Origin of the sequence: Vibrio gallicus (assembly GCF_024346875.1) — a bacterium.
Classification (GTDB): domain Bacteria; phylum Pseudomonadota; class Gammaproteobacteria; order Enterobacterales; family Vibrionaceae; genus Vibrio; species Vibrio gallicus.
Genome location: NZ_AP024872.1, coordinates 115,343 through 173,013, shown reverse-complemented (window position 1 = coordinate 173,013; position 57,671 = coordinate 115,343). Strand labels below are relative to the sequence as shown.

The window sequence follows — 57,671 nt, the reverse complement described above, 5'->3', positions numbered from 1 at the left end:
ACCCACAATTGGTAGATCCCAAGGCATGCCTTGTACTGACATTCCCGGTACCCAACGGCGCTTCTCTTCACCGTTTTCAGTATACGCTTCTACATGACCGTAAAAGCCAATCTCTTGCGCCAACTCTGGGCGAGCAATTTCCCATGGGTAGCCTTCAACGCCACGCCATGCATCAGGAGCCTCTTGCTGAGCGCCCTCTTTAAAGGATTGCTTGAATAGACCGTATTCATAGTGCAAGCCATAACCCACAGTTGGGAATTCTTGAGCCGCACACGAATCCATGAAACAAGCCGCCAAGCGACCTAGGCCACCATTACCCAATGATGGATCGCGCTCTTCTTCAAGTAGGTCGGTCAGGTTGTGACCCAGTTCAGCCATTGCATCGGTAATGCTTTCATACAGACCCATGCTGATAAGGTTATTACCGGTCAAGCGACCAATCAAAAACTCTAGCGATAAATAGTTAACGCTCTTAGCATTTTTAATCTTCTCATCCGCTTCAGTTTCAAGCAGATCAAAAGTGGTTAGTTCAGCTAACGCACGTCCCATAGCAAGATACCACTGGCGAGTCGATGCGGTTTCTTCAGTCGTTGCGTAGGTAGATGTAAGGTGTTTCTTTACGCTCGTTTGGAACAGCGCTTTGTCAAACTTCTTTTGTTGTGCAGGTTTCATTAAGAACTCTCACTTATTGTTTAATATTTAACGTTATCAATCATGATTCAACAATAGCAATGCTTCATCATCCTATGAAAGGGGGATAAAGGAGGAGAATACGAGGCGTAGGGAGGAGTATCAAAAGGAGTTGTTGAGCCAGCTCTCAGAAACCCTTACCCCACCTCTACATTGCGAGATGTGCATCACACTAAGGGAAGGATTAGACAGCCAACTCTCGATTGTTAAATAATATTACATCTGCATGAAATGTGAGCAAGATCACGAACATTTTCAGCTAACATCCCAGCTTTCACCCCCGAATCGGTGCAGAGATAATGGAAATCTATCTTCATTCAAAAGCAATTCGTGAGCCTCATCACAAATACAAGGCGTAGATGCCGTATAAACACCCCTATCATGACAAAACAGAGCCAGATCAAATTAAAGCACTCTAAAGTTCATCTAAAATCGGGGCTAGGAAGTAGGTTGTAGGTTCTGGGAAGACTCCGTCACCCCGGTAGTCCTTTAAGCCGGGGTCTTTAGGTACTCATATTTTACTTCAAAACAGTAACTATGATTGAGGCTCAAGGGTCTACAGATCCCCGCCTACGCGGGGAAGACGACGGAGGGAACCTAGGTTCTGGGTTTTAGAGACTGGGTTCTGGAAGACTCCGTCACCCCGGTAGTCTTTTAAGCCGGGGTCTTTGGGTACTCATATTTTACTTCAAAACAGTAACTATGATTGAGGCTCAAGGGTCTAAAGACCCCCGCCTACGCGGGGAAGACGACGGAGGGAACCTAGGTTCTAGATTCTAGATTCTAGGTTCTGGAAGACTCCGTCACCCCGGTAGTCCTTTAAGCCGGGGTCTTTGGGTACTCATATTTTACTTCAAAACAGTAACTATGATTGAGGCTCAAGGGTCTAAAGACCCCCGCCTACGCGGGGAAGACGACGGAGGGAACCTAGGTTCTGGGTTTTAGAGACTGGGTTCTGGGAAGCTCCGTCACCCCGGTAGTCTTTTAAGCCGGGGTCTTTAGGTACTCATATTTTACTTCAAAGCAGTAACTATGATTGAGGCACGAGGGTCTACAGATCCCCGCCTACGCGGGGAAGACGACGAGGGAAACCTAGGTTCTGGGTTTTAGAGACTGGGTTCTGGGAAGCTCCGTCACCCCGGTAGTCTTTTAAGCCGGGGTCTTTGGGTACTCATATTTTACTTCAAAACAGTAACTATGATTAAGACCCGAGGATCTACAGATCCCCGCCTACGCGGGGAAGACGACGAGGGAACCTAGACTCTGGGTTCTAGGTTCTAGGTTCTAGGTTCTGGAAGACTCCGTCACCCCGGTAGTCTTTTAAGCCGGGGTCTTTGGATACTCATATTTGACTTCAAAACAGTAACTATGATTAAGACCCGAGGGTCTACAGATCCCCGCCTACGCGGGGAAGACGACGAGGGAACCTAGACTCTGGGGTCCGGGTTCTAGGTTCTGGAAGACTCCGTCACCCCGGTAGTCCTTTAAGCCGGGGTCTTTGGGTACTCATATTTTACTTCAAAACAGTAACTATGATTAAGACCCGAGGGTCTACAGATCCCCGCCTACGCGGGGAAGACGACGGAGGGAACCTAGACTCTGGGGTCCGGGTTCTAGGTTCTGGAAGACTCCGTCACCCCGGTAGTCTTTTAAGCCGGGGTCTTTAGGTACTCATATTTTACTTCAAACCAGTAACTATGATTAAGACCCAAGGGTCTAAAGATCCCCGCCTACACGGGGAAGACGACGGAGGGAACGCAGAACCTAGGCCGTCTCACAAAAAACAACAAACGGCGCAGAATCAACACTCCGCCATCAATACATACATTAATAGGTAAATAAACGCATGTGGATTCCATCTAAATTGACTCGCCCTGGCCGCTTACATAACGCCATTGTACGTCCACGTGTGTTGGAGCTCTTACAACAAGCTCCATTCTATAAACTTGTTCTGTTTCGTTCACCGGCAGGCTATGGAAAAACCACTATGGCTGCACAATGGTTATCGGATAAATCACATGTTGGCTGGTATAGCCTGGATGACAGTGACAACGATAGCTACCGCTTTATCTCTTATTTTGTGCGTGCCATTAATAAAGCTACCGATAACCTATGCGTGAATTCTCAAGCGCTAATTGAGAACCGTCAATTCTCATCCCTACACACATTATTTGGTGAAATTTTCACCGAACTATCAAGCACTCACCACGAACTGTATCTGGTTATCGATGACTATCACCTGATCACCAATGAAGAAGTCCACGAAGCACTGCGATTCTTTATCAAACACATGCCCGACAACATCACCATGGTGGTTACTAGCCGCTCCAATCCGCCCCTAGGCACCGCTAACCTGCGCGTGCGTGATTTAATGATCGAAGTCGATGGTGAGTTGCTAGCTTTTGACAGTGAAGAGACCTCACGCTTTCTGAGTATGCGTACCAAAGAAGAGATAGATAGCTCAACTGCAACCGAGCTAAGAAACTATGTTGAAGGCTGGCCTTCAGCCCTTCAATTACTGGCAATACAAGCAATACAGCAAAACAAACCCATCAAGCAATCCCTTGAAGCAATTGATGAATTTAACCACTCACATCTGTGGGATTATCTAGCAGAAGAAGTATTTGATCACCTAGATAAAGATACCCAGCAATTTTTAATGCAATGCTCAGTACTGGATAACTTTAGCGATGAGCATATTGCTGATGTAACCGGGCGCGACGATGCCCTGAGCATGCTAGATAACCTAAATCGCTTCGGTTTATTCTTAAATACCAGTTCTGATGAACAGCATTGGTTTCGATTCCATAACCTATTCAATGATTTCTTAACTCATCAACGCAATACACTGTTGCCACAGCAAGAATCATCGCTACAAATCCAAGCGGCCAAAACCTGGCTCAAATATAACAGGCCCACCAAAGCCTTAGTCCATGCACAAAAAGCCAAAAATTCAGAGCTGTGCGCCGACATATTACGTGATCATGGCTGGGCGATGTTTAACAATGGCGAGTTAATCACCTTAGAAAACACTATTGCAGAATTGAGCCCTGAGCAACTGTATCAAAGTGCAAAATTACCGATACTTCAAGCTTGGCTGGCACAAAGCCAACACAGGTACGACACAGTCGGCGATCTGCTAGCGGAAGCTAAAACCGAACTCGAAAAGCGCAATATTACAATATCTAGTAACGAAAAAGGCCAGATCAGCGCCCTACTGGGACAAGTTGCAATTAACCAAGGTAAACCACAGCAAGCGTTGCAGTTATCAGAAAAAGCCTTAGGACAAATCAATAACAACGACTTTAGAAGCCGCATCGCTGGCACCTCAGTTATTGCGGAAGTTAACCATGTACTTGGTTATCTAGACCGCGCGCTCCCAATGATGCAACAAACCGAGAAACTCGCCCGCCAATACCAGGTTTACCATCAAGTACTATGGGCACTGATTCAACAAAGCGAGATATTGATAGCGCAAGGTTACATTCAAGCCGCCTACGAGCTGCAAGACCAAGCACTAAGAGTGATAGAAGAGCATCACTTACAGCAGATCCCTTTACACGAACATCTATTGCGCACCCGAGCCCAAATCCAATGGTGTTGGAACCATCTCGACGAAGCAGAGCTACTGGCCTATAAAGGCATCGATATTATCGGTGAGAAAAAGAAAAGCAGGCATCTACATAGCTACTCAATGCTAGCCCGTATTGCTATCGGCCGCGGTGAAATAGATAAAGCAGGACGCTTCGTAGAAAAGATAGAAGACCTACTATCAGAGTCCAACTACCACCTTGATTGGACAGCCAATGCCTCACTATCACAACTGCTATACTGGCAAGCGCGTGGCGATAACACCTCTATTCAAAACTGGTTGGCACAAGCCGAACACCCAGAAACTGCCAGCAATCACTTCACTCAATTGCAATTTAGAAACATTGCCAGAGCACAGATCGCTTTAGAAAAATATGAAGATGCAAGACTAACCCTTGCGATGCTGACCAAACAAGCTGAAAAACATGGACTGCTAACCGATACCAACCGCAACCTAATCGTTGAATCGATATTGCACGTCAAGACCGCAAACGAAACCATCGCCGCAGAAAAGCTTAAACAGGCTCTTACCATGACTAACCAAACCGGCGTCGTGGGCAACTTCATTATTGATGGCGCTAGCATTGGCAAACTATTAGACAAATTAGTAAATAAAGGCCAACTAGGCGATCTTGAACGTCACCGTGCACTGCAATTACTCAAAGAAATCGGCAACAAACAACGCAGCCGCGCCGTACACTTCGACGAAGAGTTCGTAAATCAACTGGTAAACCACCCCAATATTCCAGAACTAATCCGTACCAGTCCCCTCACCCAGCGTGAATGGCAGGTACTAAACTTGATTTACTCAGGCTTTAGTAACGAGCAAATTGCTCAAGAACTAGACGTTGCCGGTACAACTATCAAAACTCATATAAGAAATTTGTATCAAAAGTTAAACATAGCCAACCGAAAAGAGGCCATCCAAACCGCTGAAAACCTATTGAGATTGATGGGATACTAAGCAAATTTAGGGTGGTGAGCGGGAAATATATGCTCATCACCTTTAGTCAAAATTACTTGTTATAGAACCTAATAGATACCAACAGCGTAACGCTACGCAGTGAAATGCCCCGACATACCTAAGCTTAAGGCTTGATAAACTCCAAATACTTGCTTGCCATGAATTTAAAGATCTCAGATTTAAAGCTTGCTATACACAAATACTACAAAGCAATAAAATAGAAAGCAGTTAGCCAAACGAGACCCCAACAATCAATAACTTAAATAATAAAATGAAGTTGCTACCACGCTAAAACTTTGCCAAACTTTAGAAAGTTGTGAGCGGAGCGACACTATTGATATAGTGTGCTAAAATCGCCGCCTCATTTAGGTAAACCCAACTCTCAAGCAAGGTTAAATGAAAAGATTATCTGCAAACTCTATTATTGCTCATAGTATCGGGATGGCAATTACCGCAATATATTTGTTCGCCACGTCTCCATATCATTCATCTTATCTGCCTATCACAGTAGAGAACAGTATCATCGCATGCTTGGTTGCATATGTGATTAGTGCTAGCATTCTACCGAGAATCAGTCGCTATCTGCTGGTTGAACGCAAATATTATATACTGCCAGTCATGGCCACGATCTACGCCATAATCCTTGCCATTATACTACTGTCACGTATTGAGTACTCACGCCCAGTGATCCTACATGGATTCTTTGTAACCTTCATCGTTTTCTATGCAATGGGAATTCTATTAAAAGAGCGTAGAAAGCTTCGATTAGCCGCAATCAATAACTTCGATTTTTCAGAGCTTGATACCAACAAAAATGTTTGCTTAACCGAAATCAAAGACCTAAATGTACTACCAAAATCCTACAATGGATTAGTGGTAAATCTGCATAAAGAGCTGACCACGAAAGAGTCCAAGTTCGTCGCGGATTGTAGTATCAATGACATTCCAGTGTTCCATTCAGAGAGCATTCGAGAAATGGTTGAAGGTAAGGTACAGACATCTCATCTGTCCGAAAATAGTATCGGTACTTTGCAACCAAACCCAATCTATCGCAGCGTAAAGCGCGTTTGGGAATCACTACTGATCATTGCCACCTTCCCTATCACATTGCCAATAATGGCGATCACCGCAATTATAATTAAGCTGGAAAATCCCGGCCCAGCAATGTTTATTCAAGAGCGCATCGGCCAAGCAGGAAAACCGTTCCGAATCTATAAATTTAGAAGTATGACAGTACGCCCGGAAAACGCAGAATCTAAATTTGCGACAGAGGAGCAAGCGCGAGTCACACGAACTGGTAAAGTTATACGTAAAGTTCGTATTGATGAACTACCGCAATTCTTCAACGTATTAAAAGGCGAAATGTCACTAATAGGCCCTCGCCCAGAACAAGAAACCTTTGTAAAACAGTTTGAAGAAGAAATTCCATTCTATGGCTACCGCCATATGGTGAAACCTGGTATTACTGGCTGGGCTCAAACTGTACAAGGCTATGCCGATGACACCGAATCAACAACTGAAAAGTTAGCCCACGATCTTTATTACATTAAACATTTTTCGTTTTGGCTTGATATGAATATTGTATTAAAGACTATTAGAACGATGCTGACTGGATTTGGGGCTAAGTGATGAGTGACAAAGTATCAATAATTATGCCCGCATATAATGCGTCTCAGACAATTTCTAAAAGTATCCAATCCGTAATACAGCAGACTTATGTGAATTGGGAACTCATTATCGTCAACGATAGATCCACTGACAACACTACCAAAATAATTGAATCGCATGCAAATAATGACGGTCGTATTAGGTTATTTAATAACACTAATGAGAAGGGAGTTGTGGGTGCAAGAAATAAAGCTATTGAGTTGGCAAAAGGTACATATATAGCTTTTCTAGATAGTGATGATTACTGGGAACCAGAGAAGTTAAACATACAAATCGATCTTTTACTACGCTCGGAGAATGTACATGCGTCACACTCGAGTTACCGACGCGTTAACCAAGACTACATATTCCTTAGTGAAGTCGCATGCAAACCGCTAGTGACGTATAAGGATATGCTAAAATACAACAATATTGGCAATTTGACCGGTATTTATAATTGCAAAGCGATTGGAAAAATCTATCAAAAAAACATTGGCCACGAAGATTTCGAAATGTGGCTCAATATTTTAAAGCTGACAGATTCTATCGGTTCAAAAGAGTGCCTTGCTAATTACTATTGTAGTGCCAATTCTTTATCTTCAAATAAAATAAAGTCTGCTAAATGGCATCTTGATATATTAAGATCCGAACTGTCTGGGAGAAGTAACATTTATATCTATTGGAACTTCCTTCATTACATTATCGTGAATATATTTAAACGACTAATTTAAATAATGGAGTATTTAGATTCGCTCCTTAATAAGGACAATCATTCTTAACCTTTACTTGAAAGGCAATCCTTCATGCTTAAGATAGTAATACACAGTGCCGTTGTTGATCAAATCACCTTGAAGAACAACGATTACTTATACAACTAGCCGTTAGTTTCTGACGGGTATTCCTAGTCCCATGACTTTGTTTATAGCCTTGACGTTCGCCATGATTTCACCCACTTGAGCGTTGTAATATCTCAAACTCAACTTACCGCTTGTTAGTCCCTTGTATCGGAACATTGCGGTCTCAGATATTGAACGATAGTGATATCCAGACTCGGCTTTCCACTCCGCTATTGTCCCATTTTTCAGAGTCTCGTGGCAACTTTTTGTGTCATAAGCTCCATCGGTAGATACGGTTGTGATCTTTATGCGTTCTGGATTGAGCAACGTCGGTAGCACTTCACTATCGCCAACATTTACAAGGCTGACTTCCGCACTAATAGCTTCGTGAGTATCACATCTACAACTAAGTGCAACTTACGCCATGTTCTGCGTTTTTCTGCACCATGCTTTTTTACTTTCCACTCACCTTCACCAAAAACTTTAAGCGCAGTGGAATCAATCGCTATATGGCGAATAGCGCCTCTAGATTTATTGCGATATTTGACCTTACCGTCTTCGAGCGTTTACTAATACAGGTTCAGTCAGGAGAGGTCAGAGGAACATCCATTAGCTCAAAGATAGAGTCGATAAAGCCTTGAAGAACACGTAATGACAGAGAGAATATACCCTTCATCATCAGGGCAGTTTCAATCGCTGTATCAGAGTACTGGAAGCCTCTACCATGCTTACCGTGATGGGTTTTGCATCACCATGCATCTACGTCTGAATCATCTATCCAGAACGTAACAGGACCATGTTAGCGCAAAGCCTTATTGTAGTCCGCCCAGTTAGTTATTTTCTTTTTCGCTTTACCTATGTCACCACCGCTTTAACCATCACAAACGATCAGATCGCAGGACTTGGAAAAGGTTCAATTTATTTAGGCAACAACGCCACAACTAACTGGAAACAATATAACCAAGCCCTAATCAATCGTGGTTCACTGACATTCTGGATTGATGAAGAAACGATTCAACAGTGGAAGCAACTCAAGCAAGGTAAACGAGGTCGACCTCGATTGTTTAGTGACTTAGCCATTACGACCGCCCTCATGGTTAAACGAGTATTTGCGATGCCGTTGAGAGCGTTACAAGGATTCATCGATTCTGTTTTCAAACTCGCTCAACTCCCGTTGTCATGTCCTCATTATTCATGCATCAGTAAACGAGCCAAAACGGTTAATGTGTCATTCAAGACAAAGACCCAAGGCGCTATACAGCATTTAGCTATTGATGCAACAGGGCTGAAGGTCTACGGTGAAGGTGAGTGGAAAGTAAAAAAACATGGTACTGACAGGAAGCGTAGGGTTTGGCGTAAGCTCCATTTAGCAGTAGACACTAGCACTCATGAAATCATTGCGGCTGAGTTAAGTTTATCGAATGTCACTGACGGTGAAGTTCTTCCTAATTTACTGAATCAAACTCGTCGTAGAATCAATGAGATATCTGGTGATGGAGCTTACGACACAAGACAATGCTACGAAGCCATACGTATTAAACAAGCTGTTCCACTTATTCCACCGAGAGAAGGTGCTGCTTTTTGGGTGCGAGGTCACCCTCGTAATCTGGCGGTAGCTTGCCAGAAATTATACGGCTCAAATAAATATTGGAAAAAGAAGTACGGTTACCATAAACGGTCACTTTCAGAGACGGCCATGTTCCGTGTAAAGACACTATTTGGTGGGCGATTAAGTTTAAGAAACTATAATGCTCAGGTTGGTGAAACCTACGCCATGATTAAAGCGTTGAATAAGCTCACAGGGTTAGGTATGCCTAAAACGATAGAAATAGCCTAATAATCACCCATACTGGCCGTTTCTATCTGAGATCCAATTAGGAAACAAAGCCGTTAGTTGTTCTGTAGCGAGGCTTTGGCATTGATCTAAGTATGTGAGTGAACTTAGATGATCTGATCGTAGCTTTAAGCATTAGTTCCCTGATTTAGGAAACAAAGCCATCTTTCTCTTTAATTCGCGCTATAAGATAAGCGTCCATACCTACGTATTTTGAAGGCCACTTATAGAATATCGCGCTACACATACCGTACTCTCGCTAAAAGTTCAGGGATAAATGCTTCTGCTTGTTATAAGTTCAATTAGATCTGGCTGTTCATGTATCACAATTTTTCACGTTGAATCTCCTATAATAATCATAGGAGAATATTCTACGTTTAACTGAGTTTATTTCTCTGGGATATTACTCCATCAGTTTCATTAAATTTAATATTAGCATTTTTTATATCACGATGCCTATTCTGATTAAGGTATAATATAATCTCAATTATAAACGCAACACTCAATATAGAATTTACTGATATGGTATTCTCAAAAAAACATATAAATAGCAAACTATACGAAAATTTTAACAACTGCGCTCCTTTACACGATCTTAACAATCGAACCAAAGTATACATAATAGCGGTATAACCAATAATACCATACCCCAAAATAAAATTAAAATACGCTACATCTACTTTAGTAAAAGAACCACCGCCAATTAAGAACTGTAAGAGGTTATAATCTTTTATTTCTTTGAAAAACCCTGCAACACGTCCATTTAAAAATCTATCTAAATATAACACCAAATCTGAGCTGATATTATAATATAGTGATACTGCTATCAGAACAGGTATAAATAGAATAGCATATAATGCTATATCTACCTTTTTAAATTTATCATAAAAAATTGAAATAATGATACTAACTAACCAAGCCAGAATATATGTTCTCGAACCCAATAATAATGAAAGTGGTAAAAATGCTATAGAATACAAAGCAAACAACATCCACCTTTTATAAAATAACAAAGTAATAGCAAAGGTACATATTAACATTGATATAACGTTAGGGTTATTAAACCCTAACGACAACTTTATGGGAAAATAATGTGTAGTTGGCATGATAAATACATCATTTTCTAAGGCACCATTAAGTGCAAAATAAACTATTATAATAAACGTTACTAATATGATAAATGAAGTTATATCTAAAGCCTTTTCCAACCCATTATTTAGTAAATTAGTTAAAGAAAATGAAAACAATATTAATAAAGCCACATCAACATAAAAGTAATTCCTAGACAATAGTGCATATAATAATGTCAGCATAAAAAAGCTCACTATATATAATAAACTTTTTTTAAATACTAAAAGGGTTATTGCTCCTGACAATAATATAGTAATAAAAATATCAATATATCTTAGACCAACTAAGACATCTTTATATTCGTCAAAACTCACTACATAACTGTATATATTGGAAACATAAAGTATAGTAATAACAATAATAACTGTTATAAATTTAACATTTACTTTAATATTTTTTCTAACCATATTTTCTTTATATTGCCTTTAGAATACTGCTTGGAAGTTAATATGCCAACTTCAGATATGTTTGATATTTGTTCTTGATCATTTATTAATTTAGTAAGTTTGTATGCCATCTCTGGTATAGATTCTTTATTAACCAAAATACCATTTATATTATCTTCAATTATTTCAGATGGTCCTGTCGGACAATCAAATGATACGACAGCGCATCCCGCGCTTTGGGCTTCGACAATGACTAATCCAAAACCTTCGAATCGAGAAGATAACACAAATATCTTGGAATTATTATAATGCTCAAAAACGCTTGACGATTTTCCAGCAAAGATAACTCTCCCTTCTAATTCAAGTTCTTTGACCAAATCCAATAACTCATTTAATGCGCTGCCATCACCCACTAACTTTAGATTCCATTCCGGAAATTTTTTTGCAATCAAAGAATATGATTTTATAAGAATATCAAACCCTTTTTGACTCTCTAGTCTTCCCACTCCGAGAATCACATTCTCTTTGTCCTCTATCTGTTTAACTTCACCTTCAAGCAATGATACAGGATTTATCACTTTAACAGCATTGCAAAATTTTTCATATTTGGTTTTATCTTCATCTGTCAATGCTAATACTTTATCAGCGAACGGGTACAGTGTTCTTCTAAGAGTTTTCCATAAAAAACTAGGTAGATCAAAATGAATATGTTCGTAACAAATTACTTTTTTATTCAAAAATATGGTTGATAGTAGAGTCAAACAATTAGTAGAAGTCCAGTTTGATATAACAAAGTCTGGATTGGATGCCTTTACTACCTGTCTTATTTTCCAAATCAACATCAAATTACTTGGCATTAAATAGTCTATTCCACTTAATTTTGTATCATCCTTTTCAAAATTAAGGCTATACCTCTTTACTGACTCAGGTACTTTAAAAAAATCTTCTTCACTCTTCCTCACCGTAAGTAATTCGCATTCTATATCTGGCTCAATAGCAAATGTTTCTAAAAGAGAGTGTACTACTTTGTCAGTGCCACCACAGTGCATGGCATGATTCACAAACAACAGTTTCATTCAAGTTCCCTAATAATATGTTTAGCTAATTCAGCTATTCCCTGAGAAGTATTTTTATCTCTAAGATCTAGGGTAAAGTGAAAACAGCACCTGCGATAAGCTGCTATATACAACCTATTATATTCAGTAAAATCAGATAAATTAGGCAATGAGTCTAACTTTTTTCTTATATCGTGATGACTTGTAACCTTTACTACTAAAGGATGATCTTCATAAAAAACACTTCCAAATAACAATACAGGAATATTCAATAATACTGATTCATAACCAACCGTACTTGTCAGCGTTACAATAGCTTGACACTTTGGGATTAATTCTTTTACATTTAACTCTGGTTTTAGAAGCATGACATTTGGTAGTGAGCTAACCTTTCGATAAAAATCATAATCTTCAAATCCGGTTGCAGAGATATGATCTTTGACTAATAGGACCTCTCCTTCACGCAAACTAAATGCTGTATTTTTGATCACTTCGAATTCATTATCAAATTTAGCGAGTAGTGACGTAGACGATTCAGGATGATAATGCATTGGGTACAGGTAATAATTAGTATTATCATTAAAAATGACGCTATCTTGATAAAATTTTTGAATACGCTTTCTATTAAAATATCGTTTTATATCACGCAAACGATAAAGTAGAGATGATTTGATAGGTATGCCCGTTTGATAACCGGCACTATACAGGTATTTAAAATGAACGTTTAAACTATGCATAGATGGCATTGGTTTATTAAATAGTGCCTTAAACGAAAAATTTGACAGTCCGTTAAATTTCATATAATCGGGTTGAACCGTCGATATATTCTCAATATATTCTTTAGCATATGTCAGTTCTTCATCAGAAAATTCATTCTCTTTAATATAATTCTCAATATCATATTTTATTTCATGACCAAACTGTGAAAAGTAAACCATATTAGGGAGACGTGAAGATGTTAGCCCTATATATTGAATATCTAACCTGTTGCATACCTCATAAGCTATATTAGCAAACCCATTAGATATATTTTCATAAAATACACAATCAGGAGAGAATTCATCAAATAGTTCACTAAAGAATGCGTATGTGTTTTTTATATGATTAATTGCATTGGCACCTGAAAATTCATTTGAAAATCCATAATAAAGCCCACGGTCATAATCTGGATGCATCATCCAAGAAGAAAACTCATTAGGCAAAGATACACTATCTAGTTTACTTTTAGATATATCGGGGCATACAACAACATTCATTCTATCATTTGAGAAATATAACTCTTTGGAAAACTCATTCTGAACAGCATAAATAATATCACAACCACTATTCGATAGTTCATCACCAAGTTTAATATAGTACTTTGCAAATGCTGAAGTATTAATCAATATTACAATTTTCACCACACCACCTGTATTTTAGTTAACGTATATATTTTAGCCATAAATGTAATAACAGTCGATGATAAAAGTGACAACATCAAAACATCAATAGCTGGCAAATCTAATAATTGCCCAGAAACAATAAATAAAACGAATAATGCCAAATTTAAAATATTAATCTTCATTATCTTCTTATCCACTTCAAAGGCATATAATACATAATGACATAAAGTAGAAAAAACAACCAACACATTGAACGCGGATAACATCCAGAAATAGTGAGATTGTTCTAAGTACTCTTCCTTTCCAATTAAATCTAATAGTTCCTTCATGAATATCATTAAACCTATAATATAAGCACTACAAATTATGACTGCCTGAAGGATTGTTATTTTAATTTCTCTGCCAAACTCAATACGATTACTTTCATTTAATAATTTTATTAGCTTTGGATAAAAAAACTGAAATATAGCTGAATCACAGAATGCTAGCAATACCCCTGCAAAACTGGAATAAAACACATAAATACCTAAATCATGTATATTACCAAATTTATCTAAATATAATTTATCAAGTATAAAAATACTTCGGATTGCTAATGTACCGATAAAAAACAGTAAACTTGTTTTTATAGCTTTAAGCAACCAATGAATATCTAAGTTAAAGCTAAAGTGTAATGTTTCATTCCGCCTAACTTTAGTTAATAGAACATATATTACTGAAAATGATACAGCTAGAAAACTAAATATAAGCCATATAAGTAAAATTTGTTTTAAATCTAACTTTATTGTAGAAAAGAAATATACAGCAGCTACAACATAACACCACAGTGCAGATCTAATAAATAATTGAACACTGGCCACTAACTGAAACTGTTTTGCAATCAATACCCTGCCCAGTTCTTGATTATAATACTCTATTAAAATTAGAGTTATAATTAAGGGGTATACTCCTGACAAAGTAGAGTTGAATATAATGAAAAATGTTGTTATAGCCACACCAACCAAAGACAATATAAATATTGAAGATATATGTTTTTCAAGTGCACTATTATCACTTTTCTGTTTTATGATCTCTCTAGTGCTATAGGTGTATAGATCTAAACCTGTGAAATACATAAAATATATCGATATTCCTTGAATAAGACCATACACACCAAGCTCATATACAGTGAGCATTCGTGCAAGAACTATCATTAATAAAAATTTGGATAGCAATATAAGAACTCGAATTCCCATATTTATTATTCTTGGATTTAAACACAGTCGAATAATATTCATAGAATAATACTACTTATAGCAATTTTTCTTTTAAAAGTGGCGTCCCAATACTCATATCAATCTTTGCTATTGAACCAACTACTTCATCGTAATATTTGGGTGCTAAACCAAACCCAGGTCGAATACTCCGAACATGCTCATCAGTTAACACTTCACCAGCTTTAATATCTTTAACAATATATAATGAACGTCTAAATTTAACATTCCCTTTCTCTGCGTCAGTACGTTCGTAATTCACTTTCCCTAAAGATTGCCAAGCTGTATTTGTATCATCACAGAGTTGTTTCAACTCTTTAGGCTCAAGTGAGAAACTATCATCAGCACCACCACCATTGCGATCTAGCGTTACATGCTTTTCAATAAGGCAAGCTCCTAGTGCTATTGATGTCACTGCGGTAGCATTATCAATCGTATGGTCTGATAAACCAGATAGCACGCCAAAGCGTTGCTGCATATCAGAAATTGTGCGCAGGTTATATTGGTCGGCTGGGGCTGGATAGCCGCTCACACAATGCAAGACAACTAGTTCCTGACAACCATTGTTCTTTGCAACATCAATCGCTTCCTGTATCTCAACATCATTGGCCATCCCAGTCGACATAATCATTGGCTTACCTGTTTGAGCCACTCTTGCTATTAAAGGGTGGTCGACAAGCTCAAATGAGGCAATTTTATATGCTGGTGTATTGAGTTCTTCCAGTAAATCCACTGCTGTGAAATCAAATGGTGAACTAAATATCGTTATACCTAGTTCTTTTGCTTTCGCAAATAAAGGCTTATGCCACTCCCATGGCATATGGGCACCTTTATATAATTCATATAGTGTTTGCCCATCCCATAACCCGCCATGTATTTGGAATTCTTCATTATCACAATCAATAGTTATCGTATCATGGGTATAGGTTTGTAATTTAATTGCATCAGCACCAGCTTTCTTTGCTTCTTCCATAATCGCAAAAGCACGGTTGATATCACCATTATGATTTGCTGATAACTCTGCAATAATATACGGGGAAAAATCTTTGCCTATTTTACGGCCATCAATGGTTATATAAGGATTCATATTAATCTCTATTAATAGGGTAACGGATAAACTTTTCTGAGGAAATACGTTGGTAACCAGCCCGTTCAAACAAAGCTTGAGAAGCGGTATTCTCTTTTAGCACCCTAGCATGAAGGGTAATGTCTGAATGAACTGTATCAGAAAGCTGTAAAATTCTAGTTGCTACTCCCCGCCTATGGCAATCTGGAGCTACAAAAATAGATATGAGATAGCTGTTTGGTGACATTCGATCTAAACGATAAACGCCTAGAGGCTTGCCCCCTAACCCTTCTTTAACAATGTAAAACATGTCACCAGGGTTATCTAGTTTAAGGCTCATCCATTTAACATGTTCATCCCAAGAAGGTATTTGCTTGTTCAAAGCAAACCTTCGAGTGCTCGGATGACATTGCCAATCGTAAACCAAAGAAATATCTGCTGTAGTAGCCTTTTCAAGATGAAGCGACTGAGACGAACCACAGACTCCATTGATTGCTGCTACAGCAATTTTGACACCGCGTCCATCACACAAATTAAAACTTTTCGAACGATATACTGACCAGTTTTCAACCAACTTAACATACGCTTCTGGCAACTCTTCTTCTAGGTTCAGTAATGAAACACGAATCGCTGCATTATATGCTTCTAGCTTTGTACAGATTTCGTTCTGATTTGGCGCTAAAGGAATGACAATGCTCGGAAGCCCAAGTGCGGCTCTTTCCCATGTTGTACTGCCCGGAGCGCCAATCGCAATATCGTGCAATAGCATTAATTGAGACATATCTTGAACGAAATCAATATGAGTGAGATTTTCATACTTAGCACAAAACGCTATAACTTTATAATAATGCGGAGCTCTAGGACTTAATAGGACAGTAAAGTCAGCATCAACTCTTTGACTTAAGGATTCCAAAACTCTGAGTGTAGCGTTAGGAGCGTCAATGCCCCCCATAGAAACTAAAACCTTAGGTCTAACTAAATAGCTCGTTTTTTCTAAAGCTTTTTCTCTTACATGAGAAAAATGAGGTGATATTAAACTGTATTGACTACCCGCTAATACCGCTCTATCGCCTGAATACTCTGAGCTATCACGACCTAAAGTTTGATCGATAATCAAATCAGAATCGTGTATGCGTTTCAAATCATCTATTGCAACAATCTTACATTGGTAGTGATGCCGTACAATAGTTTGCCACTCACAACCAATAGCGTAATGATCGGTCACAACAACATCAGCATTCTCAATCAATTGGATAAAGTTGTGTGCGTCAACTTCTATTGGACGCTGTAACCAACCAAGATAGTCTTCATCACTTTTAGGCGGAGTCGACTTTCCCAATGAGGTCAGCGATATAACTTTAAAACCACGATTTTGAATAAAAGTGACCATGTCGCCTTCTTGGGGCAAGCATGCAAAACATACTCTATGTCCTTGCGCAGCCAATTCATCCGCTAAAACTAAGCAGCGCATCACATGACCGCTACCAATATATACCGAGGCATCAACTCGAAAAACAAAGTTCACAATTAGCCCTTCAACAATAGAGAATACAAAGCTTCTGCAAACTCCCAGTCCTCTGGAGTATCAATATCTTGCACTCGTTTTCTTGGAAGTAATACAACTTGTGAATGAGGTGCGAAAAAGCGCTTTTTCTCTAAGAAGGCTTCTTGAGTTCCCCAATAGAATTGACCCGCATCGTGATAAGCTTCTTGTAAGTCTTGAGACCTAGAGAGTTCATACTGCGGCTCAAACATTGACACCTCACCAAACTCAGAGAGTTGAATTGCACGCTGGATCGGAAAAGGAAAGCTTGTAGCACTGAATACGTACTCAGCTCCACTATCTAGTAATTTTTGCAAACCTCGTGCTAAATCATCACTGGTAACAAAAGGGGCGGTTGCGTACAAGCAACATACGTTGTCGACTGACAAGCCTTTGTCCACACACCAGGATACAGCATGTCCCATTACATCTTTCGTAGTAGCAAAGTCATCAGAAATATCTGTAGGTCTTATAAAAGGAACTTCAGCACCAAACTGCTTGGCGACTTCCGCTATCTCATGGTCATCTGTGGAAACCAACACCTTATCAAAACAGCCGGACTGAATCGCGGCTTCAATTGAATAGGCAATCATTGGCTTCCCATGAAACAACTTAATGTTCTTTCTTGGTATACGCTTACTGCCACCGCGCGCCGGTATAATCGCTATATTCATTTGCTATGCCTCGAGAATACCAGATAAAACAGACACTACTGTATCTTGTTGCTTATCCGTCATAAGATGGAACATAGGTAATGAAATGGCTTCTTCGTAATAACGCTCTGACTCAGGAAAATCACCCAAAGAAAAACCTAACTTTTGATAATAAGGCTGCGTATGTACTGGAATATAATGAAGATTCACACCAACGCCATTTTCACGAAGTGCTTCAAATACCTGTTTATGTGACAACGAAATTTCATCAAGCTTCAAACGAATCACGTACAAATGTAGGCCCGAGTAAGTACTCTCCAATTGGTAAGGAAGAACAATCGGTAATTTAGTCAGTAATTCATTGTATCTTTTCGCTAAGCGATGCCTAGTTGATACAAATTCACTGAGCCTGGTCATTTGACTGACGCCTAGTGCTGCCTGCAGTTCTGTCATTCGATAATTGTAACCCAGCTCAATTTGCTGATAGTACCAACCACCGTGCGATTCACCTTCCATCTTGTCCGCATCACGAGTAATACCGTGGCTACGGTATAATTCCATCTTTTCTGCAAGAGTCTGATTGTTAGTTAGAGCAGCACCGCCTTCTGCGGTCGTAACAATCTTAACCGGATGAAAACTGAATACAGTAATATCTGAATACGCACAATTACCTATCGGGGCATTATGATATTCACCGCCAATCGCATGTGAAGCATCTTCAATGATGCTAAAACCATATTCTAGCGACAGTGCGTGAATCGCTTTCATATCGCAAGGTTGGCCACACAAATGCACCGGAACCACTACCTTAGGTAGTGTGCCGTTGGCTTTAGCTTGTTTTAGCTTGTTTTCGAGTTTTACCGGACACATATTGTAAGTACGGGGATCAATATCGACAAAGTCGACCTTTGCACCACAATACAATCCACAGTTTGCGGAGGCGACAAACGTAACCGGAGTGGTCCAAAGTCTTTCACCCTTACCCAAGCCTAATGCCATACACGCAATATGTAACGCTGAAGTGGCGCTATTTACGGCAACAGCATAACTAGCACCAGTATGCTGCATCAACGAAGCCTCAAATGCTGGAACTTGCGGTCCTTGCGTTAAGAAATCAGATTTCAAGACATCAATAACACCATCAATGTCTTGTTGCGTAATTTCTTGTTTTCCATATGGGATCATTTTGACGCTCACACTGTAAAGTTAGGGTCAACATGCTCTTTGATAAGATCGCGCAGACCTTCAACGGTTTCCCAATCAGTATTAGTGCCTGAATTATACTTGAAACCAAATGGGACTTTTTCAGCCTTATGGTGCGTCATATAATCTTCTTCACTATATGTAAACGACACTGATGGCAAAATAGCGTAATACTTACCTAAGTCAATAGTATTGAATGAGTCTGTATCTGTGATCATTTCCTCGTGCAATTTTTCACCAGGGCGAATACCTACAACTTTAGTAGGAACTCCTGGAGCAATAGCTTCTGCAATATCCATGATTTTATATGATGGGATTTTTGGAATAAATATCTCACCGCCAAGATGGTTATCCAACGCATACATCACCATATTCACGCCATCTTGTAATGAAATATTAAAGCGCGTCATTTCTGCATGAGTAATTGGAAGTAAACCTTCTTCTCTCTTTTTCATGAAAAATGGAATTACTGAACCACGAGATCCCATAACATTACCGTAACGTACTACGCTAAATCGAATATCTTTTGAGCCTTTGATGTTATTTGCTGCGGTAAACAACTTATCGGAGGTCAATTTGGTCGCACCATAAAGATTAATAGGAGCACACGCCTTATCAGTAGATAACGCAACAACATCTTTCACACCACACTGAAGTGCTGCTTGAATCACGTTTTCTGCGCCATCAACGTTGGTACGGATACATTCAGTAGGGTTGTACTCAGCAGTGTCGACTTGTTTGATCGCTGCAGCATGAATGATCACGTCAACGCCTTCACAAGCTTGAATCATACGCGCTTGATCGCGAACATCACCGATAAAAAAGCGTAATTGTGGAAAATCTTTCGCTGGGTAGTTTTGTTTGATTTCAAACTGCTTAAGCTCATCGCGAGAATAGATAATGATTTTCTTTACGTCCTGATAGCGCTCTAAGATAGTTTTAATGAACTGCTTACCAAACGAGCCTGTACCACCAGTTATTAGTACAGCTTTATTATTCAACATGCTTTTTCCCATTATGTTTAGTATGGCCTAGAAACTAACATCGCTAGTTATGATGAGTTCTTGACCTTTTAGATTTCATTTGCACTCTCATATGATGAAACCGAGAGCAATTACCTATCAAATACTGTCTTTACAAAGACTTCTCTAGACTAACTAATAAAGACCATAATTCATAAAGTGTACTATAGACAACCACAATAGGATAGTAGCGCCTAGTAGACCGATTATAAATTAGCCTTACTTCCATAGAATCAACAGTTAAGGTAGCAAATAGTGCACTCAACACCATAGATACAACTTAGATATGACTAAATGATCACACTACATTTCAAACAAGATACCAATGCTCATACCTTTTTCAACGTGATTTGTACTTACTTCCTGCTATTCATCAGCTCAACCACCTAAGAAAACATAACTGGTATGCACCAATCGTCCCCCTCCTAAAACACAAAAACCCTAAACAGCTAAATACCGTCTAGGGTTTCATCTACAAATCAATCATGTTCAACTCAAAGGTATGTACTCGGGTATCCTCAGCTTATTTCCTGAGCCAGCTCACCCTCACCTTCCAAACGCTTCCATTTCCTAACAATCTTAGCCATCTTAAATGAATGCGTCATCCAATAGGTATGGAACAAGAAACAAGCGACTATGGTGTAGAACATGATGTACTCAGGAATGTCTAGATATTCACCCAGTAAGCCTATGCTTGAGTAAAAAACCTGCACTAAACAAATCACCACTAATGCCTCTCTTGGCGTAAATCCAATGCGCTGCATGATGTGGTGGAAGTGCTCACGATCGGGGTGGAATGGAGAGTGGCCTTTACGAACTCGGCGGATCATGATTGCCATCATGTCGATAAGCGGCACAGCTATCAGCCACAAAGCGGTTACCGGGCGGATCACGTAGTGTCCGTGTGCTGGTTGCGTACCACCAATCAAGATCCAAATAACGGTAAAGCCAATCATCATGCTACCCGCATCGCCCATAAAGACTTTTCGCACTTTACCAAAGTAGCCTAGATTAAATAACACAAACGGCAGCAATATGACGACGAACACGCAGCTTAGATACGCCAGATGAGGTGAACCGTGGGCATAAAAGACTACCCCAAGTGAAGCCAGAACCACCATGGTTAAACCGCCCAGCAATCCATCAATGCCATCCACCATATTAAAGGCGTTAATTGCACCAATCACTGCAAACAGCGTGACAACCGTATCTACAATATCTGGAAATGCCCATACGCCAAAGCCTAGCGCATTCCCTATATGGGTCAGCTTGAAACCGGTATAGTGGATCATAACAAGGGTTAATACCGCTTGTACTCCCATACGGAGCTTGTAGCTGATATCAAAGCGGTCATCGACAGCCCCAATTATGACTAAGGTTGAGATACAACAAGCAAACAGTCCTGGAAACAAAAATTCATTCGCATTGACGTAAAGGAAGAACAGCAAAGTAATGCAAATGGAAATGCCACCAACCAACGGCACACTGCCTTGGTGTAGTTTGCGAGCGTTAGGTTTATCTACGAGCCCTATCGCGTACCCTACTTTACGCATACAGTACAGCACTGCAAGCGACAGAAAAAAGAACATCGATAGCTCGACAAGAGTGTCAAAGTAATTCATGAAATTGAAAATCCGTGCTTCTAAAAACGACAATAAATAATTATTACTACCCTTGTTTACGTCATACCCAACCAATCATCCATAACCAAAAATCGAAGATGCAAACTTGATTTAGGGTTAACCGCTCAACCTTTTTTTATTTATAGGTTTGGCTCCTAGAAGCGAGTTAACCATCACACTCAATGCAAGAATAAATATACGCTCACTGTGCATAAAGAGTTATTGACGCAAACTCTGCGCTTACTTTGCACCAATAGCGTCAGTCATTCTGTGACCAATATCATCAAACACACATTCACCTCGGCTATTTGTCATACAAATGTATCATAACCACCAGAAATATCTTTAGTGAAATATTCATCACCCATCATCAATAGTGCCGATGCAATTTAAGGTTTGCGTATTTTACGATAGCTGATAGCACATTCAATTTTGTTCAGGCAACAAAAAAACGTCTCTAAGGACGCTTTTGAGAACGAATAAGTATTTATCTACCCGACTTTTTTATAGATACGCGTAGGTCTCCCAACACTACCATAGGAGACACTCGCTTCAAGAAACCCAAGGTTCACTGCATATTCAAGGTAACGCCGAGCAGTTGTTTTACTCACTCCAACTAAACCACTAACTGAATCTGAGGTATGCTGAGCTTCTGAGCCGAACGCTTCTATCACTCGTTGCAGGGTTAATTGGTCAATATTCTTAGGCAACTCATCAACGACTTTACTGTCACGGCGTACCCCATAGGCACGATTCACCTCAGACTGCTTTAACTCTGTCTTACCGTGTATGGTGCGATAGTAATCTCGGAAACGATTCAATACATCATTAAATGAAATAAGCGCCAGCGGTTTTATCAAATAATCAAAAGCGCTCAACCTAATTCCCGAGGTCACGGTCTGCGCATCCGAGGTGGCTGTTAGCAAGATAACATCCACATCAGGAGCAGAGCCAGTTCTCAGCCGTCTTAGCCACTCTATGCCACTGCCATCGGGCAGGTAGTTGTCTAAGATAATCAGGTGAGGCTGCATGGTGTTTTGCAAAAACTTAGCATCCGCTAGCGTTGATGCTATCCCCACCACCTCATAGTAAGGATTCTGCCCTATATAGGCTGCGATCATTTCTGCCAACTCTAGCTTATCCTCAACCACCAGCGTTTTTATCTTATCTATCATCACTAATACCGATGCCATTATCGTATACCTCAATGACAATCTCTTTACCTACATCTGTGGCAAATAGCTCAATCTCTCCCTCTTTACGATGAGTTTTGGTTATCGCTTCATAGGCATTGTCTAACAGATTACCGAGGATAGTCGCCACTTCATCGGCAGTTAAAGGCGAGTTATTCAAACGTAAGCTAGAGCCTTCAACAATAGTAAGTTTATACCCAAGCTCGGATGAGCGATGTTTTTTGCTCAGAATAAGCGCCGCCACCATAGGGTGAAAATGGCCAGTAATCTGCGAAAGATCCTGCTGGAGTACGTTATTTTCCTTATGAATAAATTTTAGAGCCTGCTCATACATCTGCATCTCTAACATACCTGAAACCACAGCCATGTTATTCGCATACTCATGCGTTACCACCCGCATCGCATCGCGCTCTTTTGCCACCTGACGCACCATAAGCTGTAGCATAGCGGGGGTATTTCTTGGCCTGAAACTCACCACATAACCTACAATCTCTTGTTCATCGCGCATTATGGTGCGCGAGGCTAGTAGAGTTTCACCATTGATATTAACCGTGGTTTCACTGACCTCTTCTTCTGCTTGAGGTGTGAAAAGGTCACTCGGATAACAGTGCTCTGAAACATGGGTATCAAACAAGGACTCCCTCGGTTTTTCTATCCCAAGAATGTTGATGGCGCTCTTGTTAATCACCATGATCTTACCTGAAGTATCGACCGCAATGACCCCTTCAGCAACCGAATTCAAGATGCCGATACGTAGGCGAAATGCTTGCGCTGATGGCGGAAGCCTAGATTCTGGGCTCTAGGTTCTGCGAACTCCCGTCACCTTCAACTCCCGTCACCCCGGTAGTCTTTCAAGCCGGGGTCTTTAGGTACTCATATTTCACGTCAAAACAGCAACTATAATTAAACCCTGAGAGCCTACAGATCCCCGCCTACGCGGGGAAGACGATAACGGAAACCCAGAGCCTAGGTCCTAGGTCCTAGGGTAATCCCCCAAAAACAACAAAACCCCAGCAAGCCATAAGCCTCCTAGGGTTTAAATAATCTCCAACACCCAACCCAACTCCCGTCACCCCGGTAGTCTTTCAAGCCGGGGTCTTTAAGTACTCATATTTCACTTCAAAACAGCAACTATAATTAAGCCCTGAGGGTCTACAGATCCCCGCCTACGCGGGGAAGACGATAGCGGAAACCTAGGTTCTGGGCTCTAGGTTCTGCGAACTCCCGTCACCTTCAACTCCCGTCACCCCGGTAGTCTTTCAAGCCGGGGTCTTTGAGTACTCATATTTCACGTCAAAACAGCAACTATAATTAAGCCCTGAGAGCCTACAGATCCCCGCCTACGCGGGGAAGACGATGGCGGAAGCCTAGGTTCTGGGCTCTAGGTTCTGCGAACTCCCGTCACCTTCAACTCCCGTCACCCCGGTAGTCTTTCAAGCCGGGGTCTTTGAGTACTCATATTTCACGTCAAAACAGCAACTATAATTAAACCCTGAGAGCCTACAGATCCCCGCCTACGCGGGGAAGACGATGGCGGAAGCCTAGGTTCTGGGCTCTAGGTTCTGCGAACTCCCGTCACCTTCAACTCCCGTCACCCCGGTAATCTTTTAAGCCGGGGTCTTTAAGTACTCATATTTCACTTCAAAACAGCAACCATAATTAAGCCCTGAGAGCCTACAGATCCCCGCCTACGCGGGGAAGACGATAGCGGAAGCCTAGGTTCTGGGCTCTAGGTTCTGCGAACTCCCGTCACCTTCAACTCCCGTCACCCCAGTAGTCTTTTAAGCCGGGGTCTTTAAGTACTCATATTTCACTTCAAAACAGTAACTATAATTAAGCCCTGAGAGCCTACAGATCCCCGCCTACGCGGGGAAGACGATGGCGGAAACCCAGAGCCTAGGTCCTAGGGTAATCCCCCAAAAACAACAAAACCCCAGCAAGCCATAAGCCTCCTAGGGTTTAAATAATCTCCAACACCCAACCCAACTCCCGTCACCCCGGTAATCTTTTAAGCCGGGGTCTTTGGATACTCACTGCAATTGTTGCTAATCAATAAGGTATAGAAACAACAAAACCCTAGAAAGCCATAGACCTTCTAGGGTTTTCATCAACGATAATCACACCACTAAATCCACACCGTTATTCCGGTAGTCTTTTGAGCCAAAATCTGGTCGACTGCAGTCATCACACCACCAACTGCACGTGGCTAGATTCCCGCCTTTGCGAGAGTGACGGTTTTATCGGACAAGTGGTGGCATCCGTAAGACGATTGCGATACTCAAATCATACCCCACCGAATAACTAAACAAAACATTACCTATTAGGTAACATTTTGTTTAGCTACAAATCAAATACTCATATCAAAAGGGTTCGCGCTAGGTCTGTTTAGCACCTGCTGAGACAATGCCTTAATCTCAGATTGGACATACAGCCAATAATCAGGGTTATCCAGAGTGCGCTCTTTAATGGTGTTGGGTACAAATCGAGACATCTCCATATGGAAATCTTCTTTCACTTCCACTTCGGTGAGGAGCTTTTCTACTTGAGCAACTAACTGTTGCTCAAAGTCTGTATTCGGCTTGTTACGGGCTTCCAATTTCTTTGCGATCAGTTCGTGGGAGATCTTAGTCCCCTGCTGCTTGATCCAAACTAAGTCCCAGACATCGCGTGGTTTTATGCGCCTAGTACGATAGGCCAAAGCGATAAACTTATCCGCAAAGGTCTCCTCTAGTGATTGAACAGGAATTATTAAACCTTCTATTGGGGAAACGATACTGTAGTGATTGATTAGCGGGCGGTTCGTCGCATCGAATGACGGAATCGCACACACATCAATGTGCATCTTCTGACGTGGCAAATCTGGCCGACCTGATTCCTTCTCAATGCTGATTTTCCATGACGATGTATTCCCTTGAGATTCCCCAGTAGGCTTACTTACAAGAACATCAGTTTCGTATTTATTTTCAATGTACTTCTGGATCTCTTGCTCCAATCCATCGAAATTTGATGGTTTAAAATCATGGCCACCATTGAAATTCAAGTCTTCTGATAGCCGTGAGCTGTTATAGCAGAGTCTCAACGATGTTCCGCCAATGAACGTCAGAGTTTGCATTGCACCTTCTCTAACTAAGACATCCATGATGTCATGGTGCAGAATTTCCTTTTCAATAACAGACGTAACTTCAGCATACGCAGGATTTGCTTCAACTACCCGTTGAATGGCTTCTTTTAACATTAGTTCTCCAACATATGTAAATTACGTTTGGTTGCACGAAGATCTGAGATAGCTTGCTCGTTGCTCGCTCGGTACATCATAATTTCAGGGTCTAGGTAGATATTGGAGGCGATCTTATCGACTGGCCGTGAGGTATGTGTAAACTCTATAATGCCATAAGGGGTCTCAAACGTACCTGTACGTCCTTTAGTCATCATGGTCACTCTGCCCATAACAATTTGAGAAATCACACCTGTATGGCTTAGTTGGCTCTCTAAACTTATATAGTTTAAGACGCCTCTCCTGATCTTGTTAGCAACTTTATAAATGGCAGTCATAGGGTCAGGAGGCGTAAGTGTACTTTCGTATATGCCTGCGGCCAACCTCCGCACCATGCCCTTTTTGACGCAGTCAGTAAGGAGCTTACGCAAGGCGATATTATTTTGGGTGTTAAGGTAAAACGCAATTTCTGCGAGCGTTAGCACCCCTCCGCCTACCTTGGTGGAAGCCGCAAAAGCGGAAAGCAGTTGTTCTTTTTTAGATAGAGCCTTCATGTTCTACAATTTATTACCTATTGAGTAACAAATTGTAGAGCCCGTCATCTAATTAGTCAAATACCGGAACTTAAGAAACACCGTATTTATGCGCTCAGAAGCGCAAACCAAAGATATAAACGTAGAATGGGGGGCAGAACTAAAGTTCTTCCACCCAATCCTTATACGCTCTTACTTTTCCTAAACTAAGGGGAATCGATAAGATTAAAACAACAAAACCCTAGAAAGCCATAAGCCTTCTAGGGTTTTCATCATTACGTCATGCACTTAAGTCGATAGCTAATCACCAAAAACTCAAACGTCACCGTCCAAAACCTAACTCAGTGTCTTAGTTCGTACACTGCGTTATGCAGCCCAAAGGACCACCGAACCAAAGCAATGGTTTAAACACGCTCTTCAATAGGCACATCTTCCAGCTTCTTCCACTTTCTCACGATCTTCGCCATCTTAAACGAGTGAGTCATCCAATAAGTGTGGAACCGGAAACATCTACAACGGTGTAGAACAAAACCAAGGCTAAAGAGCATCAACGGTATGGTTATAATGATAAAATGCAAAACTGTTTAAATAACTGGTTCTCATTAATAAATAACCTCATCTAAGTAACGCAGATACGCGTTTCGTAGACGGATTGGGTTGCTTTCAAAGTAATTTGGGTTGAGCCTCGCTCTGTTAAAGTACTGCCTGTCGAGGTTGTGGTAATTATTCGCTGTTTTACCTAGTCCAGTGTTTAGCTGGTTATGGCTCTCGCCAACTCGAGTTTGTACGCTAAAGTTCCACTCACTAACACCGCGCACGGTAAGGTAGTCAGGTTTCATACCGCGCCAGAAGGTAAGAGGAATCGATAGATTCAAGGTGACAAATTGTTCGCTTTCACTGTTTAAATAAGAAGCGTCTAAGCGTGTGTCGCCAAGCCAATGACTAGAAGTGGCTTTCACCCCTTGGTCACCACCCCAAAACTCCCCCCCTTGCACCTGCATTTGCCAATTCCACTGCGCAACGGAGAGTCGATAATGAGCAAGAAGAGGGGTTCGATCTACAAGGTCAATGCTGTCTTTCGCGGTAAAATAGCCCGCCTCAAAACCTAGATTGTGCATACCGCTGGTGCTGTACCACTGGGTTTCATTTTGACCGCCATAGTAATCACTCTTGATTAGACCTGCGCTAAATAGCGTCATAGTGTTGGCTGGCAGTCGAAATGCTTGATGCAGTAAAGCGCGATCAATCTCATTTTCCAAAGCCTTAGGCTCCCAAAAACCGTCATCATAATCATCACTGTTGGCGATAGGTAAGATATGACGCACATCAACAGCAGCGCCTTTCCATAGTGGCGTGTAAACGTTGGTCCCTAACCCAATGGAGTAGTCAAAGAAGCCGTATTCGGTGGCGACGGCATAGTTCATCACTGGTGAGAAGATAATCTCAGTGTAACCAAAGCCGTCGTTGGCGGTTTCATAACGCCATTGCGTCTGATCCAATTTTGCAGTTAAGTCTTGATTAGAGAACTGTATCTGCTCACATTCCGCACCAGTTTTCAGGAAGTCGCGATAGCAATTCAACTCAGTATTGATTGATAGCATCGGGACTTTATTCTGAAGAAGCACTAACTCTACTTTTTGGGAGCTGTTTGAACCACGAGGTAAGTCAGCAAATAAACCTTCACCTGAGTTTGCAGAGACGATACCTAGGGCCACACCCGCGCCATCCATGGTGTTGTGCTGATAGCGTTTGCTTTCTAGTGCAATAACTAAGGTATCTAGGTTCACACCAACACGGATGTTCACGAACCCTTCTTGCTCTAGTTTACCGATAAGCTGGGTTAGGCTGCTGGCATCGCCTCTGGCGAGCTCAGTTTCAACCTGTGTTTGTGAACTAGGCTTAACATCAGAGTACTTATTGCGTGTGAAGGTATCACCGAAGAAGGGCACAGAGGCGCTCACGCCCCATAGGGTTTGGTCTTGATTTTCGTGGCCTGAGTAGAGCTGATATTGAGCCGCCAGTTGTGCCCCGTAAGGCAACATGTCTCGTGGCGTCATTAGTCGCACCGCAGCGTTAAATTCCTGAGCGTCATACTCGCCAGCCAATTGAACAAAATCAAATGGTTGCCACTCTGCTCCAGCAAAAGCGCCGTCTAAAACGCCTAAACTTAAATCAGAGTGACCATAGCCACCACTCAATCGAAGATTAAAAGCATCAATTTCAGTGTCCACTACTACAAAGTAGGCATCAAAGTAGCTTAGTGCACCACCGATATCTTGTGCTCCGAACGCCAAATTGAAACCAAGCCAGTCGTCAACAAATGGTACTTGAAATTTAGCCGAAGCCGATAAATCCCTTAAATCACACCCTTCAGTGTAACAATTTGAAGTATACTCTCCTGACGATTCAGAGATTCGACCACCTACCTCTATGCTCGGGAAAACTCCAGTAGAAAAGTACCAGTTATCAATTGCTTCAATACTTCCCCTGAAAGGTGCACCCTGACTGAATGAAAAGCTTCCTGTGCCGGTATTTAATACCTGAGCATTAGGGGTGAAGATCAGGCCACTAAAGCCCTGTTGAGATGGTAAGACATCCACGTTAGCGAACGACGTACCACTATAAAAAAGAATCGTACAGACGTACGCCCGTGGCGAAATGATTTTGTACACTAGAACATCCATATTCTATGATGTGTTGACATAAAACTACTATAACTATTTGATAATGTTATAACAACACACCACACACAAAAATCATTTGAGACATCCAAATTGGGCGTTCACGCACTGCAATCAGACACACTAAGTAAAAGAAAAAGTGCTACGCTTTCTAAAAGCGGTAGAAAATGAGTGGCGAGACTCCTCCATTTTGCACTTTTGGAAGCGCATGAGAAGTTGTTAAGTACATGGACTGACGTGAGAAGATGTGGACTTTGGGCATCGTATCATCCGTATTAGTCATAACTATGTGAATAGTGAACTAGGTATGGTGAAACGCCCAAATCCAAACGTAATCTCAAGATGTGCGATGCATTATTTGCAGTATTCTCACCTCTATAGGCAGAGCATGATCAGCCGACAGGCTCTGTCTTTACCAATACACTCGATATGCCCCTTGTTATCCACTGGGTTAGCAAACGCATTTGGTATCCTACACTCAAAAAAGCCGGGCTTTCCAAAAGGCGCGCGTACGAAACACGACATACGACGGCTGTACTGCACATTGCTGTCCATGAGAATCCTGCGTATATCTCGCAATTGCTCGGACACAACAACATGAGACTGCTGTTTGATATCTATGCGCCCTATGTGGCCAATGCTTCAGGCTCTGATGGACATGCCTTTGAGCAGATGATGGGGAAGCCATTGGTTTAACTGTTGATGTGTAAGCGCGCAATTAAGCAGTAAGGCCTTATTCAGCCTCATCGATTTCCAGCGCCCACGGCATAAGATCGGTCAGATCATCTTGTGGCGATCGCATCGGCAGCACTTTGAATAAGTGCACGAAGTAGTAATATGGATTGATGTTATTTGCACGACAAGTCATCACCAAGCTATACAAGTTAGCGCTCGCAGTCGCACCTTCAACTGATGTTGAGAACATCCAATTTTTTCGACCCGTTGTAAACGGACGGATATCTCGCTCTGTCACATTGTTATCAATGCTTATGTCACCATCTTCTAGATAAGTGAGCAACTTCGGCCATTGGTTAATCGTATAATTTATGGCGAGGCCGATTTGACTTTTCGGCAGTACTTTTCCTTGGCTTTCCAGCAACCACTTATGGAACGTGCCTAAGATGGGTTTCGATTTTCGTTGTCGTAGATGTTGCCGCTCGACAGTGCTCAAGCCTTTAGCTTCCTGTTCAATACCATAAAGCTTTGCGATAAAGCTGATGGCTTTCTCTATACGGCCCGATTTCTTCTTCGGTTGCGCTTTTTGTGCATCGGTAAATTTGCGTCTTACGTGTGCTAAGCACCCCGCTTGGCTAACATTATCGAGGCCGTTATAAGCTTGATAACCATCGGTGAGTAGGTAACCCGAGTAGCCACCAAGGAAGTCTTTAACACATTGCCCTGCACGACTTGGTTGATAGTCGTAAATGACCACAGGTTGTTTGGCGAACTCACCGCTACGATAAACCCACATATAAGATTTGCTTTGTGCTGAGCGCTCTTGCTCTCGCAACACTTGAACGGTCGTTTCATCCGCGCAGATGAGTTTTTCATTCAGTAAATGAGCTTTCATTGCTTCAACGATAACGGTCACTTTACTGCCCAGTTGAACACACCAGTTTGCAAGCGTGCCTCGGCTTAACTCGATATCTGAGCGCTTTAAGATTTCAACCTGGCGATAAAGCGGCAAGGCGTCAACATATTTGGCCGTAACTACCGCAGCGAATGCTTCAGGGCTGCCGATGCTTTTCGGGATCATGTTGGCAGGTCGAGGGGCGGTGACGATTTTGCTGCTGGTTTGTGTCTTTTCACACTGACGGCAGGCGTATTTCGTGCGCTCATGCCGCACGACGCTGACCTTCTGAGGGATGATTTTTAGCTCTTCCGAGACTTCAGTACCGCATGGATGTAGCGGTTCATTGCAGCATTCACAGTAAGGGGCATTGAGTGTGTGCTGATGAACTTCACGATCAAGCTCTACTGGTAATGGTTTTCGGCCTTTCTTGTGATGCTTTGGACTGGCTTTAGGTAAGGCATTTTGCTGCTCAGCTTCGTTAAACGTCCCTTTCGGGGCTTTTTCACTTTTAGCGGAGAAGCGCTTGGACTTACTTAAGTTAAGTTCCTCAAGAAGCAGCCGCATTTTATTCTCTAACTCAACCACTTCTTCTGATTGGGTATCAACTGTTTTTTTCAGTTCATAGTTCTCTTCCTGAAGCTTGAGTAGCATCGCTTTGAGTTGTTCTACATCATCAGGAAGTTCGGTCATTTTTTGGGGCTCGTCATCTGTCATTTCCCCTTAGTTTGACAGTGAAAAAGGATCGCTCAAGTCCAATGAGGTGATCAGTATCATCGCTCACACTTCTCGGCCATAAAGGGGCTGATGAGCCTTTGGGTTTTCAAGATTCAACCCAGATAATAGCCAGTTAAGCTGTTGAGTAGATATGTGGATATGGCCCGCGGCTGTAGGCTTTGGCCACTTAAAGCGGCCTTTTTCGAGTCGGCGATAGTAGAGCCAAAAGCCGTTAGTGTCCCAAAAGAGAATTTTGATTTTATCTCGGCCACGATTACAAAAGATGAACCACGCACTGCTCAATGGATCCATTTCTAGCACATCAGCGACAATGAGAGAGAGGCCGTCAATCGACTTTCTCATATCGGTAACCCCCGAGACGAGATAAACCGCGCCACTTGGGATCATTGCAGCGCCTTCAGCCAAGTTTGAATTTGAGAAAATGAAAGTGATGTCGGCAGCTCGGCGCGCACGCCATTAGGCAAATGTACAACGACCATTTCGCCACAAAAAGACGGTTGGCTATTAATGACCATTTGGTGCGCGACCTGTTCATTGTCAGTGTTCTTGAGCTTTTTTAGCCAATAGTGAAAAGTGGCGTAATTAATATCGTGCTTTTTACAAAAGTCTGGAATAGAAAGTCCACCTTCTTGCTGCTTGGAGATGATGGCCGTCCAATGTTGGTGCTTTTCTGATTGAGTCATAGTTCCTCCATTTGTTTGGGAAACTATGACAAAGGCTTGCTGATATTAGAATGTGGGGTTAATTGCGCGCTTACGTTGATGTTGAGCTTTTGCAGCTTGCAAGCCTCACTGCAATTGATGCGAATTGATGAGGTATAGAAACAACAAAACCCTAGAAAGCCATAAACCTTCTAGGGTTTTCATCATTACGTCATGCACTTAAGTCGATAGCTAATCACCAGAGATTCAAACGTCGCGGTCCAAAACCTAACTCAGTGTCTTAGCCCGAACACGACATTTACTGCCCAAAAGACCGCAAAACCAAAGCAATGGTTTAAACTCGCTCTTCAACAGGCACATCTTCCAACTTCTTCCACTTTCTCACGATCTTCGCCATCTGAAACGAGTGCGTCATCCAGTAAGTGTGGAACAGGAAGCAGCCTACAATGGTGTAGAACATGATGTATTCAGGTACTTGGAAGTATTCGCCTAATAGACCAATCGTTGAGTACAAGATTTGTACTGAACAAATCACAACCAATGCTTCACGTGGGGTAAAGCCAATGCGCTGCATGATGTGATGGAAGTGTTCACGATCTGGGTGAAATGGTGAATGCCCCTTACGAATACGACGGATCATAATGGCCATCATGTCGATAAGCGGCACTGCAATCAGCCATAGAGCCGTCACGGGTCTGATAACGTAAGTGTCGTCGGCCATTTGGGTTCCGCCAATCAATATCCAAATCACAGTGAAACCGATCATCATACTGCCCGCATCACCCATGAACACTTTTCTGACCTTGCCAAAATAGCCAAGGTTAAAGAGTACAAAGGGTATAGTTATAGTGATGAATACCATCGCAAAGTAAGTTGGCTCTTCTAAACCGTGCGCATAAAAGACAAGCCCTAGTGAAGCAAAAACCACAATGGTTAAACCGCCTAATAGGCCATCAATACCATCAACCATGTTGAACGCATTAATTGCGCCAATGACGGCAAATAACGTAACAATGGTATCGACAACTGGGGGGAAGTGCCAAGCACCGAACCCCAAGGCATTACCAATATGTGTCAACGTTAACCCAGTGTAATGAATCATTACCAACGTCAAAACTGCTTGTATGCCCATACGCAGTTTATAACTGATATCAAAGCGGTCGTCAGTTACACCAATCAATACCAGTATGGTTAAACACGAAGCAAACAATCCAGGATATTCCAAGTCTTCAGCATTCACGTACAAAAAGTACAATACGGTAATACAAATGGAAATACCGCCTACCAACGGCACACTGCCTTGGTGGAGCTTACGAGCATTGGGTTTATCCACGAGCCCTACCGCATACCCCACTTTACGCATGCAGTACAACACCGCAAGCGAGAGGAAGAAGAACATCGATAGCTCGATCAGATAGTCGAAAAATGACATGACGTTAAGCCTATTAGTAATGTAAATATAAAATCGTGAAGCTATGAAATAGGAATCTAGGAATCTAGGAATCTAGGAATCTAATTTATCGGTCTAGCCAACCAAAAGTAACTTCGAAAAATGACGTAATTAAAGAATGAGTCATTCTGGCAAACGCCAGAATCTTAGAGAGCACAGGTATCCCATCCCATACTGCCCAGAAAGGCTCCGCCTACTCTCAGCGAAACCCTTAAAATTGTTCATTGCCGGTTTCTGCAACCAGTTATCCCCGAAGTCCGAAACCGCCATCCCCGAGTCCAGAAACCAGCAAGCCGATAACCCAGGAACCAGTCACCCAGAGCCCAGGCACCGCCTTACTCGAAGTCTGAACCCCATAGTCCCCGAAGTCCGAACCCCGTCATCCCCGAGGCCTCTTATCGGGGATCTAACACAACCAAAACGAAACCAACTACAACTTCTCAGTCGAGTCCTTATCAATCTCAGCCTTGCTACCTTTCAAGTAAACATTCTTATAGCAGTAGTTCGTCGCTTCGATGTAACCATCCACACTGCCGCAGTCAAAACGCTTGCCTTTGAACTTGTACGCAATCACACAGCCGCTCTTCGCTTGCTTAAGCAGCGCATCAGTAATCTGAATTTCCCCACCTTTACCAGGCTCAGTCTCTTCCAAAATATCGAAGATATCAGGCGTAAGAATATAACGACCAATAATGGCAAGATTACTTGGCGCAGTGCCTTGCTCTGGTTTTTCAACCATGTCGGTAATGCGGATCAAATCATCACTTAGATGCTCACCAGCGATAACGCCGTATTTATGCGTTTCAGATTCAGGCACTTCTTCTACAGCCACAATAGAGCAGCGGAATTGACGGTACAGCGCAGCCATCTGAGCAAGCACGCCCTTGTCATCATTGATGCAAAGGTCATCAGCAAGCACTACAGCAAACGGGTTATCACCCACTAACTCTTTACCTGTTAATATTGCGTGCCCTAGCCCTTTCATTTCACGCTGGCGGATGAAAGTGTATTGCGCCGAATCGATAAGAGAGCGAATGTCGTTGAGCAAAGGCTCTTTATTCGTGCCTTGAATCTGATGCTCAAGCTCGTAGTTTTTATCGAAGTGATCCATCAATGAGCTTTTGCCACGACCGGTGACAACGGCCATGCTCGTCATACCGGCTTGGATAGCCTCGTCAACGCCATATTCAATAAGAGGCTTGTTAACGATAGGCATCATTTCTTTTGGCATGGATTTAGTAGCAGGTAAAAAGCGTGTGCCATAGCCTGCTGCTGGGAATAAGCAGTGTTTAATCATGGTTAGTATTCTTATTTCTTTACTGATAGTTATAAAATGACTAAGTATTCAATTGAGGAACCTGTACACTCAATGAAGCAATTTGGGCCTACTCAGCTCCAAAGATTTCAATATTTAATGGTATAAGAATCGATATATCATCGGAATGAGTGAGCTTGGGCAACTCGGCAAACAACTGTCTGAAGTAGCAGGATGGGTTTATACCGTACGCAGGACATGCCATCATCAGATTATACAAGTTCGTACTGAATTTGGCTTGTTTTTCGATGCCGCAAAGTTTAGCAATGAAGGCTTTTTCAGGTTTCCCTACGATCTTTAAAGGTGATGCCTTTTTGAGCATCGACGACCTTTCTGCAAGAGTGTATCATTCAGACTGCTAGTGTTTCGGTACTAAGCGTATAGCATGTACTGTAACCATCCGACAGGAAGAAGACCGAATATTCACCTAAAAAATCATTTTCACATTTGGCGAATCAGTGGAATGAAACGTTTTTGCGCTTCCCATACTTTCGGAATCATACTCGCGAATAGTGGTACGCTAATAACGACCGCTGTTAGCTCTGTTTTTCACATTTCCTGCAGGGGAACTTGGTTCACTCTAGCGAATGACGTTTACCTTTTAAGGGACGTTTTCCGCTTTTGAGACGTTTCACACCGAATTCGTGTAAATCATTGTTGAAGTTTCTATAAGCCGCGCTCAGTTTATGTTCGCGGACTTCACACTCTAGCTCTTCAGGAAGAGGCGTGTTATTTTTCTCGTCTTGTTTAGACATCGCGTTTTGCTGATCAGCTTCAATAAGCCAACCTTTCACTACCTTCTCGCTCCGAGACGAAAACAGATTGGACTTACAGAGATTTAACTGTTCGACGGAAATTTGAACCTTGGTTTCTACCTCGGTGATTCCTTCCTGTTATATTTGAACTTTTTGCTTGGCTTCGAACTTCTCTTGTTGTAAATCACTTTGATTTGTTCTAAGTCATCAGGTAAGCACGGCTAACGCATGAACATTCACGTGATACAAGGCTACCAAGTGACTTGCTGAGTTAGTTTTCATGTATCACACATCAAACGTTTACCATCTATACAACATTTAAACTCCTTTCTTGTTTCACAAACTCAAACAAATCTGACTGATCTTTAGAAATGCCTCTGCACGATCGTTTACACTTAAACGGAAAGCATCTTCATAAAATACAGTGCTAAAAGTGCTAGTGCGTCGATTCGACAAACCAATGTGCTCGCGTTGAATTATGCAGTTCCTGTGCTGTTAGCCCATTAGAACTTATGTAGTATCGAATTGACATTTCACTCTCTTGAGTTAACTTTGAGCCATGTCCAATACTGACCATAAATCCTTTCGAATTCGGGTTTTGAGATTCGTAAGTCAAATCATCCAATACCGATAAGTATGGGTAACTAATGCTCTCCGCGTTTCTAATTGGCTATGGCATTTTTCTTTTGATGAAAATCTCTCTCCATCAAAAGGAGTCCACATATTTAGACGATAATAATTTTATATCAAAGCATATCCTAAACGAAATCTGTAAACGTTACCTACACTCTAGAGGCATAAATAGCACTTACACCAAAAATAAATCTAGACAAATTCGTATAGTCAAATATTCTCGCTGACATAATACAAAGTAAAATTGTTAAAGATGTTACTAGAATTGGTTGCAAGAAACCTACAGGATCTATCATAAGAAAAATACTATTCAGCGGTTTAAAAGCAACAATAAATGCTGAATGTAACACCAATATAATCAACGTGTTTCTTCCTACCCAAGACAAATACTTAGTAAAATAATTATCACTTACTCTAAATAAGGTCCAGAAAGAAATTGTTAGTAGAAGATTCCAAAGCACTGTAGTGTAAGATACTGGTGCATAGATATCTATCGATGTAAAAGCCATTGAAAAAGCAAACAACGTCAACAACGTTAATGGCAATTTATACTCAAACTCAGATACAGATACAGATACAGATACAGATACAGATACAGATACACTTCCGCTAATCTTTTTTAATAATATTCCAACTCCAAAATAAATTATCGTTCGAACAGATATTATATCAAACCCTGAAATAACAAGTAGTAAGAATAAACTACAAAGCAAAGTGAAAATAAAGTCAGCATCACTAAAACCAAAACACTTTACTATTACACTAGAAAAAGAAACAGTCGCCTGAAGTATAATTAACGAATGCAAAAACCAATAACCACCGTAAGGCTTGAAAAATAAAGAATTTAAGAATTGAATCCAGTTATCCGGTGGACTATTCGTTGTATCAAACCCTAACACTCCAACAAGTATCAGACCAAATAAGTATAACCCAAAAAAATAAAATAAGGAACAATCATTCTGGAAAATATTTTATATAACTGAGATTTTAAGCTCAAATTAAGTTTCAAGAAATACCCAGACAAAATCAGAAATATCGGCATATGAAAGGTATAAATAAACTTTTTAAATAACAGAAGTTCGCCCGTCAAATTGCCAACATAAGAAACATACCCAAATACCATAAGGGTAATACAAGTTCCTTTTAAAGCGTCCAAAGCATTATTACGAAGTGACATAGTTTACTCTAAATTCACAAAACTCTAACTTAAATTTTAGAAGTTGATAATTTTTTTCTTTAAAAGATTATTTCAAAAACCAAACTTCTTAATAAAGCCTCTATTCTAGTTATAATAGATTAAAAAATCTATTACTGGAAACATTCTCCTTAATATACCTAACTATAAAAGAAGGATATTTACTTAATACCTTATCTCTAACGTGTTTGTGCATAACTATTCTCTGTAACCAGCGTAAACCTAACTTTTTTATAATTGGATGATAATAATCTTCTTTAATAGAAGTTTGAGTAATGAATCCTCCACATGTAATAACCAGTCTGTGATTATTTTCCTTAAATATCCTTGCAGCTATTTCCTCTTGAGTTGGGGCACCCATTCCAACAATAACCACATCAGATGACTTTAGCGAAAGCATGATGCCCTCAAATTCATCGTTACTAAAATACCCATTTCTACAATAACCAAGCTTAAGTTTTGGGTATTTATCCTTAAAAATTACAATGGTTTTGCTTAACTCATCTTGTTTTGCGCCCAAAATAGAAACTGTAAGATCGCTTTCTTCACAGTAACTTAAAAAGTCATTTGCTATGGATGAGTAATCAAAACTAATACGTTCTATTTTATTTTCGTTAAAAAAATTATTTAAAAGACACAATAAGCTTCCATCCGAAAAAAAACCATGAAACTCTCTTGATAACCGTTCATTATCTTTAATTTCATAGTAAGAATATGGATTCACAAATGATATTAAGGCTCGATTATCAGTCGCCTTCAAATCCTTATAATCAGAATCGCTCAAGAGTTTCATTTAGTACACCTTTTTACTTCAAAGCGAAATATAAACGCTTTCTTATTATATTGTGATATAGAAGGAGAGATAGTTCAAAATTAATCAACTATTTCTTCGCTTGATTATAGCTATGCTTTGCGGTGCGGAAAGTTTCAATAAAATTATAGAAAGTGCAAAGTATACACTATTAAACGAAGATACGGACAAACCGTTCAAAATTCCTATCCCTAACACCGTTAGTGCAAAGTTTGTATCATAGTTTAGATATTTAAAGTGTTTAAAATATAGGTAAAGTATTAAAGCTAGCCCCAGAATTCCATGATCATAAATGGTTCTTAAAACATACGAATGCAAGACCATAGAGAAACATAAAGTATTATGCCCTGCGTAATAAGATAGAACATCGCATGAATAGATACTTAAGGGAGTGATTATTGGTTTACCTACAAATACTTCTAATAGACTTGCGGTTTGCATTTCGGTCAAAAAAACGTTTAAAAATAAGACTCTATCAATAGTTGATAAGTCCGCACCGTTTAGTCTATCAAAAAAAGCAAAAGTCACTAATATTATGCTAATTAATAATACTGCATATTTAAAGATAGTTTGCGATAGTGACTTGCTGCTGAATGTCATGAATATAATGAATAGTAAACATCCCTGAGCTGAGCGTGAACCAGACAAAATAATGATCGAAAACAAAGCTATTGTAGCAATAGGTTTTATATTTACATTTTGGCTTTTCATATATGCAAATGAGAACAACAGAATCATCAACTCAAAATTGTTCTCAGTATAAACCCAAGGCCTTTTTACGTCAAAAACAAACAAAGACAACATATATTTAGATAGAAACATTATTAGTAAAATATAATAAATATATTTATATTGCTGTTTTGTTATGCTTGCTCGAGTTGGCAATGTGAACAAAAACAAGTAGAATACTGATTTATATATCAGTACAAAATCAAGAGTCTTATAGTTATTTACATTATTACTTTCATATACTAAATAAGAAAATACAATAACTGAAAAACAGACCAATGAGGGTAAAATGCTTTTGTTATATTGCGAAAAACCTACCAATGTCGCTAATATTATAATGATTTCAAATACAGTATTTGCGCCCGCGCGGCTATTACTCAGTTGTGTACCTGATGATAGTCCAATAAAATAAAGCCAAATAAAAGAAATCATTAATATAAAATATATTATTCTACCACGATTATACACTTTAACTCCAAAATAAAAGTTAACTAATAAGGCTAACAGAACCACCAGAAAATAAAGATAATAGTTAATGCATGAAGTATGTACTTATTTTGCTAATTTTAAAAGTCGTATTATAATTCGTAACTAGATTTCTCAGTAACCGAATCGAACGCATTAATAATTCTACGTTTTGCGATTTCCAGTTCAGCTTCATCATTGAACTCATCGTTTATACACACCATTTTTTTACCCGATGTAGTGATGTAGTCCGCAGCTTCATCGTAATTATCCTCACAAACGGTAAATAACTTACCAAATTTGGTAATATTAATTGGCCTAAAATTTCCGGAGCATAGTTGCCAAGACTTAAACAAGTGCTGGCTAACATCAGTTCTTGACCTAAACTTACTTTTTGATGTTAAATTTAATATATCATACTCACTTTCCCAAACCTGATGATACGTTGCTTTAAGAAACGGTTGTGGTAAATGGTTACTATAAACTCCTGTAAACCTTTTAAATATACTAAGGGATAAAGTTGAAATATTTAGCAAACCATAAGCAGGATTAAACCACTTTAGTAGGTTACCTCCAATTACTTTCCGTTTATCAAAATTTCTATTTATCGTGCAGTAGTTATTTGCATGCATACAAGCAATGACTTCAGCTTCTTGGATATTAGGGTACTCAATAGCACTGTCACAGGGTAGTCCATCTACAAAAAAATCTTCTTTTGTAGTTTTATTAATAAGGAACATATCATCATTAAAATAAACGAAATGTTCAGATAATCCTGGTATTCTATGTATATTAACCTCGATTGGGTTGGCATTAAAAACCGGCAAACAGTCTTCAGGTATATAATCTTCATGCTTAACAATAACAAGTTTAGGATTATCAAGATTAAGCCAACCAGGGATGTGACCCCATGTAACAAAATAAATATTCCTGACCCAAGGCGCATTTTTTTCAATACACCTAAACCAATACCTCATGAGATCCCAATCTCGATACCGTTTTAATGTAGCATCGCATGCAGTATCATCATTACGATAGGCTCTAAATTGTTCTTGCCATTTGTGGTCAGCACCATCAACCCATGGTACAACAAAATCTACTTCTATATCTTTCATAGTTTAAATCTCAAAAAACCTACATTTATCAATTTAATATTGTATAAGGACTTATTTGAATTGTGACATCCATTTATAAATCGAATCTTGATCTAGTTTTATCTTAGTTTCAAATTTTGAATTAATATGTTCATATAAGTTAGTGTCTAAATCACTGCGTTGTATGATTTCTAGATTAAAGTCTTTAGATTTTTCTGTTGCCCTATTATCAACAGCCACAACTAGTGTGCGTCGTTTGTATTGCAATGCTCGTATACCGGCATGCAGTCTAGTGCCAACAAAATCCAAACTTTCATTTTCTTTCAGAACTTTATCATACGCAGAAAGGTGTGGTGGTATAAGTGTTATATTGTCATAGTCACCTAATGACTCAAAATAGTCGTTATCACCTAAACCCTGTAACCAAAGATATACATGTTCATAAGAGTCAACTAGAGTATCCAGCATACATTTATCCAATCTAGGATCTTGTCTTCTTGCAGTCAATGTAGTGACCACATTCTTTGCCTTCTCTGTAGGGATTAGGCTACAATGTTCCTTCGTAAGTTTCCATATTGTAGGACAACCAGTATTAATTACATTTCGAAATCCAATTTCTTCAAGTTTCTTTTTAGTGAATTCGTCTCTGACAGAGTGATAGCCATCTTTTGATAATAGCATTTTATAGGCTAATTTGGTTGTCCAACTATATTCACTATCATATGTCTGCCATCCAACACCCAATAAAATATGTTGCTTAATTCTTAGCACATCAAGTAAAGATAAGTTCCATTGTCCCGATCTAAACATACCGCCACTAATTAAATTTGAACCACAAACCACTCTGTGTTTAGCTGTATTTGCTATATATAACCCGATAGAGCCCATGCCTGTATGCGTTGCTAGTCTCGTAATTTGCTTATCATGAAATATGTCTTCCAAAAAAACAGTGGCTGATTTGTTTATTATTTCGTCACCAACATTTAATGATCCTATGCTAGTATCAAAAATTGCCACTAGGTTGTTTTCATTATTGTCTGGGAAAAATTTATTCAGTCCAAGGCGTCGATTAAAATATTTAAAAGCTTTGTTAATTTTCATTTATTTACCAATGTATTTTTTGTAAATGGTTTTAAAATTGTAAGTTGTGATTGTTAATAGTAATAAGGAGCAAGGTATGAAAGAATATTCATAAATATATAACCCTGAGATATAAAATATTGGGATGACACATAATGCCAAAATAATATATTGCTTGACAAAAGGCTCTATTTTATAACAACGAACGAAGTTATTTGAGTTTGTTTGTAACAATAGTATTAAAAAGTATATGAATATTTGTATGACTATACCTTTATCAGGAATCATATCAAATAGATAAAAGTCAGAAAATAAAAACCAGGCAACAAAAAATATTGTATAGCCAATCACAAGTAGCAGTAGAGAAAATAGAAAATATTTCTTAAACTGTTGTTTTGCTTGATTAGCCTTATTCTGAGAAATCATGTGTCCATACAAAGTCGTTTGACCCTGTACAATCGCTTTAGCAACATCAAAACCGGCTTTAGCTAGAGCAACTGCTAACAGTATTTTTCCCGCAGTATCGGCACCAAATAATGGTATTGATACTAAACCAAAAGCGTTCCAATAAAAATAACTGCAACCCCAAACAACTGATACACGGCCTAAGTATGGATATATATCTATGAATATGTTCTTTATTTTTGTAGCTTTCCACTGTTGACTAAACATTGATATTGTATCCAATGTAGGCTTTACTAATATCAACAGCATAGTTATAGTTGATATAAGTATAGCTATAGCTATACTATAGAGGTTAATGCCACACAGTAATCCAATCCACAATGTAACTGAGTATATGGTTCCAACAACTATATTTGCTCGAAAAGTAGCATTCTGCTTTTGGCATCCTTCAAGTAGGATAGATATAGGAGAACACATTGTTGTCAATGCTGTACTGATGACAAGAGCCCACCACGGTCCTTGCCATGACACGTTACTATCCGCAATATTAAGATAATGATAGCCCACTATTCCAACAACCATAAGAATAAAAAAGCTGACAAAAGCAAACCACACTACAGTCAATTTAAAATATCCTGCAATTTTAATTGCAGAACTAATAGTCAAAGCACTTTTTTCTTTATTGTAAGAATGGCTTATACTTTGCCTCATAACTTGGCCTAACCCAAGTTCGGCCAACTGTTGCATAGAAACTATACTAAAAAAAGTATAATAGAAAGCAAGTTCTGCTGATGTTAGTTTCTTAGATATGATCAATAGTGTTATTGGTGCCGCTAGGATTTTTATTGCTCTACCTACAATTGATAAAATTGCAATATTAGCCATTTTGCTTTTAGTCATATTACCTTACATTTCTCGATAAAATTTATTGTTCTTCCAGACTAATACTAATAACTTTATTAACAAGATTTTCAAATGACACTTGAAACTAATTAAACCCATTATATCTAAGTGAAAGTTGGATTCGTATACGGCTATTAAGAGTCTTATAAAATAAAACCATCTCACAACACAATTGTTGCTAGATAGACTAGTTGTTAAAAATTAAGCTTAAAATATTGACTTTGAAAACTTGAATAACATTAATCATACTTCCGTATTTTCGAATTGAAATCTCTCTAATATCAAACTGCTAAGCCATCTACTAAAATATACTAATTGGCACGGCAGTCCCTTGAAAATACCTCTGTACGGTCGGTTTCACATATATGGTAAACATCTTCATTAAATGCAGTGCTCTCATTTTGATTCATGTAGTTAATTCTTAGCATAGAGCTGGAAATTCACAATTTTGAGCTAACTCTAATTCCTGTCGAATAGTGACCATAATCTCAATCGATTTTATCTCTTCCCTTTAGTAAACCAGTTTACATAATAATGATATATCTCGATTAACTAAGGCACATTTTGTATCTAAGCGACCATAGGATTTTTTGTAAAATAACGCTGTCCATCAGAACATGCTCTGCATGTTAGGTCGATAATAATGATCAAACACTGGCTATGGCATCCTTGATTATTTTTTATGACTAAGAAGTAATCTGCATTCTTATCAAAAGTTTATTTCAGCTATTTTTCTCTGGAAACTCTTTACATCAATCCTAGTCGAGCAACCTAAAATATCTCTTAGTTACAATAATCTAGATATCTCGGTTACCTCGTTAGTCTTTTAGTTCATTTTTGATTTTGCTAAACAAAATCCGTTTACAATTACAAAGTCGTTAACTATATATAAGTCGCCGAACACTATTTTAACTTGTTACAAGAAGCACGAATTGTTTTGCCATCAATAGCGATGACTTCACCTTCTGTAAGGTACTGGAAATCCTTCACTCAATCAATAAAATCTTCCTGCGTTTCCTTGGGACTAATCATGCCTATCACTTCTGCATTTGATATGAAATAAAAGAATATCGTTTTCAAAGTCCCAATAATATTTTAGGCAATCCAGCCTCAATCTAATAGACCTAGATTATGCCACTCAAGATCCTTTAAAAAGTGGATATTCATGCTATCACCCTGAGCTATACTCGATTGAGCAACATCAAACTGTAATTAAAACTGCACAGGCGTGTCACAATATAACTTTAGAATTAATAATGTAATATTTACAAATGAGGCACTGCATGTTCAAAGCGATTATTAAACATATAAAAACCTTTTTATTACACATAGAAGAGTGTGATAGAAAAGCAAAGTTAATGCGGTCTGAAGATAGACATAGTAGTTCTACGTGAGATATTAAAATTAATCAGTATCCATGCATCAACAAACCTTACTTGTAAAAATACATTTACTTCATTTTGAGACGGTCGATGGCGGTTCATATTTTGTAAAACCTAGGTTTTACTTGTTTTCAGAAAACTGCACCAATTGCTCCCTAAAAATAGCCCTTTCGGACGTTCCGTAGGTTATTCATTATGTAGCACCTAAGAAGCTGGATCATGTCCAGCATGACGGTTGATAGCGAGTCGCGTTTTGGGGCTAAGATTCCCGCTAAAAGCATGCGGGAATGACGAATTGTAGCCTACAGGAATAACGGATGGTTTAGCATACGGCAATGACGAATCATTTAGCATGGCTAGCGTATGTTCTAAAGGGAGCGAAGTAACAAACTAGTGAGAGAAACGTTTCTCGCACTGTTTGAACTTTCGTTGTTACTCGCTCTTATACGCGTAGTTGTAGTAACCGTAGGTGTAGTAGCTAGATGCTGTCTTTTCTACTGCGTTTAGGATAACGCCCTTCGTTTCTACTCCCGCCTGCTCTAGGCGGTCGCTTGCTACTTCAAGTTCTTTCGTTGAGGTGACGCCAAATCTTGAAACCATCAATGTTGTGCCACTATGGCGACCTACGATTGCTGCGTCTGTTACCGCTAATACCGGTGGAGTATCGATTAATACAATGTCGTAGTTTTCGCTTGCCCATTGTACTAGTTCAGTAAACCTTGCGTGCATCAATAGCTCTGATGGATTAGGTGGTGTCTTTCCTTTTGACATGAAATCGAGATTACCCACAACAGAAGTGTGCAGTACTTCCTCAACTTTTTTGCTATTCGCTAAAACGTCAGAAAGACCAAAGCTATGGGCGAGTTTTGAACCATGTCCAATGTGGCCCTTACGCATATCGGCATCAATGATTAATACCTTTTGTCCACTACTTGCAATAACCGAAGCGAAATTCGTTGAAACAAATGACTTACCAATGCTAGGTGAAGGACCAGTAATCATGATGACGTTGTTCTTCGCTTCCATCATTGCAAAGTGCAGGCTGGTACGAAGAGAACGCAAAGCTTCGACAGCTAAGTCTGCTGGGTTTACCTCTGTAAGCAAAATCTCTTCAGGAGGTTTCGTCTTCCCAGCTTTCTTCATCTTCTGTATCAGTTTATTTAGCTTTTCTTGTTGTTCAGACTTAGGAATGGTTGCATAAACAGACAAGCCAATTTCTTCGATCTGATCAGGGCTTTCAACACCGCGATGGAACGCTGCACGTAACAGAACAAAAGCCACGCTCAACATTCCGCCAAGCAGGGTAGCTAAAACAGCAATCAGCGGTTTCTTAGGTTTAACTGCTAAGCCGTTTGAATCCGCTTTATCAAGAATACGTACGTTGCCTACTGTGCTTGCTTTCACAATCGCGAGCTCTTGAGATTTGTTGAGGAGCTGAACGTAGATCTCCTGGTTTACTTGCACGTCGCGCGTTAAGCGAAGCACTTCGCGCTGTGTCTTTGGAAGTTTGCGAATTTGACCTTCAAGTCAGCGTTTTTGTGCTTCAAGCTCTACTATTACCTTAAGCGTTGACTGTGCTTCTCTTTCTTAAAACTGCCCCAATAGGTCCCTATCAACAACGCCTTTCTATGCTACAGAACCTAGATATTTGCTTTGCAAATTCTGGGATGACGCCAAGGTGCGGTTATTAGCTCCACTATGTATGAACATCATTGAGTGTGTATCCAGCTCAGATTCCCGCCTACGCGGGAATGACGTAGGGGAGCGGGAATGAGTAACGGTGCACCAATGAGTAGCGGTGCACTAATGAATAGGAGTGCACCAATGAATAGGAGCACACTAATAAATAGGGACACAGTTATTAATAGAATTGTACTTATTAATAGAAGTGTCCTAATTAGTAGAATCGTATTTATTAATGGGAGTGTACCAATTACTAGAAGCGCATTTATTAATAGGAGCGCATTAATTAAAACGATGCACTAATGCATAGCAACACACTAATGACTAGAAGAGTGAGAATCAGCCGGGGTGCGTGGATGACGAACAATAATTCATCATCCTCCCCTAAGCTGTTGGGTTACTCACTCTTATACGCGTAGTTGTAGTAACCGTAGCCATATGAGCTTGATGCGGTTTTCTCTACTGCGTTTAGGATAACGCCTTTGGTTTCTACGCCGGCTTGTTCTAGGCGGTCGCTTGCTACTTCTAACTCTTTGGTTGAGGTTTGAGCGAATCTTGCAACCATTAGAGTTGTGCCGCAATGTCTGCCTACAATGGCCGCGTCTGTTACTGCTAGTACTGGTGGGGTATCAATAAGTACGATGTCGTAGTTAGCGCTTGCCCACTCGATAAACTCTACAAATCTTGAGTGCATTAGCAGCTCAGATGGGTTTGGTGGGGTTTTACCCTTGACAATAAAGTCTAGGTTTTCCACAATTGAGCTGTGGATCACCTCTTCCTTGGTTTTGCTGCCCACTAGCACGTCAGAAAGGCCATTGTGGTGCGGCAATTCAACCTGACTGCCCATTTTCCCCTTGCGCAAATCTGCATCTATAATGAGTACCCGCTGACCACCGCTGGCAATTACCGCCGCAAAGTTGCTTGAAACAAAGGATTTACCAATGCTTGGCGCGGGGCCGGTTATCATGATGACGTTGTTTTTTGCTTCCATCATCGCAAAGTGTAAGCTGGTACGTAGTGAGCGCAGTGCTTCAATAGAGAGATCAGCGGGGTTGGCCACGGCTAAAACTACGTTTTCTAGTTTTTGTTTCTTCTTGGACTTCTTCTGTTTAAGCAGTAGCTTGTTGATGCGCTCTTGCTCATCTGATTTCGGGATAGTGGCGTAAACTGAAAGGCCAATCTCTTCAATTTGATCAGGGCTTTCAACGCCGCGATGAAATGCTGCGCGCAGTAGCACGAACGCGACACTTAGCATGCCGCCAAGTAGGGTTGCTAATACGCAGATAAGTGGTTTTTTCGGTTTCACAGCAAGGCCGTTGCTGGCCGCTTTATCAAGAATGCGCACATTACCCACAGTACTTGCCTTCGCAATCGCAAGCTCTTGCGACTTATTAAGCAGTTGTACGTATATTTCTTGGTTTACCTGCACATCACGCGTTAAACGAAGTATTTCACGCTGGGTTTTCGGTAATTGTTTGATCTTACCTTCTAGTCTGCGCTTCTCACCCTCTAGGGTTTTACGCTTTTCTAATACTGCGATATAAGCGGGGTGCTGTTTGGTGAAGCGTTGTGAAAGCTCGCTTTCTTTAAATGTCAGCTCGTTAAGTTGCGCATCTAAATCCACCATTACTTTTAAAGTAGATTGCGCTTCTAGGCTTAAATCAACCGAGTCGTTGTCTTGGCGGTATTTGTTTAGCGCATCTTCATTGATGGTAAGTTGCGCTTTAATTTCTGGCAGTTTTTCTTTTACAAATTTAAGGCTGTTGCCCGCCTCTGCCGCGTTGCGGTCTACGTTTTGCAAGAAATAGTTAGTAGCGATGTCATTTAGCAGTGCAATGTTTTGCGCTGTATCTGGCCCTTCAAAGCCAAACGATAGAATGCCCGATTGTTTACCGCGCTCAGAAACCGAAAGCCCGCCGTTAAGCCAATCAATAGCGCGCAGCTTTGGTTGTTTCGCTAAGCTAAAGGTTTGGCCGGCTTTACCGTCTAATAGAGAGACAAAAAGGGTAAAGGTGGATGGGCTACTAGGTGCTAGGTTCTGGGCTTCTGGGTTCTGGGTAGAAGAGCTCGAAGCTAGTTGGCCTACTGTGCCTTTTAGGATTAGGTTCCCATTTTGGTCTACTAGGGTGTAGCTACCTGTTTGCAGGTTATCTAGGATTAGAGTGTAACCACCAGCTTCAGCGTATTCTGGGATTTCAAAGCGTTCTACCTTGATGTGTGCTTGTGTGCCTAAACGCATGGCTAAGCCCTTGCCTATTAGCGGCAGATAATCTGGGGTAGCTATGGTTGTTAGGTTGAACTTATCGACAGTTTTACCCAGTACCATGCGAGATTTTATTATCTCGATTTCAGTTGCAGATTTTGATTGTTGCGAGAACATATCACTCATGCTGTCACTTAGCATTGAAGACATGCCGCTGTTCTTATCTTCTACTTGTACTAACGCATCCGCCTTATAAATAGGGGTTGCCAGCAAGGCATAGGTAACACCTAACGCTGCAAACACCAATGTAGTGAAGATGATGATCCATTTGCCATCAAGTAACAGACCAAGCAGTTTGCCTAGGTCGATGACATCCGGCTGTGGCGGTTGTTGGGGGCGTTGTGAACGAGTATTTTGGGTCATGAGAATAGGGTTCTGCGTGAATAAGGGTTTGGGTGAAAAAGGGTTCCGGGTTCTGGGCTCTAGATCCTAGAATCTAGAACCTGTAATCCCCTATAGCCGATTTATCCACTCTTTAGCGGATTTGTCTACTAGGTCGTATACATGTTCGAAGGCTTCATAGCTTTTTTTATAAGGATCTGGGATCTCTTTATTGAGCCAGTGGCCGTAGAGCATTGTCTTGCCGCGAGCGGCAGGAGCGAGCTTGGTAATGGCATCGATATGGCGCTTTTCCATGACTAAAATCAAGTCATTCTCCGCTATCATATCCGCTGTGATTTGACGCGCCTTATGCGCTGAAAGATCAATCCCATGCACTTTAGATACCTTAACCGAGTTATCATCGGCAGGCTTATCAACTAACGCACCAAGCCCTGCTGAAGTCACCTGCTTTGCAGGAAACGCTTGTTTTAAGATTTCTTCGCCAATCGGGCTACGGCAGATGTTGCCGATACAGACCACTAAAATTTTGTTAAACAATGGGAGCTCGGTCCTATGGTTCTGTGGTTCTGTGGTTCTACCTCACAAAACCATTTCTAATTTTTATCAATTTGGCCAGCATTAGTGATATATGCTTAGCTTCATCAACATATTTTAATGCTTTTGGTTTGCTTATATAACCAAGTTCAGCACCAATATATAACTGGGTAATCATTTCACCACAAGAGCCTTTTGCATAATAAAGGAAACGAGCAGATTCTTTTGAGGTCTCACGCTCTTCTCCTTCGGCGATATTTGAAGGCACAGATAAGCAACTTCTAAACAGCTGGTCTTTGAAAGACCAATTTTTACAATCTTCAAGCTCTTGGGTAATCGCAACTACCAGCCTGGAACTTCTTTTCCAAACTTCTAATTGCTCAAAGCTCTGCGTTCGCATCAGTATGGCCTTTATTGAATATACAATCTAATAACTATCGTACATCCATCAGCAGCCTATTCAGCATCAATAGATTTATGGAATCCATATCATAAAAACGCTCTATAGTTTCTCAACCCTTAATCGATCATACCGCACGATCCGCCATAGAACCACAGGACCATAGGATCACAGAACCGCCCCCCTTTCATCACGGCCAAGTTCTAATTCTTAGCGCGCCTTCCGTTAGCTCGTTAAAGCCGGAGATGGATGGTAGGATTTGGCGTAGTACGCGGTTGTAGCGCTCGATTGGCGCGGCGGTTACGTAGACTACGTCATAAGGTTCTAGTTCAAACTCGGTGCCGGTTACAAGTGCGGTGGCGTCGCTGATATCGAGTTGGTATACGTTAGCTGTGATGCGCTCTGGGCGGGGAGCTTGCCCCTTCTCAGCTAACTGTTGTTTTTGCTGTTGCTGCTCGCGCTTTTGCTCTTCGGTTAACGCTTCATCGCGCACTTGAGCAAGGTAATCTGCGTGTTGTTTGTCTCTGTCGCCACTTCGTACTACAAATACACCGGTTGCATCAGCGGCAAGTTCATCTATACCGCCTACTTCGCTAAGCGCTTCAGTTAGCGTCATGCCACTACGGTCAATCTTAAGCATGGATGGCTTGTTAACATCGCCAAGCACGAACACCTTTTGCGCATCGTTACGCGGCACGTGAATGATATCGCCTTTGGCCAGCAAGCGGTTTTGGGTTAGGTCGCCATTTTGCATCAAAGCATATAGCGATAATGTTTCAGATTTACCATCGCGGGTTAGGGTTACATTGCGCCAGTCAGCGTCAGAGGTTAGTCCACCAGCTTGGTTGATAGCATCTAAGAAGGTTAGTGGCACGTTGGTTAGAGGCTGATAGCCCGGCTGACGGATTTCACCCGTTACATACGCCTTTTGCGAGCGGAAACCGGCGATGTTTACATCTACCTGTGGGCTTTCAATATAACGAGTCAGACGCTTTGAGATCTCTCTACGTACCTGAGTAACGGTTTTACCCGCTACCTTCACAAAACCGATATAAGGATAGAAGATAGTGCCGTCAGCGTGAACCCAATGCCCTGCTTCTTCTGCGCTTCGGTAAGCACCGGCTGGAATAGTCAGCTCTGGGTGATCCCAAATCGTAATGTTAAGGATATCTCCCTGACCAATAACGTACTCATAATTAGCAACCTGCGCATCTAATGCGGGGTTACTGAGTGAACGAACGACGTTACCGTCTGCAAATTTGCTGTAGCGGTTCACGAATGAAGAGGTAAGTGGGTAAACGTTCACTACATCAACAGGAGTGTTGGCGCGCTCCTGCTCTGTCATTTGGTCTTCATCTTTGGTGGTGCTAATGACCTGCTTGTCGCCTGTAGGTAGATGAGAACCAGGCACAGTACAACCAGAGAGGAAAAGTAATGTTGCCAAAGGCAGTACTGTTCTTAAATTCGATTTCATGGATTCTATTTTCTAGATTTTTATGGGGTCATGTTACACGATTAAAGCGTGTTGGGTATGCTACCGCCCGGAGGGTTATTCGAAATCCCACGATTCGGTGCGCGTTTTGATTGTTAGCCTTAAGTAAGCTAAGTCTTTGTTTGATTAGTAACAATATCCTAGGTACATAATCTCAGTACGAGTGGAGCATGAGTTTTATGCATCATATATGCAACAACCACGCAACAGAGAATCAGGTATTGTTATTTCCTTACATTTTATCTAATTCCCCCCAATAAAAACTGACATACATCACAAAAATCGATGCCATCGTAACAAAACACCAAGTTTTTTGAAAAAAACTTTCAATAATTGAACGTAATTACATGACTGACAAATAATATTCAATTGCATGGTCATGCAACCTAGTTGCTAAGTTTATTCATCTAAAAAGTAGCTGACACTCTGTATATTCCTTTTGGTTATAACGTTTATGTTTTAATAATTTAGAGGGCAATACCTCATTGATTACACATAAGTCATTGATATTTATTATTAAAACCAGAAATTGCATTACTTTATTCATAACATAGATAACTTAGACGGATTGGTTATGAGCAATTTATAACCTCAACTGTTAGCTTTCTTCCTAGTTCGGAATTACATGGAAGCGAAGAGATGGACAACGATAGACTCACTCACCTGCGAGCACTTGAAGCAGAATCAATTCACATCATCAGAGAAGTGACTGCCGAGTTTGAAAACCCAGTCATGCTGTACTCGATTGGTAAGGACTCTTCAGTGTTACTGCACTTGGCACGTAAGGCGTTTTATCCTGCTAAGGTCCCTTTCCCATTACTGCATGTAGATACCAATTGGAAATTCAAACAGATGATTGAGTTTCGTGATGAGTTGGCACAAAAGTACGACCTTGATTTATTAGTCCATAAAAATCCGCGTGGTTTAGAGCTTAATATCAATCCTTTTGACCACGGTAGCGCCAAGCACACCGACATTATGAAAACCGAAGGTCTAAAACAAGCCTTAGACCAATACCAGTTTGATGCCGCTTTTGGCGGAGCAAGGCGCGATGAAGAAAAATCACGAGCTAAAGAGCGTGTATTTTCATTCCGCGACCAAAAACACCGCTGGGACCCAAAAAACCAACGCCCAGAGCTGTGGCAAGTTTTCAACAGCAAGGTAGATAAAGGCGAAAGCATTCGCGTGTTCCCTCTTTCAAACTGGACCGAGTTGGATATCTGGCAATACATCTACCTAGAAAATATCGATATGGTGCCACTGTATTTCGCTCAAGAGCGTCCAGTAGTTGAGCGTGATGGCACTCTAATCATGGTCGATGACGAGCGCATGCCCCTAGAGCCAGGCGAAACCCCACAAATGAAGAAGGTTCGCTTCCGTACCCTAGGCTGCTACCCACTAACCGGCGCAATCGAATCACAAGCAGAAACCCTACCCGAAATAATTCAAGAGATGCTACTGACCTCAACCTCAGAAAGGCAAGGCCGCGCCATAGACAAAGACAGCTCCGGTTCAATGGAGAAGAAAAAGATGGAAGGGTATTTCTAGAAAAGAGAAGCAGCGCGGCGCCCCACACCGTCATTTTCGCGCCCACACAGATCCCGGCTTAAAAGACTACCGGGATGACAGAATGGGGGAAGGCAGTCGATATGACAGAAAGTCGCAAACCGCGCCCCACCTCGTCATCCCCGCGAAGGCGGGGAACTGTAGACACTCGGGCTCAATTGAACGAAGCAACAATACAGGCAGCAACGGGTTGGGCGTTGTAATTAGCATCGAGTACAAACAGATCCCGGCTTAAAAGACCACCGGGATGACGAAATAGGGAAAGACCGCCGAGACGACGAAATGGGGGAAGGCAGTCGATATGACAGAAAGTCGCAAACCGCGCCCCACCTCGTCATCCCCACGAAGGCGGGGAACTGTAGACACTCGGGCTCAAGGAAGCGCAACAACAATACAGGCAGCAACGAGTTAGGCGTTGTAATTGACATCGAGCACAGACAGATCCCGGCTTAAAAGACCACCGGGATGACGGAATAGGGAAAGACCGCCGAGACGACGAAATGGGGGAAGGCCGTCGATATGACGGAAATTCGCAAACCGCGCCCCACCTCGTCATCCCCGCGAAGGCGGGGAACTGTAGACACTCGGGCGCAATGAAGCGCAACAACAATACAGGCAGCAACGGGTTGGGCGCTGTAATTAGCATCGAGTACAAACAGATCCCGGCTTAAAAGACCACCGGGATGACGGAATAGGGAAAGACCGCCGAGACGACGAAATGGGGGAAGGCTGTCGATATGACGGAAGGTCGCAAACCGCGCCCACCTCGTCATCCCCGCGAAGGCGGGGAACTGTAGACACTCGGGCTCAAGGAAGCGCAACAACAATACAGGCAGCAACGGGTTGGGCGCTGTAATTAACATCGAGCACAGACAGATCCCGGCTTAAAAGACCACCGGGATGACGGAATGGGGGAAGGCCGTCGGGATGACGAAGTGTTGGAAACCCACCGATACACCGATACATAGATACGTAGATACACAGATACACAGCTCCACCGATTCGCGTCGAACCACAACCAAACAACAACCAAAGGAACGGTACAATGAACACTCTCTCTAAATTGATTTCAACGGATGTTGAAGCGTATTTAAAAGCGCACGAAAACAAAGATCTATTGCGTTTTATTACCTGTGGTAGTGTGGATGATGGTAAATCGACCCTGATTGGGCGCTTGTTGTATGATAATCAAATGATCTTTGATGACCAGTTATCAGCTATCCAACAAGACTCTAAAAAATTCAATACTACTGACCAAGAATTTGATTTAGCACTGCTAGTTGATGGGCTGCAATCTGAGCGTGAGCAAGGCATCACTATCGATGTGGCGTATCGTTATTTCACCTCTGACAAGCGTAAATTCATCATCGCTGACACCCCGGGACACGAGCAATATACGCGCAATATGGCCACGGGTGCCTCAACCTCTGATTTAGCGATCATCCTGATTGATGCAAGGCATGGCGTGCAGACTCAAACTCGCCGCCACTCTTATATTTGTTCTTTGCTTGGCATCAAGCATGTGATTGTGGCCATTAACAAGATGGATACTGTCGATTACAGCCAAGCGCGTTATCAGCAGATCAAGAAAGAGTATCGTGAATTTTCTAGCGAGCTGGAATTCGATAACATTCAGTTTGTTCCTCTTTCGGCACTGCGCGGAGATAACGTTGTATACCCAAGCAATAATATGCCTTGGTATCCAGGTTCGCCGTTGATGAAGCTGCTTAACAGCGTTAACACCAAAAAAGACAACGCCGAAACCGAGTTCCGCTTCCCAGTGCAGCTGGTTAACCGCCCTAATCTCGATTTTCGCGGTTACTGTGGCACCATAGTTTCTGGTGAAATCCGCGTAGGTGATGTGCTACAAGTGCTGCCGTCTAATAAACAATCGCGAGTTAAGTCTATCGTCACCTTTGATGAAGAGCTGACTTCTGCTTTTACCGGACAAGCAGTCACCCTTACTCTCGAAGATGAAATAGATATCAGCCGTGGCGATATCTTAGTGCGCCCTCATCAACAGCCATTAAGCTCGAATAAGGTTTCGGCTAACGTGGTATGGATGAATGAGGATGCCCTTCAACTTGACCGTGATTATCTATTTAAGGTTGGTACCAAGACCATTAATGGACAGGTTGAGAACATCAGCCACAAGATCAATGTAAATTCACTGCAAAAAAGTGAAGCCAACCAGCTTTCTCTCAATGAAATCGGGCAATGCGAGGTGGCATTTGATCAGGCTATCGCCTTTGACCCTTATTCTAAGAACCGCGTAACGGGCTCGTTTATTATTATTGACCGACTCAGTAACGCCACCGTTGGAGCGGGCATGCTTATCGGCGAATCTGCCACTGAGCAAGATCAGCAACACAAGCCTGAGTATTCTGCATTTGAGCTTGAGTTTAATCAGCTGGTTCGTAAGCACTTCCCGCACTGGGAAGCCAAAGACCTCAATCGCTGAGGATAAGATAAGTGATGAGCATGAATAGTGGCTTTGTTCTGTTGATCTTCGTTAGCACAATTGTTGCGCTAATAAGGTTCCAGAAGCACCCTGCACGAGTATTTGGTGTGGCACTGTTGGTGCTATTCACCTTTAATCTGGTAAGCAGTGATCAAGTGATACGCGCAGGCTCGAATGAGGGCCTGTTAACGCTTATCTTATTGATGTTGTGCTCCATCGCCCTTGAAAAAACGCGCGTACTACGAGTAATGGCCCAGTTTGTGATTCGTCCAAGCTATGGCGAAACCTTTGCCCGCTTGTTTGGCTTCACTGTGGTATTTTCAGCCTTTTTGAACAATACCGCTGTGGTGTCTAGCCTATTGGCACCTATCCGACATAACCCTCACCATAGTGCCACTAAGCTATTGTTGCCCCTATCTTACGCAGCAATCTTAGGCGGAACACTAACCCTGATTGGCACCTCGACCAACCTTATCGTTAACAGCTTATTAATCGATACCAACCTGCCGCCACTCTCCTTTTTTGATTTCACCGCGGTTGGATTATGCGTGGTTATCAGCTGTGGCCTGATTTTAACCCTGCTGACTCGGTTTCTACCACAACACAGCGTGCAGGAACTCAACCAAGACAACTATTTTATCGAAGCCAAGGTTAGCCCAGACTCGCCTCTTATCGGACGCAGTATTCAGCGCAATGGCCTGCGCCACCTTGAATCGCTGTTTTTGCTGGAGATCCAACGTGATGGCAACCTAATAAGCCCAGTTTCACCAACTGAACGACTGCAAGCAAACGACAGACTGATCTTTAATGGTGATATATCTAAGGTATCTCAGCTTACCCACTACGATGGCCTTAAGGTAAATGGCGAGCGCGACGGTCTCTCTTCGAGTAGCTTCATCGAAGCCATTTTATTGCCACAAAGTCGCTTGGTTGGAAAATCCCTTAAGCAATCAAACTTTAGACACAAGTTCAATGCAGGCGTGGTCGCGATAAAACGCAACGGCGTGCGACTTTCTGGCAAGCTAGGGGAAGTAAAACTCAAAGCTGGTGATTACCTAGTTCTAACCGCTGGCGAACCGCCCGCTCTTAAGCGTGATTTTAGCCATCACTTCATTTTACTTAGCGATATCGCCATCGAGAAAAAGGTAAAAGGTATCGGGGAGAAAGCGACCTTATTAGGGTTTGTGATAGCGCTGGTCATGGCCAGCGTGGGACTAGTATCACTGTTTAAAGCGATGCTATTACTTTGCGGATTCCTATTATGCTTTGGTGCGCTCAATCTGCAAGATATCGCCCAGCGTTTTCCTTATCGCATCTGGTTAATCATCACCTCGGCAATTGTGATGTCTTTTGCTCTGCAAAATAGCGGCGTATTTGAATCACTCGACAGCCTGTTATTGCAAAATAACCTCTCCCTTTCACCGGAAATGGCATTAATTGGGGTGTTTTTCATGACCCTATTATTAACCGAATTGGTCACCAACAACGCAGCCGCTGCGGTGGTGTTCCCCATCGCCTATTCACTCGCGTTAAGCCTAGATGCCAATGTTATGTCATTTGTTATGGCGGTGGCATTTGGCGCCAGTGCCAGCTTTATAAGCCCGTATGGCTATCAAACCAACCTGATGGTATTCAATGCAGGCCAATATACACTCAAAGATTTTATTAAGGTCGGCGCACCGATTAGCGCAACCTATAGCCTTACGGCTCTCTTTGCCATCCATTACTTTTTTGGAGTTTAAATGAATAGCGCAACCAATATTGTTTGGCACGACACCTCTGTTTCTCAACAGGACAGGCACCAACTCAACAACCAAACATCCGCTGTACTATGGTTTACTGGCCTTAGCGGTTCAGGGAAATCGACCATAGCCAACGCAGTAGAAAAGAAGCTGTTTGAACTGGGCAAACATACCTATCTTTTAGATGGTGACAATGTTCGTCATGGGCTAAACCAAGACTTGGGGTTTTCTGATACCGACCGCGTTGAAAACATTCGACGTATTGGGGAAGTAGCCAAGCTATTTGTCGATGCAGGCACGCTAACGCTTAGCGCCTTTATCTCGCCATTTCGCCAAGATAGAGACAGCATAAGAGCCAATATCGAACATGGGCAGTTCATTGAAGTATTCGTTGATACCCCACTTGCCGTATGCGAATCACGAGACCCTAAAGGGTTGTATAAAAAAGCGCGCGCCGGTGCGATAGCAGACTTTACCGGAATCACCTCCGAATATGAGGCGC

At 41.3% G+C, this 57,671-nt stretch carries 41 protein-coding genes and 3 pseudogenes (2 of these 44 running past the window's edge); 8 read left to right on the top strand and 36 right to left on the bottom strand.

Going from position 1 to position 57,671, the window contains the following annotated elements:
• Positions 1-672, bottom strand: partial view of a glycogen/starch/alpha-glucan phosphorylase gene (locus OCU28_RS12485; RefSeq protein WP_261818013.1) — the beginning only. It extends 1,782 nt beyond the left edge of the window; only the first 672 of its 2,454 coding nucleotides appear in the window; it begins with the start codon at positions 670-672; its stop codon lies beyond the left edge, outside the window.
• Between the two features lie 1,864 nt (positions 673-2,536).
• On the opposite strand from OCU28_RS12485, the gene malT reads away from it, so the two are divergent.
• The 3 genes from malT (at position 2,537) to OCU28_RS12470 (ending at position 7,623) form a co-directional block, all read left to right on the top strand.
• Positions 2,537-5,245 carry an HTH-type transcriptional regulator MalT gene (malT, locus tag OCU28_RS12480; RefSeq protein WP_261818012.1) on the top strand — a complete coding sequence of 903 codons (2,709 nt, stop codon included), beginning with the start codon at positions 2,537-2,539 and terminating at the stop codon, positions 5,243-5,245.
• Between the two features lie 396 nt (positions 5,246-5,641).
• The gene (locus tag OCU28_RS12475) at positions 5,642-6,874 is read left to right on the top strand and encodes an exopolysaccharide biosynthesis polyprenyl glycosylphosphotransferase (protein ID WP_261818011.1); all 1,233 of its coding nucleotides are present in this window, start codon (positions 5,642-5,644) and stop codon (positions 6,872-6,874) included.
• A complete protein-coding gene (locus tag OCU28_RS12470; protein WP_261818010.1) occupies positions 6,874-7,623 on the top strand; it encodes a glycosyltransferase family 2 protein in 750 nt (249 codons plus the stop codon). Before OCU28_RS12475 ends, OCU28_RS12470 begins: the two co-directional genes overlap by 1 nt.
• 150 nt (positions 7,624-7,773) lie before the next feature.
• Here OCU28_RS12470 and OCU28_RS12465 read toward each other — a convergent pair.
• A pseudogene (locus OCU28_RS12465) lies at positions 7,774-8,587 on the bottom strand (IS5 family transposase).
• A gap of 57 nt (positions 8,588-8,644) precedes the next feature.
• Between OCU28_RS12465 and OCU28_RS12460 the strand changes: the two are divergent.
• Entirely contained in the window at positions 8,645-9,565 is a 921-nt protein-coding gene (locus OCU28_RS12460; RefSeq protein ID WP_390623841.1) for an IS5 family transposase, read from the top strand.
• A gap of 374 nt (positions 9,566-9,939) precedes the next feature.
• Here the strand turns inward: OCU28_RS12460 and OCU28_RS12455 are convergent, their stop codons facing one another.
• From OCU28_RS12455 to OCU28_RS12300, 34 genes and pseudogenes are all read right to left on the bottom strand, one after another.
• Positions 9,940-11,100, bottom strand: a complete 1,161-nt coding sequence (locus tag OCU28_RS12455; protein WP_261818009.1) for a hypothetical protein — start codon at positions 11,098-11,100, stop codon at positions 9,940-9,942.
• Complete coding sequence (locus tag OCU28_RS12450) at positions 11,076-12,155, bottom strand: glycosyltransferase family 4 protein (RefSeq protein ID WP_261818008.1); 1,080 nt, start codon at positions 12,153-12,155, stop codon at positions 11,076-11,078. The genes OCU28_RS12455 and OCU28_RS12450 overlap by 25 nt, the downstream gene beginning before the upstream one ends.
• Positions 12,152-13,534 carry a capsular polysaccharide export protein, LipB/KpsS family gene (locus OCU28_RS12445; protein ID WP_261818007.1) on the bottom strand — a complete coding sequence of 461 codons (1,383 nt, stop codon included), beginning with the start codon at positions 13,532-13,534 and terminating at the stop codon, positions 12,152-12,154. The genes OCU28_RS12450 and OCU28_RS12445 overlap by 4 nt, the downstream gene beginning before the upstream one ends.
• Positions 13,531-14,793 (bottom strand): oligosaccharide flippase family protein, encoded by a 1,263-nt coding sequence (locus OCU28_RS12440; protein WP_261818006.1) that lies wholly within the window; start codon positions 14,791-14,793, stop codon positions 13,531-13,533. The genes OCU28_RS12445 and OCU28_RS12440 overlap by 4 nt, the downstream gene beginning before the upstream one ends.
• A 13-nt stretch (positions 14,794-14,806) precedes the next feature.
• Positions 14,807-15,856, bottom strand: coding sequence for a pseudaminic acid synthase (gene pseI, locus OCU28_RS12435; RefSeq protein WP_261818005.1), 1,050 nt, complete (start codon positions 15,854-15,856; stop codon positions 14,807-14,809).
• A 1-nt stretch (position 15,857) separates the two neighbouring features.
• Positions 15,858-17,360: a UDP-2,4-diacetamido-2,4,6-trideoxy-beta-L-altropyranose hydrolase gene (pseG, locus tag OCU28_RS12430; protein WP_261818004.1), complete on the bottom strand. Its 1,503-nt coding sequence runs from the start codon at positions 17,358-17,360 to the stop codon at positions 15,858-15,860.
• 2 nt (positions 17,361-17,362) lie between these two features.
• Complete coding sequence (pseF, locus tag OCU28_RS12425) at positions 17,363-18,052, bottom strand: pseudaminic acid cytidylyltransferase (RefSeq protein WP_261818003.1); 690 nt, start codon at positions 18,050-18,052, stop codon at positions 17,363-17,365.
• Positions 18,053-18,055: 3 nt separating this feature from the next.
• Entirely contained in the window at positions 18,056-19,228 is a 1,173-nt protein-coding gene (gene pseC, locus OCU28_RS12420; protein ID WP_261818002.1) for a UDP-4-amino-4,6-dideoxy-N-acetyl-beta-L-altrosamine transaminase, read from the bottom strand.
• Positions 19,225-20,238 carry a UDP-N-acetylglucosamine 4,6-dehydratase (inverting) gene (pseB, locus tag OCU28_RS12415; RefSeq protein WP_261818001.1) on the bottom strand — a complete coding sequence of 338 codons (1,014 nt, stop codon included), beginning with the start codon at positions 20,236-20,238 and terminating at the stop codon, positions 19,225-19,227. Before pseB ends, pseC begins: the two co-directional genes overlap by 4 nt.
• A 536-nt stretch (positions 20,239-20,774) precedes the next feature.
• Positions 20,775-21,878, bottom strand: coding sequence for a UDP-N-acetylglucosamine--undecaprenyl-phosphate N-acetylglucosaminephosphotransferase (wecA, locus tag OCU28_RS12410; RefSeq protein ID WP_261818000.1), 1,104 nt, complete (start codon positions 21,876-21,878; stop codon positions 20,775-20,777).
• Between the two features lie 491 nt (positions 21,879-22,369).
• Positions 22,370-23,071 (bottom strand): response regulator, encoded by a 702-nt coding sequence (locus OCU28_RS12405; protein ID WP_261817999.1) that lies wholly within the window; start codon positions 23,069-23,071, stop codon positions 22,370-22,372.
• Positions 23,043-23,813 carry an ATP-binding protein gene (locus OCU28_RS12400; protein ID WP_261817998.1) on the bottom strand — a complete coding sequence of 257 codons (771 nt, stop codon included), beginning with the start codon at positions 23,811-23,813 and terminating at the stop codon, positions 23,043-23,045. Before OCU28_RS12400 ends, OCU28_RS12405 begins: the two co-directional genes overlap by 29 nt.
• A 1,605-nt stretch (positions 23,814-25,418) precedes the next feature.
• Positions 25,419-26,306: a nucleotidyl transferase AbiEii/AbiGii toxin family protein gene (locus OCU28_RS12395; protein WP_261817997.1), complete on the bottom strand. Its 888-nt coding sequence runs from the start codon at positions 26,304-26,306 to the stop codon at positions 25,419-25,421.
• Complete coding sequence (gene abiEi / locus OCU28_RS12390) at positions 26,306-26,839, bottom strand: type IV toxin-antitoxin system AbiEi family antitoxin (protein WP_102477657.1); 534 nt, start codon at positions 26,837-26,839, stop codon at positions 26,306-26,308. Before abiEi ends, OCU28_RS12395 begins: the two co-directional genes overlap by 1 nt.
• Positions 26,840-27,222: 383 nt before the next feature.
• Positions 27,223-27,350, bottom strand: a pseudogene (locus OCU28_RS16165) (UDP-N-acetylglucosamine--undecaprenyl-phosphate N-acetylglucosaminephosphotransferase); the annotation flags it as partial.
• Between the two features lie 70 nt (positions 27,351-27,420).
• Entirely contained in the window at positions 27,421-29,490 is a 2,070-nt protein-coding gene (locus tag OCU28_RS12385) for a YjbH domain-containing protein (protein WP_261817996.1), read from the bottom strand.
• Between the two features lie 742 nt (positions 29,491-30,232).
• Positions 30,233-31,762, bottom strand: a complete 1,530-nt coding sequence (gene tnpC, locus OCU28_RS12380; protein ID WP_261817421.1) for an IS66 family transposase — start codon at positions 31,760-31,762, stop codon at positions 30,233-30,235.
• Positions 31,763-31,849: 87 nt separating this feature from the next.
• Positions 31,850-32,194 (bottom strand): IS66 family insertion sequence element accessory protein TnpB, encoded by a 345-nt coding sequence (gene tnpB / locus OCU28_RS12375; RefSeq protein ID WP_261816971.1) that lies wholly within the window; start codon positions 32,192-32,194, stop codon positions 31,850-31,852.
• Positions 32,191-32,490, bottom strand: a complete 300-nt coding sequence (gene tnpA, locus OCU28_RS12370; protein ID WP_261816970.1) for an IS66 family insertion sequence element accessory protein TnpA — start codon at positions 32,488-32,490, stop codon at positions 32,191-32,193. Before tnpA ends, tnpB begins: the two co-directional genes overlap by 4 nt.
• Before the next feature lie 313 nt (positions 32,491-32,803).
• The gene (wecA, locus tag OCU28_RS12365; protein ID WP_261817995.1) at positions 32,804-33,901 is read right to left on the bottom strand and encodes a UDP-N-acetylglucosamine--undecaprenyl-phosphate N-acetylglucosaminephosphotransferase; all 1,098 of its coding nucleotides are present in this window, start codon (positions 33,899-33,901) and stop codon (positions 32,804-32,806) included.
• Between the two features lie 448 nt (positions 33,902-34,349).
• A complete protein-coding gene (galU, locus tag OCU28_RS12360; protein ID WP_261817994.1) occupies positions 34,350-35,216 on the bottom strand; it encodes a UTP--glucose-1-phosphate uridylyltransferase GalU in 867 nt (288 codons plus the stop codon).
• Positions 35,217-35,809: 593 nt separating this feature from the next.
• Positions 35,810-36,028, bottom strand: coding sequence for a hypothetical protein (locus OCU28_RS16160; RefSeq protein WP_390623827.1), 219 nt, complete (start codon positions 36,026-36,028; stop codon positions 35,810-35,812).
• A gap of 743 nt (positions 36,029-36,771) precedes the next feature.
• Positions 36,772-37,521 carry a hypothetical protein gene (locus OCU28_RS12350; protein WP_261817993.1) on the bottom strand — a complete coding sequence of 250 codons (750 nt, stop codon included), beginning with the start codon at positions 37,519-37,521 and terminating at the stop codon, positions 36,772-36,774.
• 11 nt (positions 37,522-37,532) lie between these two features.
• A complete protein-coding gene (locus OCU28_RS16155) occupies positions 37,533-37,745 on the bottom strand; it encodes a hypothetical protein (protein ID WP_390623840.1) in 213 nt (70 codons plus the stop codon).
• Positions 37,746-37,908: 163 nt separating this feature from the next.
• Positions 37,909-38,610 carry a WecB/TagA/CpsF family glycosyltransferase gene (locus tag OCU28_RS12345; RefSeq protein ID WP_261817992.1) on the bottom strand — a complete coding sequence of 234 codons (702 nt, stop codon included), beginning with the start codon at positions 38,608-38,610 and terminating at the stop codon, positions 37,909-37,911.
• An 84-nt stretch (positions 38,611-38,694) separates the two neighbouring features.
• Complete coding sequence (locus tag OCU28_RS12340) at positions 38,695-39,825, bottom strand: hypothetical protein (RefSeq protein ID WP_261817991.1); 1,131 nt, start codon at positions 39,823-39,825, stop codon at positions 38,695-38,697.
• 110 nt (positions 39,826-39,935) lie between these two features.
• Positions 39,936-40,937, bottom strand: a complete 1,002-nt coding sequence (locus OCU28_RS12335) for a stealth family protein (protein WP_261817990.1) — start codon at positions 40,935-40,937, stop codon at positions 39,936-39,938.
• Positions 40,938-40,988: 51 nt separating this feature from the next.
• Entirely contained in the window at positions 40,989-42,017 is a 1,029-nt protein-coding gene (locus OCU28_RS12330) for a polysaccharide pyruvyl transferase family protein (RefSeq protein ID WP_261817989.1), read from the bottom strand.
• Complete coding sequence (locus tag OCU28_RS12325) at positions 42,018-43,301, bottom strand: hypothetical protein (protein ID WP_261817988.1); 1,284 nt, start codon at positions 43,299-43,301, stop codon at positions 42,018-42,020. It abuts the gene before it with no gap.
• Between the two features lie 1,817 nt (positions 43,302-45,118).
• Positions 45,119-46,213 (bottom strand): annotated as a pseudogene (locus tag OCU28_RS12320) (polysaccharide biosynthesis tyrosine autokinase); the annotation flags it as partial.
• A gap of 553 nt (positions 46,214-46,766) precedes the next feature.
• On the bottom strand, positions 46,767-48,995 hold the full coding sequence (locus OCU28_RS12315; RefSeq protein ID WP_261817987.1) for a polysaccharide biosynthesis tyrosine autokinase: 2,229 nt from the start codon (positions 48,993-48,995) through the stop codon (positions 46,767-46,769).
• Positions 48,996-49,085: 90 nt separating this feature from the next.
• Positions 49,086-49,511: an arsenate reductase/protein-tyrosine-phosphatase family protein gene (locus OCU28_RS12310; protein ID WP_261817986.1), complete on the bottom strand. Its 426-nt coding sequence runs from the start codon at positions 49,509-49,511 to the stop codon at positions 49,086-49,088.
• A 37-nt stretch (positions 49,512-49,548) separates the two neighbouring features.
• Positions 49,549-49,908 (bottom strand): four helix bundle protein, encoded by a 360-nt coding sequence (locus OCU28_RS12305; RefSeq protein WP_261817985.1) that lies wholly within the window; start codon positions 49,906-49,908, stop codon positions 49,549-49,551.
• A gap of 190 nt (positions 49,909-50,098) precedes the next feature.
• Complete coding sequence (locus OCU28_RS12300) at positions 50,099-51,382, bottom strand: polysaccharide export protein (protein ID WP_261817984.1); 1,284 nt, start codon at positions 51,380-51,382, stop codon at positions 50,099-50,101.
• A gap of 657 nt (positions 51,383-52,039) precedes the next feature.
• On the opposite strand from OCU28_RS12300, the gene cysD reads away from it, so the two are divergent.
• From cysD to cysC, 4 genes are all read left to right on the top strand, one after another.
• Complete coding sequence (cysD, locus tag OCU28_RS12295; RefSeq protein ID WP_261817983.1) at positions 52,040-52,948, top strand: sulfate adenylyltransferase subunit CysD; 909 nt, start codon at positions 52,040-52,042, stop codon at positions 52,946-52,948.
• Between the two features lie 1,063 nt (positions 52,949-54,011).
• Positions 54,012-55,427: a sulfate adenylyltransferase subunit CysN gene (gene cysN, locus OCU28_RS12290; protein WP_261817982.1), complete on the top strand. Its 1,416-nt coding sequence runs from the start codon at positions 54,012-54,014 to the stop codon at positions 55,425-55,427.
• A gap of 14 nt (positions 55,428-55,441) precedes the next feature.
• The gene (locus OCU28_RS12285; RefSeq protein ID WP_261817981.1) at positions 55,442-57,169 is read left to right on the top strand and encodes an SLC13 family permease; all 1,728 of its coding nucleotides are present in this window, start codon (positions 55,442-55,444) and stop codon (positions 57,167-57,169) included.
• Positions 57,170-57,671, top strand: the 5' portion of a protein-coding gene (gene cysC / locus OCU28_RS12280; protein ID WP_261817980.1) for an adenylyl-sulfate kinase. It continues 119 nt past the right edge of the window; 502 of the gene's 621 nt are visible here — the first part of the coding sequence; its start codon is at positions 57,170-57,172; its stop codon lies beyond the right edge, outside the window.

Bases quoted from the DNA above. Each gene is read 5' to 3' on its own strand.
- wecA (WP_261818000.1), bottom strand. From the start codon at position 21,878: ATGAATTACTTTGACACTCTTGTCGAGCTATCGATGTTCTTTTTTCTG.
- tnpA (WP_261816970.1), bottom strand. From the start codon at position 32,490: ATGACTCAATCAGAAAAGCACCAACATTGGACGGCCATCATCTCCAAG.
- malT (WP_261818012.1), top strand. From the start codon at position 2,537: ATGTGGATTCCATCTAAATTGACTCGCCCTGGCCGCTTACATAACGCC.
- OCU28_RS12325 (WP_261817988.1), bottom strand. From the start codon at position 43,301: ATGACTAAAAGCAAAATGGCTAATATTGCAATTTTATCAATTGTAGGT.
- tnpC (WP_261817421.1), bottom strand. From the start codon at position 31,762: ATGACCGAACTTCCTGATGATGTAGAACAACTCAAAGCGATGCTACTC.
- tnpB (WP_261816971.1), bottom strand. From the start codon at position 32,194: ATGATCCCAAGTGGCGCGGTTTATCTCGTCTCGGGGGTTACCGATATG.
- abiEi (WP_102477657.1), bottom strand. From the start codon at position 26,839: ATGAAGGCTCTATCTAAAAAAGAACAACTGCTTTCCGCTTTTGCGGCT.
- pseF (WP_261818003.1), bottom strand. From the start codon at position 18,052: ATGAATATAGCGATTATACCGGCGCGCGGTGGCAGTAAGCGTATACCA.
- pseI (WP_261818005.1), bottom strand. From the start codon at position 15,856: ATGAATCCTTATATAACCATTGATGGCCGTAAAATAGGCAAAGATTTT.
- OCU28_RS12470 (WP_261818010.1), top strand. From the start codon at position 6,874: ATGAGTGACAAAGTATCAATAATTATGCCCGCATATAATGCGTCTCAG.
- OCU28_RS12450 (WP_261818008.1), bottom strand. From the start codon at position 12,155: ATGAAACTGTTGTTTGTGAATCATGCCATGCACTGTGGTGGCACTGAC.
- OCU28_RS12345 (WP_261817992.1), bottom strand. From the start codon at position 38,610: ATGAAACTCTTGAGCGATTCTGATTATAAGGATTTGAAGGCGACTGAT.
- pseB (WP_261818001.1), bottom strand. From the start codon at position 20,238: ATGTTGAATAATAAAGCTGTACTAATAACTGGTGGTACAGGCTCGTTT.
- cysD (WP_261817983.1), top strand. From the start codon at position 52,040: ATGGACAACGATAGACTCACTCACCTGCGAGCACTTGAAGCAGAATCA.
- OCU28_RS12475 (WP_261818011.1), top strand. From the start codon at position 5,642: ATGAAAAGATTATCTGCAAACTCTATTATTGCTCATAGTATCGGGATG.
- OCU28_RS12300 (WP_261817984.1), bottom strand. From the start codon at position 51,382: ATGAAATCGAATTTAAGAACAGTACTGCCTTTGGCAACATTACTTTTC.
- wecA (WP_261817995.1), bottom strand. From the start codon at position 33,901: ATGTCATTTTTCGACTATCTGATCGAGCTATCGATGTTCTTCTTCCTC.
- galU (WP_261817994.1), bottom strand. From the start codon at position 35,216: ATGATTAAACACTGCTTATTCCCAGCAGCAGGCTATGGCACACGCTTT.
- OCU28_RS16155 (WP_390623840.1), bottom strand. From the start codon at position 37,745: ATGGTATTTGGGTATGTTTCTTATGTTGGCAATTTGACGGGCGAACTT.
- OCU28_RS12405 (WP_261817999.1), bottom strand. From the start codon at position 23,071: ATGGCATCGGTATTAGTGATGATAGATAAGATAAAAACGCTGGTGGTT.
- OCU28_RS12440 (WP_261818006.1), bottom strand. From the start codon at position 14,793: ATGAATATTATTCGACTGTGTTTAAATCCAAGAATAATAAATATGGGA.
- OCU28_RS12395 (WP_261817997.1), bottom strand. From the start codon at position 26,306: ATGTTAAAAGAAGCCATTCAACGGGTAGTTGAAGCAAATCCTGCGTAT.
- OCU28_RS12455 (WP_261818009.1), bottom strand. From the start codon at position 11,100: ATGGTTAGAAAAAATATTAAAGTAAATGTTAAATTTATAACAGTTATT.
- OCU28_RS12315 (WP_261817987.1), bottom strand. From the start codon at position 48,995: ATGACCCAAAATACTCGTTCACAACGCCCCCAACAACCGCCACAGCCG.
- OCU28_RS12330 (WP_261817989.1), bottom strand. From the start codon at position 42,017: ATGAAAATTAACAAAGCTTTTAAATATTTTAATCGACGCCTTGGACTG.
- OCU28_RS12305 (WP_261817985.1), bottom strand. From the start codon at position 49,908: ATGCGAACGCAGAGCTTTGAGCAATTAGAAGTTTGGAAAAGAAGTTCC.
- OCU28_RS12285 (WP_261817981.1), top strand. From the start codon at position 55,442: ATGAGCATGAATAGTGGCTTTGTTCTGTTGATCTTCGTTAGCACAATT.
- OCU28_RS12335 (WP_261817990.1), bottom strand. From the start codon at position 40,937: ATGAAAGATATAGAAGTAGATTTTGTTGTACCATGGGTTGATGGTGCT.
- cysN (WP_261817982.1), top strand. From the start codon at position 54,012: ATGAACACTCTCTCTAAATTGATTTCAACGGATGTTGAAGCGTATTTA.